The sequence below is a fragment of the Methylobacterium sp. Leaf87 genome (genome assembly GCF_001422775.1).
GTDB lineage: Bacteria > Pseudomonadota > Alphaproteobacteria > Rhizobiales > Beijerinckiaceae > Methylobacterium.
This window is the reverse complement of record NZ_LMMI01000001.1, coordinates 338,518-392,668: the sequence shown is the minus strand read 5'-3', so window position 1 is coordinate 392,668 and position 54,151 is coordinate 338,518. Positions and strand designations below refer to the sequence as shown.

General features: G+C 70.5%; 57 protein-coding genes and 1 riboswitch (2 of these 58 running past the window's edge). Of the genes, 20 read left to right on the top strand and 37 right to left on the bottom strand.

Features of this window, described 5'->3' with window-relative positions; genetic code table 11:
• Both fabB and fabA read right to left on the bottom strand, forming a co-directional pair.
• Window positions 1-263 carry the 5' portion of a beta-ketoacyl-ACP synthase I gene (gene fabB, locus ASF22_RS01815; RefSeq protein WP_056260872.1) on the bottom strand. It extends 964 nt beyond the left edge of the window, so only the first 263 of its 1,227 coding nucleotides appear in the window; the start codon lies at window positions 261-263; the stop codon falls past the left edge of the window.
• 87 nt (window positions 264-350) lie between these two features.
• Window positions 351-917, bottom strand: a complete 567-nt coding sequence (gene fabA / locus ASF22_RS01810) for a 3-hydroxyacyl-[acyl-carrier-protein] dehydratase FabA (RefSeq protein WP_056260871.1) — start codon at window positions 915-917, stop codon at window positions 351-353.
• A gap of 334 nt (window positions 918-1,251) precedes the next feature.
• On the opposite strand from fabA, the gene irr reads away from it, so the two are divergent.
• Window positions 1,252-1,758 carry a Fur family transcriptional regulator Irr gene (gene irr, locus ASF22_RS01805; protein ID WP_056170762.1) on the top strand — a complete coding sequence of 169 codons (507 nt, stop codon included), beginning with the start codon at window positions 1,252-1,254 and terminating at the stop codon, window positions 1,756-1,758.
• A gap of 85 nt (window positions 1,759-1,843) precedes the next feature.
• Here irr and ASF22_RS01800 read toward each other — a convergent pair whose 3' ends face one another.
• A complete protein-coding gene (locus ASF22_RS01800; protein WP_056170604.1) occupies window positions 1,844-2,458 on the bottom strand; it encodes an SH3 domain-containing protein in 615 nt (204 codons plus the stop codon).
• Window positions 2,459-2,749: 291 nt separating this feature from the next.
• Between ASF22_RS01800 and ASF22_RS01795 the strand changes: the two genes are divergently transcribed.
• Window positions 2,750-3,754: a D-glycerate dehydrogenase gene (locus ASF22_RS01795; protein ID WP_056170601.1), complete on the top strand. Its 1,005-nt coding sequence runs from the start codon at window positions 2,750-2,752 to the stop codon at window positions 3,752-3,754.
• A gap of 198 nt (window positions 3,755-3,952) precedes the next feature.
• Complete coding sequence (locus ASF22_RS01790) at window positions 3,953-4,999, top strand: PAS domain S-box protein (protein WP_056170598.1); 1,047 nt, start codon at window positions 3,953-3,955, stop codon at window positions 4,997-4,999.
• Window positions 5,000-5,108: 109 nt separating this feature from the next.
• Here the strand turns inward: ASF22_RS01790 and ASF22_RS01785 are convergent, their stop codons facing one another.
• A complete protein-coding gene (locus ASF22_RS01785) occupies window positions 5,109-6,956 on the bottom strand; it encodes a flagellar hook protein (protein WP_056260868.1) in 1,848 nt (615 codons plus the stop codon).
• 247 nt (window positions 6,957-7,203) lie between these two features.
• On the opposite strand from ASF22_RS01785, the gene ASF22_RS01780 reads away from it, so the two are divergent.
• Entirely contained in the window at window positions 7,204-7,617 is a 414-nt protein-coding gene (locus ASF22_RS01780; protein WP_056260866.1) for a flagellar biosynthesis repressor FlbT, read from the top strand.
• A gap of 24 nt (window positions 7,618-7,641) precedes the next feature.
• On the opposite strand, the gene ASF22_RS01775 is transcribed toward ASF22_RS01780, so the two are convergent.
• The 6 genes from ASF22_RS01775 to ASF22_RS01750 all read right to left on the bottom strand — a co-directional run bounded on the left by ASF22_RS01775 (window position 7,642) and on the right by ASF22_RS01750 (window position 12,602).
• Window positions 7,642-8,421, bottom strand: a complete 780-nt coding sequence (locus ASF22_RS01775) for a molybdopterin-dependent oxidoreductase (RefSeq protein ID WP_056260864.1) — start codon at window positions 8,419-8,421, stop codon at window positions 7,642-7,644.
• Complete coding sequence (locus tag ASF22_RS01770) at window positions 8,418-9,059, bottom strand: cytochrome b/b6 domain-containing protein (protein WP_056260862.1); 642 nt, start codon at window positions 9,057-9,059, stop codon at window positions 8,418-8,420. Before ASF22_RS01770 ends, ASF22_RS01775 begins: the two co-directional genes overlap by 4 nt.
• 90 nt (window positions 9,060-9,149) lie before the next feature.
• Window positions 9,150-9,749 (bottom strand): hypothetical protein, encoded by a 600-nt coding sequence (locus tag ASF22_RS01765; RefSeq protein WP_056260860.1) that lies wholly within the window; start codon window positions 9,747-9,749, stop codon window positions 9,150-9,152.
• A gap of 102 nt (window positions 9,750-9,851) precedes the next feature.
• Window positions 9,852-10,460, bottom strand: a complete 609-nt coding sequence (locus ASF22_RS01760; protein WP_056170580.1) for a hypothetical protein — start codon at window positions 10,458-10,460, stop codon at window positions 9,852-9,854.
• Window positions 10,461-10,581: 121 nt separating this feature from the next.
• Window positions 10,582-11,442 carry a universal stress protein gene (locus ASF22_RS01755; RefSeq protein ID WP_056170577.1) on the bottom strand — a complete coding sequence of 287 codons (861 nt, stop codon included), beginning with the start codon at window positions 11,440-11,442 and terminating at the stop codon, window positions 10,582-10,584.
• A gap of 50 nt (window positions 11,443-11,492) precedes the next feature.
• Window positions 11,493-12,602, bottom strand: coding sequence for an acyltransferase (locus ASF22_RS01750; RefSeq protein WP_056260948.1), 1,110 nt, complete (start codon window positions 12,600-12,602; stop codon window positions 11,493-11,495).
• Window positions 12,603-12,790: 188 nt separating this feature from the next.
• Here ASF22_RS01750 and ASF22_RS01745 point away from each other — a divergent pair, with 188 nt between their 5' ends.
• A complete protein-coding gene (locus ASF22_RS01745; protein ID WP_056170753.1) occupies window positions 12,791-13,486 on the top strand; it encodes a DUF4142 domain-containing protein in 696 nt (231 codons plus the stop codon).
• A gap of 295 nt (window positions 13,487-13,781) precedes the next feature.
• Here ASF22_RS01745 and ASF22_RS01740 read toward each other — a convergent pair whose 3' ends face one another.
• The 4 genes from ASF22_RS01740 to ASF22_RS01725 form a co-directional block, all read right to left on the bottom strand.
• Window positions 13,782-14,477: a carbonic anhydrase gene (locus ASF22_RS01740; protein ID WP_056260858.1), complete on the bottom strand. Its 696-nt coding sequence runs from the start codon at window positions 14,475-14,477 to the stop codon at window positions 13,782-13,784.
• Window positions 14,478-14,491: 14 nt separating this feature from the next.
• Window positions 14,492-15,040, bottom strand: coding sequence for an NUDIX domain-containing protein (locus ASF22_RS01735; RefSeq protein WP_056260857.1), 549 nt, complete (start codon window positions 15,038-15,040; stop codon window positions 14,492-14,494).
• 142 nt (window positions 15,041-15,182) lie between these two features.
• Entirely contained in the window at window positions 15,183-15,962 is a 780-nt protein-coding gene (locus ASF22_RS01730; protein WP_056260946.1) for a DUF429 domain-containing protein, read from the bottom strand.
• Window positions 15,963-16,031: 69 nt separating this feature from the next.
• Window positions 16,032-17,045 carry an AraC family transcriptional regulator gene (locus tag ASF22_RS01725; protein WP_056260856.1) on the bottom strand — a complete coding sequence of 338 codons (1,014 nt, stop codon included), beginning with the start codon at window positions 17,043-17,045 and terminating at the stop codon, window positions 16,032-16,034.
• 166 nt (window positions 17,046-17,211) lie between these two features.
• On the opposite strand from ASF22_RS01725, the gene ASF22_RS01720 reads away from it, so the two are divergent.
• Entirely contained in the window at window positions 17,212-17,670 is a 459-nt protein-coding gene (locus tag ASF22_RS01720; protein ID WP_056260853.1) for a hypothetical protein, read from the top strand.
• Window positions 17,671-17,714: 44 nt separating this feature from the next.
• The gene (locus tag ASF22_RS01715; RefSeq protein WP_056260852.1) at window positions 17,715-18,257 is read left to right on the top strand and encodes a DUF2380 domain-containing protein; all 543 of its coding nucleotides are present in this window, start codon (window positions 17,715-17,717) and stop codon (window positions 18,255-18,257) included.
• A 131-nt stretch (window positions 18,258-18,388) separates the two neighbouring features.
• Here the strand turns inward: ASF22_RS01715 and thiC are convergent, their stop codons facing one another.
• Window positions 18,389-20,305 carry a phosphomethylpyrimidine synthase ThiC gene (gene thiC, locus ASF22_RS01710; protein WP_056260850.1) on the bottom strand — a complete coding sequence of 639 codons (1,917 nt, stop codon included), beginning with the start codon at window positions 20,303-20,305 and terminating at the stop codon, window positions 18,389-18,391.
• Window positions 20,306-20,381: 76 nt separating this feature from the next.
• Window positions 20,382-20,490, bottom strand: a riboswitch (TPP riboswitch).
• Window positions 20,491-20,639: 149 nt separating this feature from the next.
• Window positions 20,640-20,927, bottom strand: coding sequence for a hypothetical protein (locus ASF22_RS01705; RefSeq protein ID WP_056260848.1), 288 nt, complete (start codon window positions 20,925-20,927; stop codon window positions 20,640-20,642).
• A 273-nt stretch (window positions 20,928-21,200) separates the two neighbouring features.
• Here ASF22_RS01705 and ASF22_RS01700 point away from each other — a divergent pair, with 273 nt between their 5' ends.
• A complete protein-coding gene (locus ASF22_RS01700) occupies window positions 21,201-21,920 on the top strand; it encodes a BA14K family protein (protein ID WP_056260846.1) in 720 nt (239 codons plus the stop codon).
• 47 nt (window positions 21,921-21,967) lie between these two features.
• On the opposite strand, the gene ASF22_RS01695 is transcribed toward ASF22_RS01700, so the two are convergent.
• Together ASF22_RS01695 and ASF22_RS01690 are read right to left on the bottom strand one after the other, a co-directional pair.
• Window positions 21,968-22,222 (bottom strand): hypothetical protein, encoded by a 255-nt coding sequence (locus ASF22_RS01695; protein ID WP_056260944.1) that lies wholly within the window; start codon window positions 22,220-22,222, stop codon window positions 21,968-21,970.
• A gap of 95 nt (window positions 22,223-22,317) precedes the next feature.
• On the bottom strand, window positions 22,318-23,091 hold the full coding sequence (locus tag ASF22_RS01690) for a site-2 protease family protein (RefSeq protein WP_056260844.1): 774 nt from the start codon (window positions 23,089-23,091) through the stop codon (window positions 22,318-22,320).
• Window positions 23,092-23,234: 143 nt separating this feature from the next.
• Here ASF22_RS01690 and ASF22_RS01685 point away from each other — a divergent pair, with 143 nt between their 5' ends.
• From ASF22_RS01685 to ASF22_RS01675, 3 genes are all read left to right on the top strand, one after another.
• Complete coding sequence (locus ASF22_RS01685; protein ID WP_056260842.1) at window positions 23,235-24,077, top strand: alpha/beta hydrolase; 843 nt, start codon at window positions 23,235-23,237, stop codon at window positions 24,075-24,077.
• Window positions 24,078-24,087: 10 nt separating this feature from the next.
• Window positions 24,088-24,462: a hypothetical protein gene (locus ASF22_RS01680; protein ID WP_056260841.1), complete on the top strand. Its 375-nt coding sequence runs from the start codon at window positions 24,088-24,090 to the stop codon at window positions 24,460-24,462.
• Window positions 24,463-24,597: 135 nt separating this feature from the next.
• Complete coding sequence (locus ASF22_RS01675; protein WP_056260838.1) at window positions 24,598-25,704, top strand: acyltransferase family protein; 1,107 nt, start codon at window positions 24,598-24,600, stop codon at window positions 25,702-25,704.
• Here ASF22_RS01675 and ASF22_RS01670 read toward each other — a convergent pair.
• On the bottom strand, window positions 25,689-26,555 hold the full coding sequence (locus ASF22_RS01670; protein ID WP_056260837.1) for a type 1 glutamine amidotransferase: 867 nt from the start codon (window positions 26,553-26,555) through the stop codon (window positions 25,689-25,691). The two genes, ASF22_RS01675 and ASF22_RS01670, sit on opposite strands and share 16 nt — an antisense overlap.
• 211 nt (window positions 26,556-26,766) lie before the next feature.
• Here ASF22_RS01670 and ASF22_RS01665 point away from each other — a divergent pair, with 211 nt between their 5' ends.
• Window positions 26,767-28,962: a transglycosylase domain-containing protein gene (locus ASF22_RS01665; RefSeq protein WP_056260836.1), complete on the top strand. Its 2,196-nt coding sequence runs from the start codon at window positions 26,767-26,769 to the stop codon at window positions 28,960-28,962.
• Window positions 28,963-29,053: 91 nt separating this feature from the next.
• Here ASF22_RS01665 and ASF22_RS01660 read toward each other — a convergent pair whose 3' ends face one another.
• Window positions 29,054-29,893, bottom strand: a complete 840-nt coding sequence (locus ASF22_RS01660; protein WP_056260834.1) for an aldo/keto reductase — start codon at window positions 29,891-29,893, stop codon at window positions 29,054-29,056.
• A gap of 242 nt (window positions 29,894-30,135) precedes the next feature.
• On the opposite strand from ASF22_RS01660, the gene ASF22_RS01655 reads away from it, so the two are divergent.
• Entirely contained in the window at window positions 30,136-31,209 is a 1,074-nt protein-coding gene (locus ASF22_RS01655; protein WP_056170519.1) for an adenylate/guanylate cyclase domain-containing protein, read from the top strand.
• Window positions 31,206-31,757 (top strand): YaiI/YqxD family protein, encoded by a 552-nt coding sequence (locus ASF22_RS01650; RefSeq protein WP_082483444.1) that lies wholly within the window; start codon window positions 31,206-31,208, stop codon window positions 31,755-31,757. Before ASF22_RS01655 ends, ASF22_RS01650 begins: the two co-directional genes overlap by 4 nt.
• 57 nt (window positions 31,758-31,814) lie before the next feature.
• Here ASF22_RS01650 and ASF22_RS01645 read toward each other — a convergent pair whose 3' ends face one another.
• The 9 genes from ASF22_RS01645 to ASF22_RS01605 form a co-directional block, all read right to left on the bottom strand.
• The gene (locus tag ASF22_RS01645; RefSeq protein WP_056260831.1) at window positions 31,815-32,081 is read right to left on the bottom strand and encodes a BrnA antitoxin family protein; all 267 of its coding nucleotides are present in this window, start codon (window positions 32,079-32,081) and stop codon (window positions 31,815-31,817) included.
• Window positions 32,082-32,104: 23 nt separating this feature from the next.
• The gene (locus ASF22_RS01640; protein WP_056088527.1) at window positions 32,105-32,335 is read right to left on the bottom strand and encodes a hypothetical protein; all 231 of its coding nucleotides are present in this window, start codon (window positions 32,333-32,335) and stop codon (window positions 32,105-32,107) included.
• Between the two features lie 378 nt (window positions 32,336-32,713).
• Entirely contained in the window at window positions 32,714-33,643 is a 930-nt protein-coding gene (locus ASF22_RS01635) for a DMT family transporter (RefSeq protein WP_056260830.1), read from the bottom strand.
• A gap of 77 nt (window positions 33,644-33,720) precedes the next feature.
• Complete coding sequence (locus ASF22_RS01630; RefSeq protein ID WP_056260828.1) at window positions 33,721-34,989, bottom strand: arsenic transporter; 1,269 nt, start codon at window positions 34,987-34,989, stop codon at window positions 33,721-33,723.
• A 54-nt stretch (window positions 34,990-35,043) separates the two neighbouring features.
• Window positions 35,044-36,168, bottom strand: coding sequence for a metallophosphoesterase (locus tag ASF22_RS01625; protein ID WP_056170508.1), 1,125 nt, complete (start codon window positions 36,166-36,168; stop codon window positions 35,044-35,046).
• 10 nt (window positions 36,169-36,178) lie between these two features.
• Window positions 36,179-37,516: an MFS transporter gene (locus ASF22_RS01620; protein WP_056260826.1), complete on the bottom strand. Its 1,338-nt coding sequence runs from the start codon at window positions 37,514-37,516 to the stop codon at window positions 36,179-36,181.
• A gap of 186 nt (window positions 37,517-37,702) precedes the next feature.
• A complete protein-coding gene (locus ASF22_RS01615) occupies window positions 37,703-39,256 on the bottom strand; it encodes a hypothetical protein (protein ID WP_056260825.1) in 1,554 nt (517 codons plus the stop codon).
• Window positions 39,257-39,263: 7 nt separating this feature from the next.
• Window positions 39,264-41,276 (bottom strand): WecB/TagA/CpsF family glycosyltransferase, encoded by a 2,013-nt coding sequence (locus ASF22_RS24465; RefSeq protein WP_056260823.1) that lies wholly within the window; start codon window positions 41,274-41,276, stop codon window positions 39,264-39,266.
• A 795-nt stretch (window positions 41,277-42,071) separates the two neighbouring features.
• Entirely contained in the window at window positions 42,072-43,388 is a 1,317-nt protein-coding gene (locus tag ASF22_RS01605) for a GGDEF domain-containing protein (RefSeq protein WP_056260821.1), read from the bottom strand.
• 353 nt (window positions 43,389-43,741) lie between these two features.
• Here ASF22_RS01605 and ASF22_RS01600 point away from each other — a divergent pair, with 353 nt between their 5' ends.
• From ASF22_RS01600 to ASF22_RS01585, 4 genes are all read left to right on the top strand, one after another.
• Window positions 43,742-44,467, top strand: a complete 726-nt coding sequence (locus ASF22_RS01600) for an OmpW family outer membrane protein (protein ID WP_056260819.1) — start codon at window positions 43,742-43,744, stop codon at window positions 44,465-44,467.
• A 97-nt stretch (window positions 44,468-44,564) separates the two neighbouring features.
• A complete protein-coding gene (locus tag ASF22_RS01595) occupies window positions 44,565-45,896 on the top strand; it encodes an aspartate aminotransferase family protein (protein WP_056260817.1) in 1,332 nt (443 codons plus the stop codon).
• Between the two features lie 153 nt (window positions 45,897-46,049).
• Window positions 46,050-46,373, top strand: a complete 324-nt coding sequence (locus ASF22_RS01590; protein WP_156398846.1) for a hypothetical protein — start codon at window positions 46,050-46,052, stop codon at window positions 46,371-46,373.
• A gap of 139 nt (window positions 46,374-46,512) precedes the next feature.
• On the top strand, window positions 46,513-46,887 hold the full coding sequence (locus tag ASF22_RS01585; RefSeq protein WP_056170483.1) for a YciI family protein: 375 nt from the start codon (window positions 46,513-46,515) through the stop codon (window positions 46,885-46,887).
• 42 nt (window positions 46,888-46,929) lie between these two features.
• Here ASF22_RS01585 and ASF22_RS01580 read toward each other — a convergent pair whose 3' ends face one another.
• The 3 genes from ASF22_RS01580 to ASF22_RS24695 all read right to left on the bottom strand — a co-directional run bounded on the left by ASF22_RS01580 (window position 46,930) and on the right by ASF22_RS24695 (window position 48,897).
• Window positions 46,930-47,280 (bottom strand): 4-fold beta flower protein, encoded by a 351-nt coding sequence (locus ASF22_RS01580; protein WP_056170479.1) that lies wholly within the window; start codon window positions 47,278-47,280, stop codon window positions 46,930-46,932.
• 117 nt (window positions 47,281-47,397) lie between these two features.
• Window positions 47,398-47,925: an A24 family peptidase gene (locus ASF22_RS01575; RefSeq protein ID WP_056260813.1), complete on the bottom strand. Its 528-nt coding sequence runs from the start codon at window positions 47,923-47,925 to the stop codon at window positions 47,398-47,400.
• Window positions 47,926-47,931: 6 nt separating this feature from the next.
• Window positions 47,932-48,897 (bottom strand): hypothetical protein, encoded by a 966-nt coding sequence (locus ASF22_RS24695; RefSeq protein ID WP_244474177.1) that lies wholly within the window; start codon window positions 48,895-48,897, stop codon window positions 47,932-47,934.
• Between the two features lie 164 nt (window positions 48,898-49,061).
• Here ASF22_RS24695 and gspG point away from each other — a divergent pair, with 164 nt between their 5' ends.
• The gene (gene gspG / locus ASF22_RS01565) at window positions 49,062-49,508 is read left to right on the top strand and encodes a type II secretion system major pseudopilin GspG (RefSeq protein WP_056260811.1); all 447 of its coding nucleotides are present in this window, start codon (window positions 49,062-49,064) and stop codon (window positions 49,506-49,508) included.
• Window positions 49,509-49,584: 76 nt separating this feature from the next.
• Here gspG and ASF22_RS01560 read toward each other — a convergent pair whose 3' ends face one another.
• The gene (locus tag ASF22_RS01560; protein WP_056260809.1) at window positions 49,585-49,872 is read right to left on the bottom strand and encodes a hypothetical protein; all 288 of its coding nucleotides are present in this window, start codon (window positions 49,870-49,872) and stop codon (window positions 49,585-49,587) included.
• A 169-nt stretch (window positions 49,873-50,041) separates the two neighbouring features.
• Between ASF22_RS01560 and ASF22_RS01555 the strand changes: the two genes are divergently transcribed.
• Window positions 50,042-50,344 carry a hypothetical protein gene (locus tag ASF22_RS01555; protein ID WP_056260808.1) on the top strand — a complete coding sequence of 101 codons (303 nt, stop codon included), beginning with the start codon at window positions 50,042-50,044 and terminating at the stop codon, window positions 50,342-50,344.
• Between the two features lie 102 nt (window positions 50,345-50,446).
• On the opposite strand, the gene ASF22_RS01550 is transcribed toward ASF22_RS01555, so the two are convergent.
• From ASF22_RS01550 to ASF22_RS01535, 4 genes are all read right to left on the bottom strand, one after another.
• Window positions 50,447-51,520, bottom strand: coding sequence for a tartrate dehydrogenase (locus tag ASF22_RS01550; protein ID WP_056260806.1), 1,074 nt, complete (start codon window positions 51,518-51,520; stop codon window positions 50,447-50,449).
• A gap of 76 nt (window positions 51,521-51,596) precedes the next feature.
• A complete protein-coding gene (locus ASF22_RS01545) occupies window positions 51,597-51,995 on the bottom strand; it encodes a VOC family protein (protein WP_056260804.1) in 399 nt (132 codons plus the stop codon).
• A gap of 387 nt (window positions 51,996-52,382) precedes the next feature.
• Complete coding sequence (locus ASF22_RS01540; RefSeq protein WP_210166645.1) at window positions 52,383-53,213, bottom strand: hypothetical protein; 831 nt, start codon at window positions 53,211-53,213, stop codon at window positions 52,383-52,385.
• A gap of 344 nt (window positions 53,214-53,557) precedes the next feature.
• Window positions 53,558-54,151, bottom strand: the end of a protein-coding gene (locus ASF22_RS01535; RefSeq protein ID WP_056260801.1) for a S9 family peptidase. 1,566 nt of this gene lie beyond the right edge of the window; the window shows 594 of its 2,160 coding nt (coding positions 1,567-2,160); its start codon lies off the right edge, out of view — the gene reads right to left on this strand; its stop codon occupies window positions 53,558-53,560.

The window sequence follows — 54,151 nt, the reverse complement described above, 5'->3', positions numbered from 1 at the left end:
AGGCCGGACTGGCGGATGGCCTGATCCATGGCGACGTGGTTCCAGGCGGTGCCGCCACCGTGGAAGCGCATGGCGCGGCGGTCGACCACGCCTTCGGGGTCGAGGCTCGGCCGACCCTCGACCTGGCTGCGGAAGCCGTGCTCGGCATAGGACGCCGAGTGCCCGATGCCGGACTTGGCCTCGCGCAGGGAGGCCAAGACCTCGTCGGTGTTGTTGCCGATGGACGAGACGATGCCCATCCCGGTGATCACGACACGCCGCATGGACCGCTTCTACTCCGCCGGTGCTTCGGTCGGCACCCTGTTGATGGTCAGTTAAGACGGGGCCGCCCCGATCTCAACGGGAAGGCGTCACGCGGCGACCGAGCCCTGCGCCTGAAACAGGGCGACGCGCAGGTCCTTGGCCTCGTAGATCCGGGTGCCGTCGGCTTCGAGCCAGCCGTCGGCGATGCCGAGCACGAGCTTGCCGAGGCGCACCCGCTTGATGTCGATGCCGTAGACCACCTTGGTGACCGTGGGGAGCACCTGATCGGTGAACTTCACCTCGCCGACGCCGAGCGCACGGCCGCGTCCGGGGGCGCCGAGCCAGCCGAGGTGAAAGCCGACGAGCTGCCACAGGGCGTCGAGGCCGAGGCAGCCCGGCATCACCGGATCGTTCTTGAAGTGGCAGCCGAAGAACCAGAGGTCCGGCCGGATGTCGAATTCCGCCAGGACGTGGCCCTTGCCGTGGGCGCCGCCCTCGGAGCCGATGGAGACGATGCGGTCGAACATCAGCATCGGCGGCAGGGGCAGCTGGGCGTTGCCGGCTCCGAACAGCTCGCCGCGCCCGCAGGCCAGCAAGTCCTCGTAGGAGTACTGCGTCGCCCGGGCGGGGGCCGGGGTGCCGGTGGGGGCGGTGGGATCGGAGACGGAAGACATGATGAGGGGATCGGTCCTCGAGGATGGGGTGTCCGCCGGGCGCGACGCGCAGCCTCGCGAGGCCGGACCGGGCAGGAAGGCGGCGCTTCGTTAACACAGCGTCACAGCGCCTCAAAGGTGCGTGCGTCCCCCATGCGGATTTCGCCGGCCCGGGGCGATCCCGCGTGCAGCCGGGCTCGGGTCAGGGCGGCTCCGGGCTGCCCCGTGCCCGTCATGCGTCCACAGCTTGGCCGGCGCGGAGCGAACGCTGCGGCTTCGGGTTGCGGCCCTGACGCGGGTTCCGTATAAACGACTCTGCGAAGACCGAAGTTTGGGTGAAATGTCAGCCACCGCGATTCCCAACATGCTGCCGCTGCAGGCCATGCTGAACGCACGGACCTCCAATCCGTCGGGCGATGTCGCCGGACGGCGCGGCTGCCCGCTCTCCGACCTGCGCGATCGCCTGCGCCGGGCCGGCCTGCGACCGACCCGCCAGCGCCTGTCGCTCGGCTGGCTCCTGTTCGGGCGCGGCGACCGCCACCTCACGGCGGAAATGCTGTACGACGAGGCGATGCGCGCCAAGGTGCCGGTGTCGCTGGCGACCGTCTACAACACCCTGCACCAGTTCACCGAAGCCGGCCTCCTGCGCCAGCTCGCCCTCGACGGGTCGAAGGCTTACTTCGACACCAACCCGAGCGAGCACCACCATTTCTTCCTCGAGGACGAGGGTCAGGTTCTCGACATGCCCGATTGCGGCATCACCGTCGATTCGCTCCCCGACGCCCCCGAGGGCATGGAGATCGCCGGCGTCGAGGTGATCGTGCGCCTGCGCCGCCGCGGTCCGGTCGCCCGCAAGGCCTGATCGGTTTCAGGCATCTTTCCCGTTCACGAAAAAGGCCCGGTTCGCCGGGCCTTTTTCGTTGGCTGTCCGTAGGTCGCGGCTGGGCCTACTCCACCTTCTCGTAGGGGTAGACCCCCCACAGCCGTTCCTGGCGGACGTAGCCGTCGACGTCGCCGCCCTTCTGGGGCAGGGCGACGACGACGCGGCACCACGCGCCGGTGCAGCTCTTCACGCTGCCGATGACGCCGGCCTGGAGGCGGGCCTGCTCGCCGGACGCATCGTCGGCGCGGGCGTAGAGGGGCGTCTCGGGCCTGGTCTCGCCTTTCGCGCCCGCTTTGGCCGCCGTGACGATGGAGGTGCGCCGCCCCGACAGCAGCGAATGCAACACCCAGCCCTCCGTGCCCTCGGAGTCGCGGATGCGGCGCCAGGTCTCGAATTCGGCGACGATCTCCACGGGCAGGCCGGCGCGCTGGAACACCCACAGGGTGCGGTGATCCTTCGACGGGCCTTCCCGCAGGTTCACCCGGTCGGTCTTGAGACTGGCGTAGCGCGGCAGGGGCAGGCCGGTCTTCGAACCGACGCCGGCGCCCGGCGTGGGCGGTGGCGGCGGTGCCGCGTTGGCGCTTCCGGCCGCGAGTGCGAACCCGAGGAGCAGGGCCGGGGCGAAAGCACGGGCAGGCGTGTTGGAAAGCGTTCTGAAAAGGGTCTCGGCAGGCGCCATCGTCCATGTCCTCGAACCGCGCGGACGGGGCCGGGCCGACGCCCCCGGCCGCCGTGGCGCGCATTGTGTTCCGTCGCCTCTCTGGTAGAGAGGCCGTCGGGGCTGGAGAGCGGGTTGCCGCCCATTCCAACCCCCGTCGCGTCTATCCGTCCGGATCGATACGTGGTTCTGGCCGATGCGTGGTTAACGCGCGGTAAGCCGCCACGCCGGTGCCGGGCCGGAACATGGGCGAGCCGACCCGACCGGACCCGAGCAGGGCGCGCCGGGGATCGCTCGCATCGAGGAGGGTGCATGCAGTCGCTCAAGCGCAAGCCGCTGGTCGTGATCACCCGGCGTCTCCCGGAGGTGGTGGAGACGCGCATGCGCGAACTCTTCGAGATCCGTCCGAACACCGACGACAAACCCCTGAGCCACGAGGCCCTCGCGGCCGCCCTGCGCGAGGCCGACGTCCTCGTGCCGACGGTGACCGACGAGATCGATTCGGGGCTCCTCGCCCAGGCCGGCCCGAACCTGCGCCTCATCGCGAATTTCGGCAACGGCGTCGATCACATCGACGTGGCCGCCGCTCTGGAACGCGGCATCACCGTCACCAACACCCCCGGGGTGCTGACGGAAGACACCGCCGACATGACCATGGCGCTGATCCTGGCGGTGGCCCGGCGGGTCACCGAGGGCGCGCGCATCATTCCCGACGACGCCTGGGATTCGGGCTGGTCGCCGACGTGGATGCTGGGCCGGCGCATCACCGGCAAGCGCCTCGGCATCGTCGGCATGGGCCGCATCGGTCAGGCGCTGGCGCGCCGCGCCAAGGCGTTCGGCCTGCAGATCCACTATCACAACCGCCGCCGGGTGCCGGGCACCATCGAGCGCGACCTCGACGCGACCTACTGGGAATCCCTCGACCAGATGCTGGCGCGCGTCGACATCGTGTCGGTGAACTGCCCGCACACGCCGGCGACCTACCACCTCCTGTCGGCCCGCCGCCTCAAGCTGCTCAAGCCCGAGGCCATCGTGGTCAACACCGCCCGCGGCGAGGTGATCGACGAATCGGCCCTGGCCCGCCTCATCGAGGCCGGCGACGTCTCGGGGGCCGGCCTCGACGTGTTCGAGCAGGAGCCCGCCGTCAGCCCCCGCCTCGTCAAGCTCGCGCGCGCCGGCAAGGTGGTGCTGCTGCCGCACATGGGTTCGGCCACCCACGAGAGCCGCACCGACATGGGCGAGAAGGTGATCATCAACATCAAGATCTTCATGGACGGCCACCGCCCGCCGGACCGCATCCTGCCCAGCATGCTCTGAGGCCCCCGGGGCCGGACCTGCCGTTCGGCGCCTCTCTTGCAAGGGCCTCTCTTGCAAGGGCATCTGCAGGGGCTTTCCCGTGTTCGACGGGGACAACCGCCGAACCCGCAGGGCGAATCGGAACGGGGCGGGGGACGGCACGTTGACCGGCGTCTGGCGCGTGGTGGGGCCAGTGTGAAACGGTAGATCGGGACGAACATGGCCGCGGACACCCCGTTGAGCGAGGCAGGGCCGGGCCACGCGGTGGCGGGCGACCCTTTCGGACGCTTCGCGGATTTCGTGCCTCTGATGATGTGGCGCACGGACACGCGGGGCCACGCCGTCCACCACAACGAATCCTGGCTCGCCTTCACCGGCCGTGACGCGGCCGAGGAGCGGGGCCGGGGCTGGCGCCGCGGCCTCCATCCGGACGACGAGGCCGCCCACGCGTCGGTGTTCGAGACGGCGCTCGCCGCCCGGGACCCGTTCACGGTGGAGTTTCGCCTGCGCCGCCACGACGGCGCCTATCGCTGGCTCCTCGACACCGGCCGCCCGCTCCACCGCGACGGCGCGTTCGAGGGCTACATCGGCACGAGCTTCGACATCACCGAGCGCAAGGAGGCGCGGGAGCATTCCGAGCGCGCCCTCGTGGAGAAGGAGGCGCTCCTCGCGGAGGTCTACCACCGCGTGCGCAACAATCTGCAGGTGATGGTGAGCCTCATCGGCCTCTACGGACGGGCGGCGCCGCCCCCCTGCCGCGGCAGCTTCGAGGCCCTGGGCCAGCGGGTGCGGGCCATCGCCCTGGTGCAGCAGCACCTGCACGAGGCGCCCCACATCGCCTCCATTGACCTGCGCGACTATCTCCACCGCCTCGCCTCCGGCCTCGGCCAGCTGCGGCGCGCCGGGCGCATCGGCGTCACCATCGGCGGAACCGGCACCAGCCTCGTCGAGCCGCGCACGGCGAACGCCCTCGGGATGATCGTCGCCGAGGTGGTGTCGGAGTGCCTCGACACCACGTCCGAATCCGTCGCCTGCGCCATCAGCCTCGTCATCGACGCGCCGGTGGGCGGACCCGTGCGGTTGACCATCGTCTCCGGCAGCAACGCCGAGGGGGCCCCCTCGGGCAAGGTCGAGGTGCCGAACCTCGGGCCCCGCCTCATCGCCGCCTACGCCGCCCAGGCCGAGATCGCCGCGCGCGGCCTCGGCACCCGGGACGACCCGCTCCATCTCCAGCTGCCCGAGGTGCTGGTATCGCCGGTGGAGTAGGCGGACTTTTCCGTCGACGCCGGTGCTCGAACGCGAAAAGGCCGGGGCGCACCGCCCCGGCCTTTCGTCGTCGTCCGGACCGCCGGCCCGAAGGCCGGCGGGGTTTGGCTTAGCGGAGGAGCTGCAGGATGCCCTGCTGCGCCGTGTTGGCGAGGCCAAGTGCCGAGATTGCAAGCGAGTTGCGGGTCGACAGGGCCTGAGAGTTGGCGGCTTCCTCGTTGAGGTCCGCGTTCGTCAGGTTGGCCGAACCGGTGTCGAGGACGCTGATCAGGTTCTTCGAGAAGTCTTGGCGGTTCTGGACTACCGAGAGGTTCGAGGCGTAGGTCGAGGCCTGCGACTTGAGGCTGTCACCGGCCGAACGGATCGAGCTGAACACCTCGTTGATGGAGGCGTTGTCCTTGAAGCTGTCGCTGGTCACGGCCTTGAGGCCGAGGGTGTCGGAGCTCGTTGCCTTGCCCTGAACGGTAATCGACGAGCTTTGCGCCTCGTTGAACGAGACCTTGAGCTGGTCGCCCTTCAGCAGGTTGACGCCGTTGAAGCCCGAGTCGTTCGAGAGCTGATCGATCTGGGTCAGGAGGTTGTTGTAGTCGGTGACGAGCTTGTTGCGGGCGGTGAGGCCGTCGCCGCCGATGGTGGCCTTCGACGACGTAGACAGGAAGGTGTTGCCGGTTCCGGTCGACGTGCCACTGACGCTCAGATCCTGCGAACCGGAATCGTTGGTCGTGGAGATCGAGATCTTGCCGGCCGCGTCGATGGTGGCCTGAGCGTTCGCGGTGCCGAGCTTCTCGTTGAGCTGGTCGAGGGTCGAGATTTGCCCGGCGCCGGTGCCGAAAGACAACGAAGCCGTCTTGGCGGTCGTGCCCGTGCCGACGGTGACCGTCAGCGTATCGTTGTTCAGGGCCGAGGGGGTGCCGTTGCCCTTGCCCGAAGCAAACTGCGTGGTCGTGGTGTAGCCGAGGTTGGCAACAAGAGCCGTTCCGGTCGAGCCATTTCCCAGGTTCACCGAAGTTTTGGCGTCTTTGGCCTCAAAAGTAAACTGGCGACTTGTGTCGGAGAAGCTAGCTTTCACTTCACCGTTCGTTGCGACGACAACCTTCGCAGAAAGAGTCGCCAAAGTATCGGACTTCGAGACGGTAACGTTCGAACCATTTACCGAGAAGGTGTCGCCATCGGCGAAGCCGAGGGCCGCAACCTTGGTCGCTTGAATAGGCTTAAACGAGTTGGCTATAGTGGTGGCGGGGTTCGCGCCAAAAAGAGTAGCCGCATCAGTGCCACCGATGCTAACAGCGGCGCCATCTGTCGAACCGGTGACCACAAGGTTATTACCAGCGTTTGGCGCTACAGATGCAGTGGATCCCGCCGCCGTCAACTGTGACGAAATCTCAGTTGCCAAGGCCGCGACGGTATAGGTGCCGGTGTCCTTTATGCTAATGTCGACACCATCGATCTGGAACTTGCCGGTACCGAGCGCGGTCGTGATGGCGCCGGCGGTCGCAAGGGCGACGGTGCCGGTCTTCACGCCTGCCGTCGCGGTTCCAGTTCCTAGCGCTCCACCGGCAGCCTGGGTCGGGCCGGTCGAGAGCAGGTTCGAATCCACGGCGCCCGTGAGCGTGGTGGAGGTAAGCGACGCCTTGGCAGTGAACGCAGCCGTGGCCGACAGGGCCTGCTGAGCGGTGGACTTCAGCTGATCGGTCAGCTTGGTCAGGCTGGTGATGCCCTTGTTGGCGGCCTGGATGGTCTGGATGCCGTTGCCGATACCGTCGAGGAGGCTCGACAGGCCGGACGAACGCGAGTTCAGCGACTGGGCGGTAAAGAAGTTGACCGGCGAATCAAGGGCCGAATTGACCTTCTTGCCCGTCGAGAGGCGGTTCTGGGTGGTCGAGAGAAGGTCCGCGGTGCCCTGCAGCGAGAGCAGGTTCTGGCGGGTCGCGGCCGAAAGGGTGATGCCTGAGGACATTGGTTTCGATCCATTCTGATCGGTGCGTCTCCGTTTTTGGAGACAGCGCCACAGAACCACGCCCCCCTTGCGATCCTGTTAAATGTTGTGATGAACACGGCGTGACGCGGGTCGGTCGAATGCCATAGAGCTGGACGAATCCGTCGATCCATCAAAGGTTTAGCCGGATCGGCTTCTCGGCGTCTTCAGGCTTTGTTAACCATGATCGCCGAGGAAGGAGGCAAGACCCTGCCGCTCGTGAGACGCCATGCCCCTCAAGATCGAGCTCAAGCCGTTCGAGCGCCTGCTGATCGGCGGCACGGCGATCCGCAACGGATCGCGGCGCGCCTCCTTCGTCATCGAGACGGTGACGAACTTTTTGCGCGAGAGCGACATCATCCTGGAGAGCGAGGCCGACACGGCCTGCAAGCGCCTCTACGTCACCCTGACGGTGCTGTACCTCGCCGAGCCGACGCCGGAGGCCGAGGACATCTTCGTCCAGCAGGCCAACGCCCTGCTGGACGCGGTGCCCACCACCGCGCCCTATCTCCACGACATCCAGAACTTCATCGCCGCGCGCGAATTCTACCGCGCGCTCAAGCGCTGCAAGGACCTCATCCAGTACGAGCAGTCGCTCAGCGACCGCCTCGCCCCGCCGCCCGCGACCGGCGGGACGACGTGACGGGCATCCGCCCCGGCGGACGCGTCAGATCCCGCTGAACCAGTTGTAGCCCTGGTCCTCCCAGTACCCGCCCGGATACTCGTTGGTGACGAACACGCTCGCGATGTATTTCGGGCTCTTGAACCCGAGCTTGGTCGGCACGCGCACCCGCAACGGGTAGCCGTATTCGGGGCTCAGTTCCTTGCCGGCGAAATCGAGCGCCAGGACGGTCTGGGGGTGGAGCGCGCTCGGCATGTCGAGGCTGCCGTAATAGCGGTCGGCGCATTTGAAGCCGACATACTTCGCCGTCAGATCTGCGCCGATCCGCTCCAGGAACGCCCGCAGGGGCACGCCGCTCCATTGGCCGATCTGGCTCCAGCCCTCGATGCAGACGTGGCGGGTGATCTGGCTCTCCTGCGGCAGGGCACGGAGCTTTTCCAGGGTCCAGGGGGTCTTGTCGGCGACGAGGCCGGTCACCTCGAGCTTCCAGTCGGCGCCCTCGACCTCGGGGATGTTGTCCGGCGGGTAGTAGGCGTTGAACCGGAACGGGGTATCGATCATCGCGGCCGGGTAGGTCGGCGCGAGCTTGGTCGGGTCGAACAGCCAGCCCTGGACCCGGTCGTTGAACTTCGACATGGCCCACAGCACCCGGTCGGCGGCGTTGCCGTGGGAGCCCGTGGAGAGGTCGCAGCCCGTGAGCAGCGTGAGGGCGCCGAGCGACAGGCCGGAGCGCAGGAGTGCCCGGCGCTCCAGCTTCACCAGCTCGGGCTGCAGGTCGGCGCGCAGGGCCTTGAGGCGGGCGGCGGTTTCGGGGTCGCGGGTCATGCTTGCGTCTCCGAAGGGGTCACGCGGGCGCGGCCGGTGATCATCGCCCGGAGGGTGCTGGGCACCACCAGCACCAGGGCGAGGTGCAGGACGATGAAGCCGACGAGGCCCGCCATGGCCCCGAAATGCACCCGGCGCGCCCATTCGTAGCCACCGAACAGGGCGGCCAGCCCCTGGAACTGCACCGGCTTCCACAGGGCGAGGCCCGAGGCGAGGAGGAGGGCGCCGAGCAGGAACGCCACCACGTAGGCGAGGCGCTGCACGGCGTTGTACTGCCCGAGCCGGTGGGCGAGGCGGAAGGTCAGCGCGGCTTTCGCGTCGCGCCACACGGCGCCGGGGCTCAAGGGCAGGAACGTCCGAGCGACGTGCCGGCTCGCCAGCCCGTAGGCGAGGTAGACGAGGCCGTTCAGGGCGAACAGCCACATGGCGGCGAAGTGCCAGGCGATGGCCCCGCCGAGCCAGCCCCCCAGGGTCGCCCATTTCGGGAAGGTGAAGGGGAAGAGCGGCGACGCGTTGTAGATGGCCCAGCCGCTGAACAGCATGCAGAACACCGCCACCGCGTTGATCCAGTGGGTGAGGCGCACCACGAGGGGGTGGATCACCACGACGCGGGCGGGGGGCTCGGGGACCAGGGTCATCGGGGGCTCGGTCGACAGGACAGGCCGCGCTCGGTGACGCGGAGCGCAGGTCCCTACCCCGCAAAGGGGGGAGGGTTCGACGTTGGTGCCTCACATGGACGGCACGGTGCCGTTGCGGCCGACGATGAGGATCGGGGCCGAGAGGGTGCCGTCGGCGCCCTTCTTGGTGAAGGCGACGAGCTTGGAGCCGGGCACCAGGATGCTCTTCTCGCCGGGGTCGACCAAGGTCACGGGCACGTCGTCGGGCACCGTCACCTTCTTCTCGCCGCCTTGGTACTTGACCAGGAGGGTGCGCCCCTCGGTGCCCGAGAGGGTGCCCACCGCGCCGTTGGTCATGGTGGAGTTCGAGCCGAGATCCCACGGGTAGTGGCCGTCGGCGGTGCCGCGCAGGGAGGAGGCGAACACCGTCACCTGCAGGGCTTTCTGCGTGCCGTCGGGCTGCGGGATCGCGGCGGTGCCGATGTAGCTCTCCGACTTGATGTCGGCGAGCTGGCCCGTGGTGGCGGCGAGGATCTTGGTGTCGTTCGCGAAGGTCACGGTGATCGAGTCGCCCGTGCGCGGCTTGATGGTGAGGGTCGATCCGTCGACCTTCTCCAGGGTGCCGCGGTAGCGCACGATGTCGTCGGCGCGCGCGGTGGTGGCGGCCATCGTCAGGGTCAGGGCGAGGCCGGTCAGCAGGCTCTTCATCATGGCGTGTCTCTCCTGTTGTGGTTCTTCTTCACATCCGGGCGCGCCACCGGCGCGCCCGCCTTCGATCCGACCTCACGTCGATCCGACCTCACATGGGCGGACTCACATGGGCGGAACGGTGCCGTTCTGGCCCACCACCATGCGATCGGCGACCGCCGTGCCGGAGGCATCGGCGCGGGTGAAGGCGACGACGCGGGCGCCCGGCTTGATCAGGCCGGCATCGGCGGGGGCCAGGGCCACCACGGGCACGTCGTCCGGCACGGTGATAACCTTCTGTCCGCCCGCATACGTCACCGTGATGGTGCGGTTGGTCGTCCCCGTCACGGCGCCGACGGCGCCGTTGGTCATGGTGTTCTCCTTCTCGAGATCCCACGGGTAGTGGCCGTCGCCGGTGCCGCGCATGCTGGGCGCGAACACCGCGACCTCGAGGGCCTTCAGGGTGCCGTCGGCCTGGGGCGTCGCGGCGGTGCCGACATAGCTGTCGGGCAGGATATCGGCGATCTTGGCCGCACTCGCACCCGCGACCCGGACGCCGTCGCCGAGGCGGACCAGAATGGCGTCGCCGACGCGCGGCTTGATGGTGATGGCATTGTCCGTCACCGACGCGATGGTGCCGCGGATGCGCACCACCGGCGCTTCCGCCCGGGCCGGAAGGCTCAGGGCGAGGCCCGTCGTGGCGAGGAGTACGGCGGTACGGACGGTTCTGATCATGTGGAGCCTTTCCCATCGACCGGTGGCCGATTCCGGCCGCGACCCTGCCCCGCCTCCGGATCGTGCGCAAGTCAATTGCGCGCGATATGGATACGCTTGGCCGGCGCGGGCTCCGGCCCCGTCAATGCGCCATCAGCATCGGGATGCCCGCATGGGTCAGCAGGTGGCTCGTGGGGCCGCCGAAGATCATCTGACGCAGGCGGCTCTGGGTGTAGGCGCCCTTGATGAGGAGGTCGCAGCCGAAGGTTTCGGCTTCCGCGAGGAACACCTCGCCGGGCGTGCGCCGCCCGGCCGAATGGGCGCGGTGATCGGCGTCGATGCCCTCGCAGGCGAGCGCACGGGCGAGCTCCTCGGCGGTCGGCCCCGGCACGGTGCCGCCCTCGACGCTGATCACCCGGATGCGCTGCGCCTGGCGCAGGAACGGCATGGCGAAGGCCACGGCGCGCGCCGTCTCGGTGGAGCCGTTCCAGGCGATGAGGATGGCGTCGCCGAGGGTCGCGGGGGCGATGGGGGGCGCGAGGAGGATCGGCCGCCCGCTCTCGAACAGGGCGGTCTCGAAGGTGGTCATGCGCGGCGCGCCGTCGTCGGTGCCGGGGCGCCCGACCACGGTGGCGGTGAACAGCCGCGCGTACTGGCCGAGGAACGCGTCGCCCGCCGGCACGTCCGGGCGCCAGCGGTAGCGCGGGCCCGCCGCGCCGATGCCGGCCGGGGTGCAGGGCCCGTCGGCCATGAGCGGCACGCCGGCCTGCTGCATGAAGGTGACGAAGCGCCCGCCCGCGGCCTCGGCCTCGGCCTTGTCGGCCTCCTCGTCGCGCAGCCAGGTCATGCCGCCGACCATGTCGACGGGGACGTATTCGGCGAGCGCCGGGCGCAGGGACACGCCCTCGACGAGGCTGCCGAAGCGACGGGCGGCGAGGATCGCCGTCTCGAACACCGAGGGCAGGCTGTCGTGCAGGGCGACGGGAACCAGGAGCGTCTTCATGGCGGCGGGGCCTTCGCAGCGGGGTCTTCGATGGCGCGAGACACCGGAGGCTAATGCGATTTGGGCGTGCGGCAAACTCCGCCCGGCGGGCCGTCACACGGTTTTTGAACGGTTCCGGCACCGGCCCCGGGGTCGAGCCGGTGCCGGACGGCCCGGGTCATGGGCCTCTCCACGAAGCGGGCGACCACCAGGGACGCGGCCACCGACAGGGCGAGCATGAGGCCGAGCGCCCCCCACGGGCCGACGAGTGCCGCGAGACCCAGCCGCGTGATCGCCTCGCGGGTGGCGCGCAGGACGAAGGGATGGATCAGGTAGAGGGCGTAGGACGCATCCCCCAGGGCGACGAGCGCCGGACCGAGCCGCGTCCCGCGCCCCGGCGGCGGCTCGCGCCCGAGGGCGGCGGCGGCCACCAGCAGGAGCGCCGGCCCGCCATAGGCGAGGGGCCGCAGGGCCTCGCCGGGCTCGCCCGCGACGGCGAGGCCGGCGAGGCCGGTGGCGGCGAGCGCCAGCCGGGCGGCATCGGGCAAACGCAGGCCGTGCGCGCGGGCGAGGCCGAGGCCGGCGCCGAGGGCGAATTCGAGGACGATGGGGCTGCCCCAGAACGCGAGCGGCGTCGGCGGTTCGGGCACTAGGCGGCCGAGGGCGACGAGGCCGGCGAGGGCGAGGGCGAGCCACAGCACCGCCCGGCCCCGGCCCCAGCCGAGGCCGACGGCGAAGACCGCGTAGAAGAACATCTCGCAGTTCAGGGTCCAGCCGAGGCCGTACAGGGGCTGGGGAATGCCGTCCGGGCGCAGGGCCGGCCAGAACAGGAACGAGGCGGCGACGTAGCCGGGCGCGGGGGGATCCGCGCCGTTGAGGAGCGCCGGCACGGTGAGGACGAGGGCGAGGTAGAGGGCCGTCACCAGCCAGTACAGCGGCACCAGTCGGGCGATCCGGTGGGCGAGAAAGCGCGCTCGTCCCCCCGGGCGCCCGTAGAGGGGGGCGCTCGCGTGGACGATGATGAAGCCCGAGATCACGAAGAACACGTCGACGCCCGCCGACCACGCCAGCCCGGTGCTGGGGCCGAAGGGAAGCCCGGCGCGCAGGGCCAGGGCCGCCGCCTCGACCTGCCCGTGATGGACCACAACGAGGAGGGCCGCGAAGGCGCGCAGGCCCTGGATCGCGCCAAGCTTCACGCGGGTCTATTCCAAGGATCGCACCCGATACGATCGTCATGCCGCGAAGATAGCCTGGAACGGATCAGGTCTTCCCCCGTTGTCCCGCCGAAGGCGACAGTCACGGACCTGTGCGGGCACAAGTGCCTCTGGGTCCGTTCTTGTATGTCGCTGCAGCCATATTGAGGATGATCATGATCAACAAGTCGATTGCCCTGGGTGTCCTGGTGACGGCCCTCGCGACCCCCGCCTTCGCACAGGACATGGGCGATTTCCGCCTCGCCGCGATGCAGTCCAACGCCTTCGAGGTGCAGTCGAGCCAGATCGCCCTGTCGAAGAGCCGCAATCCGCAGGTCGTCCGCTTCGCCAAGGAGGCCGTGCGCGATCACCGCGCCGCCAACGTCGCCCTGGCGGGCGGTGAAGCCAACGTGATGGCTCGCAACGACGGCCTCGGCGGTCTCGTGACCGCCCCGCTCGCCATCGCGGGCGGCGCCGTCGGCGCGGCCACGGGTGCGGCGACGGGTGTCGTCGGCGGAACCCTCGCGGGTGGTCCGGTGGGCGGCCTCGAGGGCCTCGGCGCGGGCGCCCGTCGCGGTGCCGCGACCGGCGCGATGGTGGGCGATGTCGACACCACCGCCGGCACCACCCTGGTCCAGCCGAACCCGCAGCAGCAGGCGATGCTCGCCGAGCTGTCGCAGACCCCGGCCGGCCCGCGCTTCGACCGCCTCTACGGCTCGATGCAGGTGAAGTCGCACGAAATGGCCCTCGGGATGTACCAGTCCTACGCCTCCAACGGCCCGAACCCGGCCCTGCGCGCCCACGCCCAGCAGGCCCTGCCGGTGCTGGAGCACCATTACCAGGAGGCCCGCCGTCTGCCCGGCGCGCGCTGAGCCGCACGGTCGCATGGTCCCCCGGGCGGAACGCCCGGGGCATACACGAAAAAGGGATGCCGCGCGAAAGCCCGGCATCCCTTTTTCGTGGCTGATGGACGGCCTTTCCCGAGGACAGCGCTTTTCCTGTTCGGCGCGGCGACGGTGGTCACCCGGTTCGGCGCAGTTGCGCGATCCCCCCGAGCGGGATGCATTCATGAGAATAGGGTGACTCGGCGGCCCTTCGAATGCGAAGGCCCCGCGGGCCACCCTTCCACATCGTGCATCCCCGATTGCGTCGGGTGAGGCGTGCGTCCTACGCCTCCTGGCAGTTGATCAGCGCGGTCTGGCTAATGGATTTGCCGGCCATGTCGACGGCGGGCCGGAAGTCGCCGGTCTCGGGATCGCGCACGAGGAGTTCGCCGCGCTCGATGCCGAAGTGGGCGCCGTGCAGTGTCAGCGTGCCGGCCTCGACGCGTTCGCGGACGAACGGGAAGGTCATGAGGTTCTTCAAGCTCTCGCCGACCATCGCGTATTCGAGGCGGGTGAGGTAGTCCGGCCCGTTCTGGTCCTCGACGTTCTCGGCGGCCGACTTCACGAGGGACACCCATTTGCCGATGAAGTCGCCGTCCGACAGGGGGTTCGACGGGCTGGCGAAGGCCTTGATGCCGCCGCAGGTGGCGTGACCCATCACGACGATGTGCTTCACTTCCAGGCCCTGCACGGCGAACTCGATGGCCGCCGACGTGCCGTGGAACTCGCCGCCCTGCTCCTCGCAGGGGGGCACGAGGTTGGCGACGTTGCGGATCACGAACAGTTCACCCGGACCCGCGTCGAAGATCACTTCGGGCGAGACGCGGCTGTCGCAGCAACCGATGAGGAGGACTTCGGGGGATTGCGACTTGGCGAGGCCGGAATAGCGCTTGGCCTCGTCGGGAAGGCGGCGTTCGACGAAGGACTGGTAGCCTTCCTTGAGCTTCTCGGGGAACGTACCGGTACGGGGGGTGGTCATCTCGGATCGGCCTTTCATCGGGTGCCGTGCCAGTTCAGGGCCACGGGCGTTGCGGGAAGGGTGCCACCCAGGACGGCGCGCGCGACGCGTGCCAGCCCGGCGGGTTCGATGCGCTCGGACGTCGCGTCGAGTTCGTCGAGGGTCCACCAGCGCGTGCCGAGGACGGGGTTGTCCTCCGTCTCGGCGAGGCGCCGGGTGTCGATGAGGTCGTCGGGCAGCCGCACCACGAAGTAGCGCTCGCGGGCATCGCGCGACGTCCGGAACAGGTGGAAGGGCCCGTCGCAGCCTGCGACCTGCGGACCGATGGGCGCATCGGCAACGCCGATCTCCTCTTCGAGTTCACGCCGGCAGGCCTCGACATGGGATTCGCCCGGCTCCAGGCCGCCCCCCGGCATGAACCAGAAGGTGCGGTCGTCGGGCTTCGCCGGATCGATGGGCCGGACGGACTCGTAGGCGATGAGGAGCAGGCGCCCGGCCGGATCGAACACGAGGGCGCGGGCGACCTCGCGAACCGGCGGGTGCACGGTGTCGGGTGCGCTGGGCGCGGAGCTCGGTGCTGTCATCGGGTCATTCCGAAGTATTGTGCGGCATCCCAGCATCGAGAAAAATATTTTAATCCGTCGGACAAGGATATTTTCTTCGATCGCGTCGGCTTTCACCTGTCAGGACCGTCATTTAGCGTGAAATGGCCGGCACGCTAGTGTTTTACGACACGTCGCCGGGCGCCCAGATCACGATGGGGAGATCGAACCCGTCGCGCCCCGGCGGATCGGGCATCGGTACGGCGCGGCCACACGCGAGGTCGCGGGCCACCACCAGGGCCGCGAGGGCGTCGAGGTGGTCGTCGGCGCCGATGCCGGCGGGGCGCGCCGCGACCAGGGCCTCGGGCAGCCCGGCGCCGAGAAGCAGCGCCCGACGCGCGGCCTGCCCGTCCGGCGTCTTCTTCGAAGCCGCAAGGGCCCGGTCCCGGTTGAGGCGCCGGAACGCGACCTCGGGATGGACCTCGTGCAGGCGGTCGCACAGATCGGGCCGCGCTCGGAGCAGGCCATCGACCTCCCGCACACTCCGAAAGATGTTCCAGCCCTGGATCGAGGGTGCGAAGGGCGGGTCGCTGCCCGCCCGCGACAGGGCCTTGGCGGTCTCGTAATCGGGCGCATGGACGGCCGCGCGCGGCGGCATCGGAAACACGCTCGCCCGCCCCTGGCCCAGATAGGCCCGCGCCGCCCGATCGGCGACGCGCCCGCCATCCGTGATCCGGTCGGGCAGGCCGATGGGGATGTCGATGCCGACGAAGGCCGGCGCCTCGGGGGCGTCGACGAGGTCGGCCACGGTTGCGAACCGGGCGGCGCGATGGCGCCCGTCGGCAAGGTTGAGCAGCACCCCGGCCCAGGCGCCGCGACACCCGTCGAGGCCGGCGATCCAGGGGGAGGGCGCAGGCGGCGTGCGAGTCTCCGACGCGTCGGGCTCGGTCGGGCTGCAAGGCATCTCGGTGGTGATCGAACGCGAACGAGAGGAGTGCATGTCGCCGATCCGCCTTCCCCTCGACCGTGTCATTCAAAGGCTTTTGGCCGGTCCCCGAAGACGGACATCGCGACGCCATTGACTTGGCGTCATGCCGGTCCATTCCAGAAATGCACGCGTGAAATGCGAGCCGTCCGTATAGCCGAGTTCACAGGCTATTCGTCCAATGGGGAGCGCCGGTTCAGCAAGCAGAGTCTTGGCACGGCGGGCCATGATGCGTTGTTGAATGTCGGCATAGCGTGTCCCGGCATCGTCCAAACGACGCTGCAGGGAACGGCGGGAAAGGCCGAGGCGGCGCGCGATCCCGTCGATGGAAGGGCGCGCTTCGTCCAAGCCAAGTTCGATCAAGTGTGCGACGCAAGCCGCCAGGTCATCGCCGATCGGCTCGTCCTCGCCCGTCGCCGGAACGCCGGGATCGTGACGCTTCGGGTTCGGTGCGTCCAGCTGGTCCAAGGAAAAGATCAGACCGGCCCGAGCCCCTAGAATGACCTCCGAGCCGAACAACTCCTGGATCTGAGCTCGCCCGGTCAAGGTCGCTCCCGTCACCACGGCGTGCTCCGGCCGCCATGCTGGTCCGAGGAAATGGCGCACGGTGCCCAACAGATATCCGAGGGCGAGGATTTCGTTCGCTTGACGCCCGCTCTCGATCCGTTCGGCGACGGAATACTCGTAGAAGGCATTCGCTCCTTGCCGACGCAGCCCCGTCGAGGTCGCGGTCTGGAGGAGAAGCGGTGTGACGACCTCCACCCGCGCCAGAGCCGCCCCAAGCGTTTCGGCGGCACGAACCTGAACTCCGATGGGCCCGAGCCCCGCGATGCCGGTGCTTAAGGAGAGCCGTGCCGGCAGGGCGGGATCACCGATCTCACGAATGGCCGCATCGATCAGCTTGAGTTGGTCACGCAGCAGGATCAGGCGGTCGGGCGTGTCGAGGAGCGTAAGCGGGATCCCGGCTTTACCGAACACCCGCGCCAACGAACCGCCGGCCGCCGACACGGCCGCCGCGATCGGTCCCATCGTCCGTGCCCTGGTCAGGCCGTACCCCGGCATAAGCGCCTCCCGCGGTGAGGGTCGATGCGTTGGCACCAAATGGCAAGAGGGACTGGTGGAACCGGCGTAGTTCTGGAGATGCCAACGAGCACAGTCGTCCCGAGTGAACGGAGGTCATGGACGACGCCTGTACTTGATACCAATCAGGACACAACGGGAGGACACCATGACAACAATTGCAAGGCCAACACTTGGATTCGGCGACCGCCACGTCACATGGCGGACGATCGATGGCTTCGAACATGCGGCCTATCACATCCTGAGCGTCGACGAAAAAGCCCGGATCGTCGATCTGCTTTTCAAGTTCAAGGCAAACGAGCGACTCCTACTGCATCGTCTTGGCGCGGCCTATCGCACGCTCGTCCTGCAGGGCGAATTGAAGATCTACCGTCCAGACGGGACGCTTCAGGAGGTCCGTCCAGTCGGCAGCTATGTTGCGGGACAGGCAGGGGGCGAGCCCCATACCGAGGGCGGCGGCGACCAAGACGCGATCGTCTATTTCACGAATCGCGAGATTGACGGGCCGATCTACGAGATTCTCGCCGCGAACCTGACCGTTCAAGCGACTTTCGGAATCCCCGAGTTCAAGTCGCTCCTCGCGGCGCAAGCCGGCGCAGGCGCGTGATGGGCGAGGTTCTCGAAGCTTGCAGAAACATTCGGAGCGCGACGATGCCAAAGAAGGTTACGATAGGCTCGTGCGGGATTAGCCTCACGACGATCGGTGCGTTTGGATTTCTGATCGCGGCCGTCATCTGTTCACCTGCCCATGCGGCAGAGGCATCACCGCCCACTCTTGTCGTCCTGCCGATCAAGCTCCTCGACACCTCGGCTGAGCCGACCGATCAAGCCTCGCAGCATGCTGAGCGGCTGGTGAACTTCGCCGACCATCTCGCGGGCGACCTGACCCGGTCTAGCCTGTATCGGGCGTCGGTTCTCACTGCCGATCGCCTCCGACAGGATTGCCGATCCGAAGAAACCGCCTGTCTTTTGAAGGTCGCTCAGGCACACGGAGCTGAAACGATCTTCATCGGTGTCGTCCACAAGAGCAGCACGCTGATCATGCAGCTCTGGGCCCGTATCGTCGATGCGCGCACCGGCCGGGATATCTACTCCCGAGACCTCAACTTCCGCGGCGATACGGATGAGGCCTGGCGACGGGCCGAGACGTTCCTCATGTCCCAAATCCGAGACATGCCGGCCGAAGCCCGCTGAGAATGCAAGAATGGTCAGTCGTCGGCTGGGCAGACTCCGTGCGCCGCCTTCCCATAGGGGAAGACGGCGCACGCATCGCAAGTGTGAAGACCGGTCGGGACCGTCCGCGCATGGAAGCGGCCCCCTCCGCTCTACTCCGCCGCGTCCACGTAGAGCTTGCCGCCCTCGGCCTGGAACTCGGCGGATTTCGCCGCCATGCCGGCCTCGCGTTCGGCCTGGCTCATGGGGGTGGCCTCGCCGAGAACCTGGCCCGCCGCCTCCATGGCGAGCACCTCGGCGCGGAGATCCTGCGTGATCTTCATCGAGCAGAATTTCGGGCCGCACATGGAGCAGAAGTGCGCCACCTTGTGGGCGTCCTTCGGCATGGTCTCGTCGTGGTAGGCGCGCGCCGTGTCGGGATCGAGGGAGAGGTTGAACTGGTCCTCCCAGCGGAAGTCGAACCGGGCGCGGGAGAGGGCGTCGTCCCGCAGTTGCGCCGCCGGATGGCCCTTGGCGAGGTCGGCGGCGTGGGCGGCGATCTTGTAGGTGATCACGCCTTCCTTCACGTCGTCGCGGTTGGGCAGGCCGAGATGCTCCTTCGGCGTGACGTAGCAGAGCATGGCGCAGCCGAACCAGCCGATCATGGCCGCCCCGATGCCCGACGTGATGTGGTCGTAGCCGGGCGCGATGTCGGTGGTTAGGGGCCCGAGGGTGTAGAACGGCGCCTCGCCGCACTCCTCCAACTGCTTTTCCATGTTCACCTTGATCTTGTGCATCGGCACGTGGCCGGGGCCCTCGATCATGGTCTGGCAGCCCTTGTCCCAGGCGATTTTCGTCAACTCGCCGAGGGTCTCGAGTTCGGCGAACTGGGCCGCATCGTTGGCGTCGGCGATGGAGCCGGGGCGCAGGCCGTCGCCCAGCGAGAACGACACGTCGTAGGCCCGCATGATGTCGCAGATCTCGTCGAAGCGCTCGTAGAGGAACGATTCGCGGTGCCCGGCGAGGCACCAGCGCGCCATGATCGAGCCGCCGCGGCTGACGATGCCGGTGACGCGGCGCGCGGTGAGCGGCACGTGGGCGAGGCGCACCCCGGCGTGGATGGTGAAGTAGTCGATGCCCTGCTCGGCCTGCTCGATGAGGGTATCCTTGAACACCTCCCAGTCGAGTTTCAGCGGATCGCCGCCGACCTTCTCCAGGGCCTGGTAGATCGGCACCGTGCCGATCGGGACCGGCGAGTTGCGCACGATCCACGAGCGGATGTTGTGGATGTTGCGGCCCGTCGAGAGGTCCATCACCGTGTCGGCGCCCCAGCGGGTCGCCCAGACCAGCTTCTCGACCTCTTCCGCCGCCGAGGAGGTGACGGCCGAGTTGCCGATGTTGGCGTTGATCTTGACGAGGAAGTTGCGGCCGATGGCCATCGGCTCCACCTCGGGGTGGTTGATGTTGGCCGGGATGATGGCCCGGCCGCGCGCGATCTCTTCGCGGACGAATTCGGGGGTGATGAAGGCCGGCAGCGCCGCGCCGAAGCTGTTGCCGTCGCTGAGCGCGGCCTGCGCGCCCTCCAGCACCGTCTCGCGGGCGAGGTTCTCGCGGTGGGCGACGTAGATCATCTCTTCCGTGATGATCCCGGCCTTCGCGAACTCGTACTGCGTCACCATCTGGCCGGGGCCGGCCTTGCGGATGAGGCGCTGCGCCGGACACGGGGCCACGAGCTTGTCCTCGGGCACGAAGCCGTTGTCCTCGGGCTTGACCGCGCGCGGCGTCACCGTGGCGTAGCCGCGCTTGGCGATCCACGGATCGCGGATCAGCGGCAGGCCGGCGTTGAGGTCGATGTTGGCGTCCGTCTGCGTGTAAGGGCCCGACGGATCGTAGACCCGCACGGGGGCCTCCTTCGGGTCGCTCAGGGTCACCTCGCGGAACGGCACCCGGATGTCGTCATGCCCGGCCACCGCCGCGTAGACCTTGTGCGACCCCATGATCGGGCCGGTGGTCACCGCCTGGGGCGAGCCTTTGGGAAGACCTTGCGGAAGATCGTGGGGGAGATCCTGGGGCAAAACGGGCTTGTTCATCGGGCGTGCTCCTGGCGTGGGAGGCGACCCGGATTCGTTAGGAACAGCATTGGGTGGGGGACACCACGCAATGGCGCGGCGAAAGCATTCCCGTCCCTCCGCCGGTACGAACCGGATCAGGTTCAAGGGTCAGGGCGTCGCGCCCAATCTCAGCTCCCGGTCTCGGAGCCCCCCTCGGAATCGTTCCAGGTTCGACGCCTGCGCCCGATTTGTCAATCGCCGCAGCCGTACACGGGCGGTTCCGCCGAAAGTCCCGCCACGGTCGGTCCGCCGAGTCCTGCGACTCGGCGGCGTCGTCAAAGTCGGTTCGGCGCGGCTGTCGCGCCCATGGTCTTCAGCACTTGCTTCGGCAGAAGTCGCCGGCCTGCTGCGCCGCGATCAGGCATACCTGCTTCCCGGTCGGATTCGGGATGGCGTTGCACGCCGATTCGGCCAGGCCCTGGGCGGCATTGCAGGCCAGCGTACAGAAGATCGAATCGAGCTGCTGCGCATCGGCGGTCTGCGTCTTGTCTCCGACGATATTATGATCCTGCTTGAAGATCTGAGTGATGATCGTACGAATCTTGTCCCGCTCTTCGCCCGTCAGGCCGTTCCAGTCGGAATCATTGACTTTGATGTCCATGGGCTTGTCCTTGTGATCCCGGTCTCTGCGGCCGGTCCACCCAAGAAATATATAACTTAAGGTTTATCAATCCATCTATTATAAACCCAAGGTAGCATTTTCGTGAGCGGAGTTCCATTGGGACCCCAGGGTCAGCCCAGACCCCGTCCGGGACCGAGCCGTCGACGGATGGAACGAACGCCAAGGTCACGGTTCGAACCTTGCGTTGACGGCAGCGTTGATCCTCCAAACGCGCCTCCGTTCCGGACCGGCGCTGCAACGCGGATCATCACCATGAATCGCATTCTCCTCGCATCGGCCGCCATGGTCGGGGCTCTCATTCTCATTCCCGCCCAGGCCGACGCGCGCGGCGGGGGCGGATTTCGCGGCGGCGGTGGCCATATGGGCGGCTTCGGCGGGGGCGGCCGTGGCTTCGGCGGCGGCGGCTTCGCGGGCGGTGGTGGGTTCCGCGGCGGCATGATGGGCGGTGGGCGCGGCGGCTTCGGCGGCCAGGGCCTAGCCGGGCGCGGGTTCGGCGGCGGTCAGGGCTTCGCGGGGCGCGGCTTCGGCGGCGGCCGTGGTCTCGGCGCCACGGCGGCCGGGTTCGGCGGCGGCGCGGCGCTTGGCGGGTATCGTGGCGGCGTCGGCGGGTTCAACCGGGGTGGCTATCGCGGCGGGTTCGCCGATTACCGGGGCGGGCGCGGCTACGGCTACCGCCGCGGCTACGGCGGTCTCGGCCTCGGGGTCGGCCTAGGGCTCGCCGGAGCCGGTATCGGCTACGGCCTCGGCAGCGGCTTCTATGGCGACGATTACTACGGTGGCGGCTACGCCCCGGCCTATTACGGTGGTGGCTACGGTGCCTATGGCGGCGGCTATGCGCCGGCCGGCTACGCCGTCGAGACAGAAGTCGCCCATCAGCGGGACGACGCCTACTGCGTCCGTCGCTTCCGGTCCTACGACCGCCAGTCGGGCACCTATCTCGGCAATGACGGCCAGCGTCACGCCTGCCCGTAGGTGATGCACGATCGAACGAAGAAGCCCGCGTTTCAGGAACCCGCGTTTCAGGAGCCCTGGAGGCTTTCCGCGAAGTCGTCCGGCACCTCGCCGAACTGGGCCAAGATGGCGGCGCTCTCGAGTTCGCCGGTCTCGTCGTCGGCCACCACCCGAATGGCGGCGGTGCCGGGGAAGCGCCCCGCCATGGCCTCCGCCTTCTTGAGGGCGCCGCTCTCCGTGGGCGCCACCTCGCGGTCGCCCGGCACGAGGCGCTTGCGCTTGATCACGAAGGTCTGGACCAGGAACGTCGTCTTGAGGGCCATCACGGTCTCCACCGGGCGGGATCGCCTCCGGACAGGGACGCCGCCTTAGCACGAAACCCGCGCGCGCGCGGCACGCGGACGGTGGTGGGCCCGCCTCACCACAGGCGGATCAGGCGGTATCCGGCCACCACGTCGGCGGGGTCGACGCCCATCAAGGTGGTGAGCCGCAGGCTCGTCCGGAACAGAAGCCGGCTGAAGGCGCCGGAGAACAGGAACAGCACCGTCAGCACGAGGCCGGCATGGCGGGCACCCGCATCGCCCACGGCCTGCCATGCGGCAGGCACCCACGGCCGCGCGGCGGCGTAGCCGTCGAGGCCCGGGATCGGCACGAGGTTGAGGACGAGGGCCATCCCTTGGAACAGGGCCGAGACGGCGAGTACCGCCCGCAGGGTGTCCGAGTCCGGGCTCGCCAGATGATAGAGCAGCACGAAGCCGAGCAGCGCCGCGCCCGTCATGGCCGGTCCCGCGAGGGCGACGGCGCTCGGCCACAGGCGGCCGCGCAGGGCCGACAGGTCGATGCGGACCGCCCCGCCGGGGAAGCCGATGCCGCCGAGGATCGTGAATAGGACCGGCAGCACCAGGGTGGTGACGGGATCGGCGTAGCGGCGCGGATCGAGGGTGAGGGTGCCGGCCTCCTCGACGCTGGCATCGCCGCCCCGCCAAGCCGCGTAGGCGTGGCCGAACTCGTGCAGGCACAGGCTAAAGATCCAGCCCGACAGCACGAAGGCGAACCCGGCGCCCGATCCGGCGATCCAGCCGACGCCGATGGCGAAGCCGAGCCCGCTGACCAGGAGCACGATGAGGAGGAAATTGGCGCTGGCGCCGGGGCCGGTCCGGCCGAGGCTGTCCCGCGACGTGGTCTGCTGCATTCCGTTCCCCACGCCGCCCGCGATCCGTGACTCATCCGCCCCGCCATCGCGCGACGCAACATCGCTGGTGACACCGGGATGTCCAGTCCCCACCTTGCAGGGAGTTTCTTCCTCCGCCGCACCACCCGGCACGCCGGACTTCCATGCGACTTCTCCTGCTCAGCGTCCTCCTCGGCGGCCTCGGCCTCTGCGCCGCCATCCTGGGGGTGCTGGCGGTGTTCCAGCGCCACCTCATCTATCCGGGCGCGTTCTTCCCTCGGCCGGCGGAGGCCGAGGCGCGCCTCGCGCCCCCGGGCACCACGGCCCTCACCCTGACGACCCCGGACGGGGAGCGCCTCATCGGGTTCTGGCGTCCGCCCGCCCCCGGCTGCGGCGTGGTGCTGAGCTTCCACGGCAACGCCTCGGCCCCCGAGCCCCTGGCACAGCGCTTCACCGAGGGGCCGTGGGCGGGCTGGGGCGTGCTCGCCATCGCGTATCGGGGGTATCCGGGCTCGACCGGGCATCCGAGCGAGGACGGCCTCGTCATGGATGGTCTCGCCGCCCACGCGGCCGTGGCGGACCGGGCGCCGGGGGCGCCGATCCTGCTTCACGGCCACTCCCTCGGGGCCGCAGTGGCGGTGGCGGTGGGGGCCCGCGCGCGCCATCTCGGCCTCTACCTCGAAGCGCCGTTCGATTCGCTCCATCACCTCGTCGGCCTGCGCTATCCCTTCGTGCCGCGCCTGTTCCTGTGGGACACCTACCGCTCGGACCTGCGCATCGCGGACACCACCGGCCCGGTCTTCGTGGTGCACGGCCTGCAGGACGGGGTGATCCCGGTGAAGCTCGCCCGGCGCCTCGCGACCCTCGCAGGCCCGCGCGGGCATCTCGAAGCGATCCCCGGCAATCACGTCTCGATCCTGGGCGCGCGCGACGCGGCGGCGCGGGCCGTGTTTCAGCCGCTCATCCCCGGCGACGCGTGCCACGCGATGGCCGCCGCGACCCCTTGAGAGAACGCATATGGGACGACGCGAACGGCGCTGGCAGGCGGACGATCCCTCCACCCACGGGCCGCCCGTCCGCGCGCCGGTGATCTGCCCCCTGTGCGAGCGGCCGATCCCGCCCCGCGCCAAGTCGAGCCTGCATCACCTCACGCCGAAGCTGAAGGGCGGGGCCAAGGCCGGCACCGTGCGCCTGCACCAGATCTGCCATTCGGCGATCCACGCCCGCTACAGCGAGGCCGAGATCGCCCGGCGCCTCGCCGACACGGAGGCGCTGCGCCAGGACCCCGAGATGGTCCGCTTCCTCGCCTGGGTGCGGACGAAGCCCGATGATTTCCACGCGGCCACTCGCCTGACCCGCACCCGCAAGTCCGCCCGGCGCGAACCGTCCTGACCGGGTTTCGGGGATTCCCTTAACCCGGCCTTCGCCACGATCCGAGGCGCCCAGAGGCGTCGCCGCCGCCGGTATCCGGGCCTTTACGAATGCGGCGGGAGGATCGCACCCGATTTGCTGGGAGCGCGCGGGGCTATGGAGCAGGGGGCAGGTGCCGGGCGGCTCGCCTGGGTCGATGTCGCCAAGGGGCTGTGCATCGTCCTCGTGGTGATGATGCATTCCACCCTGGGCACCGGGGAGGCCATGACGCCGCCGGATCTGGCCGCGGCGGGACTCGTGAGCGAGGGCTTCCTCCACCACGTGGTGGCCTTCGCGAAACCGTTCCGCATCCCGGATTTCTTCCTGCTGTCGGGCCTGTTCCTCGGGCGGGTGATCGACCGGGACTGGCGCCTGTTCGCCGACCGCCGGGTGGTGCACTTCGCCTACTTCTACCTCCTGTGGGTGGTGATCCAGTCCCTCGCCAAGTACGGCGCCATCACCGAGGGGGCGGGTCCGGGCGCCTTCGCGCAGCACCTCGCCCTGGCCCTCGTGGAGCCGTACTCGACCCTGTGGTTCATCTACCTGCTGGCGGTGTTCTCCGTGGTGACGAAGCTGCTGCGACGGGTGCCGTGGCCCCTGCTCCTCGGGGCCGCCGCCGCCCTGCAGGTCGTGCCGGTGCACACGGAGAGTTACCTCCTGGAGGAGTTCTGTTCGCGCTACGTCTGGTTCGTCGTCGGCTACTTGTTCGCCGAGCGGATCTTCGGGTTCGCCGCCCGGGTGCGGGCCCATCCGCGCGCAGCCCTCGCCGGTCTCGGGCTCTGGGCCCTGGTCGAGGGCGTGCTGGTCTTCACGCCCTCGGGCGGCACCGCTCACCCGACCCTCGCGAGCCTGCCCGGCCTGAGCCTCGTCCTGGGCGGCGTCGGGGCGCTCGCCATCGTGGCCGGCGCGTCGCTCCTGACCCTGGCCGGCGGTCCGGTGACGGCGGCCCTGCGCGCTTGCGGCAGCCGCTCCATCGCCATCTATCTCGGGTTCTTCCTGCCCATGGCGCTCACCCGCACCCTCATCGTCAAGACCGGGGCGATCACCGATGTGGGCTGGGCCAGCCTCGTCGTCACCCTCGTCGCCGTGCTGGTGCCCCTCGGCCTCGAGCGCCTGGTCCGGCACACCCGGCTGTCGTTCCTCTTCCGCCGCCCGGCCGCCTTCCACATCGTGGCCGAGCGCGCACCGGTCCGGTCGGGGCTGGCGCCTCAGGCGGCGGCCTGACGGGGCATCGCGATCAGGTCGAGGAAGTTGCCGATCTCGCGGCGACGGTCGGCGTCCTGCAGGATCTGCGCGTCGAGGCGGTGGCGGGCGAGGAGGTCCGGGTGCCCGGCGCGGTCGGCGTGGAGGCGGGTGAGGTCGTCGGCGAAGGCCGCCACCGCCGCCTCGTCGGCGTACTGGCCGTCCGCGATCATCTCCGCTGCGCTCATCCGCAGCATGATGCCGAGGACGTCGAGGTCGGTCTCGGGGTGGTACTGGGTGCCCCAGAACACGCCCGGCCCGTGCGCGATGGCGATGGCCTGGATCGAGCAGGCGTTGCTGGCGAGCAGGGTGGCGTGGGCGGGCAGCCGCAGCACCGCGTCGCCATGCACCGCCGGGGCGTCGAAGCGGTCGGGCCGGCCGGCGAGCAGCGGGTGGGCGCGCCCGGCCGGGGTCGGCGCGAGGTCGCGGGCGAAGCCGTACTCGCCGCCCTTCGGGTTGGGGCCGGCCTCGCCCCCCGTCGCCACGGCGGCGACCTGCATGCCCCAGCACGAGCCGAAGGCCGGGAGGCCGGCGGCCAGGGCCGCCCGCATGAGGTCGATCTGGCGGGTCACCGCCGGGGAGCCGTCGGCGAGCTTGAGGGTCGAGCCCGTCATCACGAGACCGGAATAGGCGGAGAGTTCCGTGCCCTCGGGCAGGGCCGCATCGGCATCGGCTGGGCTGACGAGCGTACAGGTGCAGGCCGCCCCGCCGCGCGCCCGGGCGATCTCGCCGAGGATCGCCGCGTAGGATTTGGCCGAGGTCGACCCGGTGGCGTCGGTGTGCCGGGCACGGCCGTCGCGGTCGTTGCCGTCGGCGACGAGGAGGTTGAGCATCGCGGGGTCCTGGCCGGAAGGACACGGAAAACGGCGCGCAGGGCGGGCCGTTCCGGTTCGGGGACCGGGCGCGTCGCCGCACGCCCGAGCGGACCCAGGGGGCAACCGTCGCCATTCCGGCAGCGCTAAGGAACCCTTAAACCCGCCGTATTTACCGTGCGGAACCGGGGCACGCCCACGGGTGGGATTGTTCGGGACTGAAGCGGGGCGCATGGCGAAGGGACGCGGACGCGACGGGCGGGGTGAGCCGAACTTCGACGTGCCCGAGGGGCGCGCGTCGGACCCGGCCAGCCTCGACCTGCGCCTGTCGCGGGCCGATCGCGCAGGGGGCGGCGTGGCACGACGGGCAACCGAGACCAAGGGACGGCGCGCCGAGGCACCGGAGCGCGCCGCGGCGCCCGCGAAGGCGCGCCCGCGAAAAGCCCGGCGGCGCTCGCTGCTCGGCCGCTTCGTCTATGCGGGCGTGGTGCTCGGCCTGTGGGCCTGCATCGGCATCGCCGGGCTCGTGGCCTACCACGCTTCGCAGCTGCCCCCCATCGACCAGCTGGCGGTGCCCAAGCGCCCGCCCAACATCGCGATCCTGGCGAGCGACGGCTCGCTGCTCGCCAACCGGGGCGAGACCGGCGGCCGGGTGGTGGGCATCAAGGAATTGCCGCCGTACCTGCCGCGCGCGTTCGTCGCCATCGAGGACCGGCGCTTCTACGCGCATTTCGGCGTCGATCCCGTGGGCATCGCCCGGGCGATGGCCCAGAACATCACCCGCCGGGGCGTGTCGCAGGGCGGCTCGACCCTGACGCAGCAGCTCGCCAAGAACCTGTTCCTGACCCCCGAGCGCTCGGCCTCGCGAAAGATCCAGGAGGCGATCCTGGCCCTGTGGCTGGAGCACAAATACACCAAGGACGAGATCCTCGAGCTCTACCTGAACCGGGTCTATTTCGGCGCCGGCGCCTACGGCGTCGAGGCGGCGGCGCAGCGCTACTTCGGCAAGCCCGCCAAGGCCGTGACGCTGGCGGAGGCCGCGATGCTCGGCGGCCTCGTCCAGGCGCCGTCGCGACTGGCGCCGAACCGCAACCTGCCCGCCGCCCAGGCCCGCGCCGCCCAGGTGCTCGCCGCCATGGAGGATCTCGGGTTCGCCAAGTCCGCGGACGTGAAGGCGGCGCTGGCGCAACCGGCCCGGCCGGCGGGCGCGCGGGGCGGCGGTTCGGCCAATTACGTCGCCGACCTCGTCATGGACGTGCTCGACGACTTCCTGCCGAAGTTCGAATCCGACATCGTGATCGCCACCACCGTCGACACCACCCTGCAGGCGGCGGGCGAGAAGGCCCTGGTGGACGAGCTCAACCTCAAGGGCGCGAAGTTCAACGTCGGCCAGGGCGCCCTGGTCTCCCTGCGGCCGGATGGGGCGATCCGCGCCCTGGTGGGCGGGCGGGACTACGCCCAGAGCCAGTTCAACCGCGCCACCACGGCCAAGCGCCAGCCGGGCTCGGCCTTCAAGCCGTTCGTCTACCTCGCGGCTTTGGAGCACGGCCTGACCCCCGACACCGTGCGGGAGGACGCGCCGGTCAACATCAAGGGCTGGAACCCCGAGAACTATTCGCGGGACTATCGCGGGCCCGTGACCCTGCGGGACGCCCTGGCGCTCTCCCTCAACACCGTCGCCGTGCGCCTCGGCCAGGAGGTCGGCCCGAGGACCGTGGTGCAGACGGCCCAGCGCCTCGGCATCGCGTCGCCGCTCCAGGCCAACGGCTCCATCGCGCTCGGCACCTCGGAGGTGACGCCGCTGGAACTCGTGGGTGCCTACGCGACCTTCGCCAACGGCGGCACGGGCGTGATCCCGTACGTCATCGCCAGCGTGAAGGCGGCCGACGGCAAGGTTCTCTACAAGCGGAAAGACGGCGGCCTCGGCCGGGTGATCGAGCCGAACGCCGTCTCGATGATGAACGCCATGATGCACGAGACCTTCGTGACCGGCACGGCGAAGAAAGCCGAGGTGCCGGGCTGGGATCTCGCCGGCAAGACCGGCACCAGCCAGGACTTTCGCGATGCCTGGTTCGTCGGGTACTCCGCCACCCTGGTGACGGGGGTCTGGCTCGGCAACGACGACGGCGAGTCGACCAAGAAGGTCTCGGGCGGCAACCTGCCGGGCGAGGTCTGGAAGGCCTACATGACCACGGCGCTCAAGGGGCAGACGCCGGTGATGCTGCCCGGTGCCAAGAGCTGGCGCAACCGCGCCCCCGCCGAGGCCCCGGCCACCACGGGCGCCACCGGGGGACCGGGCGGCGTCCTCGGCGCCCTGCTGGGCGAGCCCCAACCCGCCCCGCGCGTCGCCGCCGCCGCCCCGCGTCGCGCCGGCCCGAGCCAGGACGACCGGAACTTCCTCGAGAAGCTGTTCGGGGTCGGGGAGTAGCGGGGGCGTCCGGCACCCTGTCGATGGGGATCACGATAGCGAAGAACCGGCGTCCCCGGGGTGCATTCCATGCGCCCTTTCTCCACCGACCTTACAGCATCGGCAGATGGCGCGGGCGGGGCCCGCGCGGGAACGCGGCGTCGAGGGCGGCGATCTCGGGGGCCGAGAGCACGAGGTCGCCGGCCGTCGCGTTGGCGACGGCGCGCTCGCGCGAGGCGGTCTTGGGGATGGCGAAGACGCCGTCGTGGCGGGTGAGGAAGGCGAGGGCCACGGCATGCGGGGTCGTGGCGTGGGCCTCGGCGATGCCGGCGAGCACCCGGCCGCCCCGGCTGCCGGGATCGGGGAAAGCCCCGCTGCCGAAGGGCGAGTAGGCCACCAGGGCGACGCCGTTGCGCCGGCACCACGGCGCGACGGCGTGTTCGATGGCGCGCTCCTGCAGGTGATACAGCACCTGGTTGCACGCGATGGCCCCGGGGCCCGCGAGGTGCAGCACCGCATCGAGGCCGTCCACGTCGAAGTTGCTCAGGCCCCAGGACAGGATCTTGCCGCTCGCCTTCAGGGTCTCGAACCCCGCGATCGTCTCCTCCAGGGGGTGGGAGCCCGGCCAGTGCAGGAGATAGCCGTCGAGGCGGTCGGTGCCGAGCCGCTGGAGAGAGCGCTCGCAGGCCGCGATGGTGCCGGCGCGCGAGGCGTTCGACGGCAGCACCTTGGAGACGAGGAACACGGTCTCGCGCCGGCCCGCGATGGCTTCGGCGACGAGGGGCTCGACGTCGCCGTACATCTCGGCGGTGTCGATATGGGTCATGCCGGCATCGAGCCCGGCGCGAAGGGCGGCCAGTGCCCGGGCGCGGTCGTCGTCGTCGAGGCGCCAGGTGCCCTGGCCGATCACCGCCACGTCGCGGCCCGTGCCGCCGAACCCGCGTTGCCTCATCGTCCCGACCTTTCCCCGTTGCGTCCATTCCCAACGCGGCCGGGCGGCATTCGACGCAGCCGAGGCGGCGCGGCCATACTGGCGCCATCATGCGACGGTGTGCAGGGGGCGTACGGTTCCGCTTCGACAGCGCCGCCCGCGTGGCGCCGGCACCATCGCGAGGGATGTCCCGTGGGCAGTGCCGCTCCGTTCCCGTCCCGCGCCGAATCCCGCCACACCTTCCGCATCCCGGATCACGCCTGATGCTGCCGCAGCACCGCTGGTTCTGGGTTCTCATCCTCGTTGCCTGCGGCGGGGCGGGCCTGCTCTACAACGTCCTGTTCGCCGGTGGCGCGACGCCGCTCGCCGGGCTCGCCTACGGCCTGTGCGTCGGCGCCACCACCCTGGCCTTCGACCGGGGCCTGATCCTCGGCGGACTCCAGGTGCGGATGCGGCGGTTGCCGGCGAAATTCTACGTGCCGGCCGCCGAACTCGCCTACGTGCTCATGATCGCCGCCGGCATCGCCCTCGGCGGCCTCGTGGTCTGGTCGCTCGGGCTCACCGACGACGATCTCTCCCATGCGATCAAGATCACCCCCCGGGTGCTGGCCTACAGCCTCGCCGTCTCGGCGCTCCTCGTCTTCGTGATCCGCATGCGCGATCTCATCGGCGGCGAGGTGTTCGTGAACTTCCTCGTCGGGCGCTACCACCGCCCGGTGCGGGAGGAGCGCATCTTCCTGTTCCTCGACGTCGTCGGCTCGACGGCGTTCGCCGAGACCCACGGCGACCTGACGGCCCAGGCCTATCTCGGCGCCGTCTTCGCCGCCATGGCCGAGCCCGTGCGCCGCAACAGCGGTTCCACGGACGACTACATCGGCGACATGGCGATGATCACCTGGCCCATGGCGCGCGGCCTGAAGAACGCGCGCTGCGTCGCCTGCGTGTTCGATGTGATGGACCGGATCGAGTCGGAGGCCGAGGCGTGGCGGGCGCGATTCGGCACGGTGCCGCGCCTGCGGGCGGCGCTGCACGGCGGCTCGGTGGTCACGGCGGAAGTCGGTGTCGACCGCCACAAGATCGCGTATTTCGGCGACGCCGTGAACGTCACCGCCCGCATCGAATCCCTGTGCCGGCCGCTGGGCACCGAGATCCTCGTGTCGGACGATCTCCTGGCGCGCCTGCCCTACCTGCCGGCCGGCATCGCCGCCCGGTCCCTGGGGGCGCACGCCCTGCGCGGACGCGGCCAGCCCATGAACGTCTCGACCCTGGAGCGCATCGTGCCGGTGACGCGGACGGAACCGGTCGTCCTCCCCCGCCGCACGGTGGCGGCCCGATGAGCGACGCGCCGGAGAACGATGCCCCGAAGAACGGAACTTCGGAGAACGGGACTTCGGAGAACGAGGCCCGCACGATCGTGGTCTACATCGATGCCGATGCCTGCCCGGTCAAGGACGAGACCTACCGGGTGGCGGGGCGCCACGGCCTCACCGTGGTGGTGGTCGCCAACAGCTTCCTGCAGGTGCCGCGGGAACCCTGGATCGAGCGCGTGGTGGTGAGCGACAAGTTCGACGCCGCCGACGACTGGATCGCCGAGCGGGCGAGGCCCGGCGCCATCGTGGTCACGGCCGACGTGCCGCTCGCCGCCCGGTGCGTGAAGGCCGGCGCCGAGGTGATCGCGCCGACGGGAAAGCCGTTCAGCGAGAACTCCGTCGGCATGGCGCTCGCCACCCGCAACCTGATGCAGGATCTGCGCGAGGCCGGCGCCATCACGGGCGGCCCGAAGCCGTTCTCGGCCCGCGACCGCTCGGCCTATCTCGGCACCCTCGACCGCGTCGTGATGCGGTTGAAGCGCGGCGGGTTCGGCCAGGGCCCGGCGTCGGCCTAAAGAGGCCGAAGGCCGCCTTCACAAGCCGACGGTAACCTAAGAGGCCGACGGTAACCCTCAGAGACCGACGGCGGCCTTGAGGGCGGCGTTGACGCGGTCCTGCCAGCCGGGGCCGTCCTTCTGGAAGTGCTCCAGCACGGCGCGGTCGAGGCGCAGGGTCACCATCTCGCGCGCACCCGGCACGGCCGGGCCTGCCTGGGACGTCGGGGCGGGGCGGGCCGGTGCGGCGGGCGCCGCCTCGGGGGACTTGGTGGTCGCGGCCTTGAAGGCGGCCTCGGCCGCCTGACGGGGGTCGCTCGGACGACGGGAGCGCTCGAATGCCATGGGTCGATCCTCCGACGCGGGTCTCAGGACGAGCGCTTGCGCTTCGGCGGCGCGGCGGCGGCCGCCGCGGCCTTGGCTTCCGCGTCCGCGGCTTCCTTGGCCAGGCGCAGGGCGCGCAGTTTGACGGTGCGCTCGTCGACGGCTTTGACGGAGGCGATATGCTCGGCCATGGCCTCGGCGCCTTCCTTGGCCATCCGCTCGGCCCGCTCGGCACGCTCTTCGGATCGGGTCCGGGCGTCGGTCTCGTCGCTCATTGCATTCCTATCCTCGACCCCTCCTGAAGGATCGCGCACGGCTGCGAGGGCGGGCCGCAGCGCGAGGAACGCGCGCGGCTCTGCGACCGTCGAGGCCACGACACGCACCGGATGGACCGCGCATGGGCGACGGTCGCGCGGCGGAGGGGCTAGTCCACACACCTTCGCGCGGATCGGCTTCAGGCGGGATGGTTCCGTTTAGCACGGTGCGGCCGGAAAAGGCCAATGGTCCCGGTGCTTATCCGCACTTAAACCGCACGTTCGGCGACGAAAACAGGACGAATCTGCGTGATCCGCCCGCCCTTTCGCGTTTCCTGGTCGAGCGGCAGGCGCGGCCGGGCACGGGCCGCGCCTGCCGCTCTACCGGGGGCGTCCCGGTCAGAACAGTGAGATGAGGACGATGCCCGCCACCATCAGGGCGGCGCCGCCGAGCCGCGACGGCCCGGCCTTGACCTGGCGCATGCCGACCCAGCCGAAATGATCGAGGGCCACCGAGGTCAGGAGATTCGCCGTGATGAGCAGGCCGTTGAAGGCGCCGGCCCCCACCTTGTCGACGAACAGCAGGCCGCCGAACACCGCCACCGCGCCGGTGATGCCGGCAAGCGGCATCCACCAGCGCACGCCGGCGACGTCCTCCCGGGTCGGCAGCGGCGTCGGCCGCAGCAGGAAGACGAGGGCGAACACGAACACCACGGGCAGGAACGACACCGTCGCGGCGAGCCACGGGTTCACGAGGGCGCCGCGCAGCCCGGCGTTCCAGACGACGCCCACCGCCTGCAGGATGCCGGCGCCGACGATGAAGGGATAGAGCAGCTTCGGGTTGAGGCCGTGCCCCTCGGCCTTGCCGTCTTCCTTGTCCGCCGTGGTGCGGGCGATGAACACGACGCCCACCGCCATCAGCAGCCCGCCGAGCCAAGGCATCACCTTGAACCCGCCGGCCTGGAGCCCGAACAGCCCGAACGCGTCCATGGCCAGCGACGCCAGGATGTTGGCCGTCAGCGTCAGGCCGTTGAAGGGGCCCGCCCCGACCTTGTCGATGAAGGCGAGGCCGCCGAACACCGCCACCGCGCCGGCGACGCCGCCGAGCGGCGCGTACCAGGGCATCTTACCGAGGGTCTCGAGGGTCGGGAGCGGCGTCGGCATCACGAGGAACAGGGTCGCGAACACGAACACGATGGGCAGGAACGACACCGTGGCGGCGAGCCACGGGTTCACCAGCCGGCCGCGCAGCTGCGCGTTCATGGAATTGCCGAGCGCCTGGAGGACGCCCGCGACGAGGATGAAGGGATAGAGGAGGGCGGGGTTCACGGGCGGCCTTGGGGCGGGAGTTCGAGGAAGCGGAAGGCGGTCGGACGAGCCGAGGCCGTCCCACAGGACGCAGGCCATCAGACGAGCAGGAGGCCCGCGAGCGCCAGGATCAGGGCCGGCGGCATCACCAGCAGGCCGAGCTTGAGGAAGCGCCAGAAGCTCACGTCCTGGCCCTCGCGGCGGATGGCGGTGAGCCACAGGATGGTGGCGAGCGACCCCGTGACGGAGAGGTTCGGGCCGATGTCGATGCCGATGAGGATGGCGCCGGCGATCCGCTCGGACACGTCCGCCGCCTGGACCGCAGCCCCCGCGATGAGGCCGGCGGGCAGGTTGTTGACGACGTTGGACAGCACGCCGACGAAGAGGCCGCCGCCCCAGGCCGCCTGTCCGGGCGAGGCCTCGGCCACCGCCTTCAGCCAGGCGACGATCATCGCCAGCACGCCGGTCTTTTCCAGGGATTCGACGAGGATGAACAGGCCGGCCACCAGGGGCAGCACGCTCCACGACACGTCCTTCACCACGTCGACGGCGCCGCCGCGCTTGATGGCCAGCACCACCAGGGTGGTGGCGAGGCCGGCGCAGAAGGTCGGCAGGCCGAGTTCCAGGCCGTAGGCGGAGGCGGCGAGCAGGACGCCCGCCGTGGCGACGATGCCGGCGCCCGCGACCTTGCCGGTGCCCGACAGCCGCACCGCCTCGACGTCCCGCGCCACGGTCTGCGCCTTGAGCGCCGCGTTCTGGGTCAGGCGCAGGACCGCGTAGGTGGCGAGGATCGCCAGGGCCGACGGCAGGGCGAACCGGGCGAGCCACTGCATCAGCGGCGGCATGTGGGTGGCGTAGACGACGAGGTTGGCCGGGTTCGAGATCGGCAGGACGAAGCTCGCCGCGTTGGCGATGAAGGCGCAGATGAACAGGTAGGGCAGCGGGTTCTCGACCCGGGCCGCCTTGGTGGCGGCGTAGACCGCCGGGGTCAGCACCACCGCGCAGGCGTCGTTGGAAAGGAACACCGTCACCACGGTGCCGACGAGGTAGACCAGGAGGAACAGCCGGGTGGCCGAACCCCCGGCGGCCCGCACCGCGATCCTCGCCAGCCAGTCGAACAGTCCCTCCTGCCGGGCGACCTCCGAGATCAGCATCATCCCGACGAGGAAGAGGTAGACGTCGGTGCCCTTGCGCACGCCCTCCCAGGCGGTCTCAGGCGAGATCAGGCCGAGCAGCACGAGGGCGGCGGCCCCCAGCACCGCCCAGACGGCCTCGGGCCACGCGAACGGACGCACGATCACCCCGAGGGTGGCGAGCCCGGCGATGATCCAGGTGGCGAGATGGGGCGTCATCGGTAGAGCGAACATGATCGGGCTGGTCCGTCGAGGCACTGGGAGGCGGCGTGGGGGTCGGGCGGGTGCCTACCAGGGCCGGCCGTTACGGTTGGGACCGAGCTGCGTGCCGAGGATCCCCTTCTCGGGCCAGGCGCCGACGGCGTCGGCATCGCTGCCGAGGCCCTTCGAGACCGGGATGCCGGCCGCATCCCGGGCGGGCTCGACGGCATCCTCGTCCGTGCCGCCGGCCGCGTCCTCCGCCCGCACCACGAGGCGGCGGGCGTGGTGGGGGAAGGCGATGCGGGCCCGGTAGCGCCGGTCGCCCTCGGCCCGAACCATCGCCTGCCAGGGACCGCCGTCGACGCTGACGCTGCAGGCGGCGACGGGAGCCGCGCCGAGGACGAGGGCGCGGACCTCGAGGGTCTCGCCGACGATGTGCTCGGGATGCGCCGCGTCGTGCGCGAGGCGGCGGTCGGCCGGGGCGGTGACGAGGACGAAGGGCCAGGGCCGGACCAGGTCCTTGAAGCGCCAGCTCACCACGCCCCGGTCGATGGCGGCGACGGCGTAGCCCACGGGGCCTTCTTCGATCTGTCCGGTCGAACGGGTGGCGGCGAACACCGTTCGACCGTCGTTGGCGAGCTCGTTGTAGTGGGTGTGGCCCATCTCGACGAGGCGGACCCGCCCGTTCGAGACGAGGTGCGCCACGCGCTCCGCCTCGCCGTCGCCCGCGAGGTCGGCCGGGTAGGTGTGCATGAACAGGGCGCAGTCGCGGGCTTCCCGATCGGCCTGCACCAGTTCGTGCTCCAGCCAGGCGAGCTGCGCTTCGCCGAGGCGGAAGTCGGGTCCGCCGGAACCGGGGCCGCTCATGTCGAGGAACAGGCAGCGGAGGCCCGACACGTCGATGGCGTAGGGCAGGGGCCGCGCGTCGAGGCCGGCATGGAACGCGTCGAGGCTGCCGCCCTCGACGTCGTGGTCGCCGGTGATCACGTGGACCGGCAGACGCAGCCGGTCGAGGCCCGCGCGCACGAGGGCGTATTGCGCGGGCGTGCCGTTGTCGGCGTTGTCGCCCGGCAGGTAGACGAAATCGAGCCCGTCGGCGGCGTTGATCTGGTCCACGATGGCGGTGAAGTCGCGGGCGTTGGGCGCGTCCGCTTCGGTGAGGTGCAGGTCGCCGATATGCGCGAAGGCGAGGAGGTCGTCGCGGGCCGACATGGAAACCCGCCTAGACCGCCGCGGCCGGCACGGGCGCCGCGCCCCCGCCGGAGGCGTCGTGGCGGCCGGGCTCGTAGCCGTAGGTCTCCGGCATGGCGAAGAGGTAGAGGGCGAAGCCCGCGGCCGCGATGGCGGCCAGCGCCAGGAAGGCCGTGGAATAGCCCGCCGAGACGATGATGACGCCGGCCAGCGTCGCCGAGAGGGCGGCGCCCAGGCCCTGGGCCGTGGCGACCGCCCCCTGCGAGACGTTGAACCGCCCGGTGCCGCGGGTCAGGTCGGCGACCACGAGGGGGAACAGGGCGCCGTAGATGCCGGCCCCGATGCCGTCGAGGAGCTGGACGCCGACGAGGTAGAACGGGTTGTCCGACAGGGTGTAGAGCACGCCGCGCACCGCGAGCACGCCGAAGGCGGCGAGAAAGATCGGCTTGCGGCCGATGGCGTCGGCCTTGGCGCCGACGAACACCGCCACCGGCACCATCACGAGCTGCGCCGCCACGATGCAGATGGCGATGAGCGAGGTGGCGTTGTCCTTGCCCGAGAGCTTGGTCAGCAGCTGGCCGACGGAGGTCAGCATCGCCGCGTTGGAGAGGTGGAACAGGGCCGCCAACACCGCGAACAGCACGAGGTACTTGTTCTTCAGGAGCGCGGTGAAGCCCGAAGGCTCCTCGCCAGCGGCCTCGGCCTTGCTCGACTTGGCTTTGCCCTCGCCGTGGTCGAGGCCGCGGGCGAGGTCGTCGTCGATGGCGTCGGCCGGCACCATCAGCATGGCGCCGATGCTGCAGAAGGCCAGGATCGCCATGAGCCAGAACACCACGATGGGGCCGAAGAAGTAGGCCGTGCCCCCCGCGATGGCCGCCGAGACGGCGTTGCCGGCGTGGTTGAAGCCCTCGTTGCGGCCGATGCGCTTGGCGAACATCTTCGGACCGACGACGCCGAGCGTGATGGCGGCGAGCGCCGGCGGGAAGATCGCCCCGGCGATGCCGGCCACCGACTGGGTCGCGGCCACGAGGTAGAAGTTCGAGATGAACGGCAGGAGGAGGCAGCTCGCCGTCACCGCGATGGCCCCGGCGATGACCACGGCGCGCTTGGCGCTGGTCCGGTCGATGAGGGCGCCGGCCGGCGTCTGCGCGATGAGGCCGGCGATGCCCGCGATGGTCATGATCAGGCCGGTGGTGGCCTCGTTCCAGCCCTGGTCCGGCCCCCGCACGGCGATGAGGTAGATGGCGAGATACGGCCCGAGGCCGTCGCGCACGTCGGCGAGGAAGAAGTTGAGGGCGTCGAGTCCGCGCAGGGATCGGGCCGAGGGCGTGCGCACGACGGCGCCGCCGGAGGTGTGCGGCTCTGACATGATGAGCCCTTCCTGACGTCGCGGACGTCGTGAGTTCGTCGGGGGGGCGGGGCACGGTTCGGCGTGAGGCCGAGCTTGACCAGCGCTCGCAAATCCCGCGGTGACGAATTCGGTTCCGGGGCGGCGGATTAAATTATCGTGTGTTTCGTACACCCGGGAGGCGTGGCCGCGCGCGGCCGGCCGGACTCACGACGACCGGGGCCTGAACCAGCGGCGCGGCGCGGCGCCCGATCCGTCGACGAATTCGAAGTCGTCGGTGCGGTTGAGGGTGTGGAACCGGTGGCCGGGAAAGCCCGCCCCGGCCCGCAGGGTGGTCTCCACGGTCTGGGCATAGCCCGCCATGTCGAGGCGGTCGATGCGGGCCAGCGACAGGGCCTCGCCGTAGCCGCGCCGGCAATCCTGCGCCGGGCGGATCAGGGCGCCGTCGCGCAGGACGATGCGGCCGGCCGGGCGCGCGGCCCCGAAATCGATGAGGACGGGGTTGCGCGGATGCGGTGTCCACGGCCCGCGGAAATCCGGCGCCGACCACAGGTGCAGCGCGTCCGAATAGGCGCCCCGCGCCGCGCGCGGGGGCTCGCCGGGGCCGTGCGCGCGAACGCTGGCGAACAGCCACCACCGCCCGTCCCGCTCGAGGAGGGTCGCGTCGCTCGCGGTCACGCCGGAGATCAGGGTCGCGTGCTTGACCCAGCCGCCGGGAAACGCGGTGGCCCGGTAGAGGTCGACGGTGCCGTTGTCCCCGCTCTCGGGGATCATCCAATGGGCGCCGTCGCGTTCGAACACGAACGGGTAGGAGAGGTGGTGGGCCTCCTCCAGCACCCGAACGGGCACGCCCTCGGGGCCGTCCGGGCCGAAGGCCACGGCCGAGACGACGCCCTTTCCCGTGGCGTGGGGGTATTCCTCGAGGAACAGGATCGTGCGGCCGCGATGCACCAGGGGGAACGGATCGGCGTAGAAGCGCAGGCCGTCGTCGGGCAGGTCGCGCCAGCCCCCCGGCACCTGGCGCAGATCGACGAGGTCCGGGCCGGCGAGGGGGCGCCAGGCGACGCGCCAATGCGGCGCCCGGTAGCACAGGCGATGCAGGTGCCCCGCCACCGCGCGGGCGAGGAGACCGCCGGCGCGGGCCCCGATGGCGGCGACGGTCAGGTCGGTCGGAGCCGGCGGCTCGGGGATCCGGAGCGACGCGCCGGGCGCGCAACCGCTCTCGCCCAGCTCTTCGCCGATCAGCGCCGCGCGGATCAGGTCGACGGTGCGAATGAGGCCGTCCTCGAACGCGGTGCGCATCACCGTGAGGGATTCGGTGCCGAGGCACCCGGCGGCGACGACGCGCTCCGTCTCCCTCAGGGCGGCGACGGGCGCGCGCCCGGCCAGCAGCGCGGCGAGGAGGGCGGCTTCCCCGCAGGCCCCGTCGAAGGTCAGGCGCCAGATCCGGCGCCCCGGTGCCGGGGCGACGTCGCCGCAGAGGTCGAGGACGAGGCCGGTCGGCCCGAGATCCGGATAGGCCGCGAGGGCGGCGAGCGGAACCGGCGCGGCGGGGCCGCCGCCGGGCAGGCGCCGAAGGCGGGCCTCGACGGCGAACAGCAGGGCGGCGTTGTCCGGCAGGCCGCCCGGTCCCGGCGCGCGGGAGACGGAGAGGTCGAGCCCCGGCAGGGCCGCGAGGGCGTCGAGGAGGCGCAGGTGCCAGCGGCGCGGCGCATGCCCGTCGAGGCGAACACCGACGGTCCGGGCGATCGCGCGCGCCATCGCGGGCTCAGGCCGCGGTCACGGCGAGGGCGGTGCCTTGGGCGGCGCGGTGCCGGGCGAACAGCCGGCCGAGCCGGCCCGCGACCACGTGGTACGCGGCCCGGGCGTGGAGCGTCTCCGGGTCGACGCGCCCCTGGCGGATCGCGTCCCACAGCCGCACGAACCGCTCGGCCAGACGGTCCGCCGCGGCACTGGTATCGGCGCCGCGCTCCACCAGGAAGCCGCCGGTGCCGGCGTCGACGAGGGCCTCCACCGTTTCGAGGGCCTCCGACCCGGCCGGGCGCAGTGCCCCGAAGGGGCGTCCGCCGGCGAGTCCCGCGAGGAGCAGGCCTGGCCTGTCCTGCGAGAACGCGACGGCGAGGCCGGCATGGCACGGGGCCAGGATCCGGGCGATGCCGTCCGCGTCCGCCCCGTCGTGACGCCATGTGATGTCGCGGATGGCCGCAAAACCCGGCCAGGAGTCCGGGTCGCCGGTGCCGACGAGGTGGAGCGCCACCCGGCCTTCGAGGCGGGCGCGCAGGGCCAGGACCGTCGCGACGACCAGGGTGGGGTCCACGCCGGCATCGGGGGTGGCGGCGAACAGGCGGAACACGCCGTCGTCGCAGGCGAAGGGGTGGGCCCGGGGCAGGCATGGCTCGACCGCGCCGTCGAGGGGCTCGACCTTCGGCAGGTCCCCGGGAAACCGCGCGGCCATGCGCCGGGCCACGGCCGGGTCCGCGCACACGATGGCGGTGGCCCAGCGCAGGGCCAAGCGCTCGCCGAGGGTGCGGACGAAGCCGGACGACCGGTCCGAGGCCTCCCCCCGGTCGCCGCCGTGGATCGTCTGGATGGCGGGCAGGCCGAGGAGCCGCGCCAGGGGGGCGAGGCCGAAGCGGTGCAGGTCGGCGGTGGCGGGGCCCGGCCCGAGGGCGCGCCGGATCGCCCGGCGATGGCGCAGGGTGCCGAGCCCGACCCGCAGGGTGAGGCCCGGCCCCGCGGGCGCATCGTCGCCCCGGCTGCGCGCGACGGGGAGGAAGTCGAAGGGCCGCCCGTCGCGTTCGAGGGGCCGGACCACGCCGAGGGCGCAGTCGCCGACGGCGTCGGTGCCGACGAACAGCACCGAGACATCCGCCGGGCGGTGGCGCAGGATCCGGTGGATCCAGCCCGCGACACGGCCGGTCTCCGCACTGCGCGGGTCCATCGTGTCGATGATGCACAGGCTGTGGCACGGTGGGCCGGTCGGGTCCGGGCCGTCGTCAGGCCCGTGGCCGAGGCCGAGCCTCCGCAGGGCCGGCTCGAGGGTGGTGAGGCTGAAGAGCAGGGCGGCGCAGCGCGCGTAGCGTCCGGTCAGGGCCTTCGGGGCATGCGCCAGCCGCCACAGCCATTCGAGGCGCGCCGTCCTGACGAGGCGCGGCGCCCGTACCTGGGCGCCGGAGAGGAAATCGAGGGCCGCGCCGACGCAGACGAGGCCGAGCCCCGGGTGGCGCATCGCGGCGCGCGCCGCGAACAGCTCCTGCTTCGGCGCACCGAGGGCCACGAAGACGAGGCGCGCGCCCGACGCCGCGATCCGGTCGGCATCCGCGTCGGCCGCCGGCGACAGGGGATCGAAGCCGAAGGGCGGGGCGTGCCAGCCGCGGATGTCGAGGTTCGGGCTCGCCATTCGCAGGACGGCGGCGGCCTCGACCAGGCTCTCTGCGGTGGCGCCGAACAGGTACACGGGCACGCCGTCGGCGGCGGCCGTGGCGCACAAGGGAACGACGAGGTCGGCGCCGGTGGTCACCCGCACGGGGGGCGGGTCCCGGCGGGACGCGCCGCGCCCGGCCAGGAGGGCCACGGGCCAGCCGTCCGCGCTGACGAACGTGGCGGCGCGGTAGGCGTCACGGAAGCCCGCATGGTCGCGCAGCTTGACGAGGTGATCGAGGTTGAGGGTGAAGAACGTGAAGCCGTGCCCCGTGGCGGCGCGCGCCCGCACGGTGGCCACGGCCCCGGCGAGGCTCGCGACGTTGATGAACTGACCGTCCACGGACAGGGGGGCGCTCACACCTCCCGAAGGGGCGCTCACACCTCCCGGAGGGGCACTCACACCTCCCGGAGGGGCACTTGCCCCCCCCAGGGGGGCGCCTGTCCCCCCCGGAGGGGAACCTGGTGGTGGCGCGATCGGGGGCATCGTCAGGCTTTCATCGCGGCGGGCGGCCTCGACAGGTTGCGTGGGCGTGGCCTCCGGTTCTGCGTCGAAACCCCGCGAAACGCCAACGATGGGCGTGAAACGATCCATCGGCCCGCCGCCGCGCGCCCGACCGGCGCCGCGGACGATCCCGTTTCGGATCACCGCTCCGGGGCCGCGTACCGCCATGACCCCGCGGGAGGCGCCGGCCTCCGCTGCGCCACGGGGCGGCCCTGCCCCCGGCGAAGCCTCGCCTAGGGCATTGGCGCCGGCGCTGCGGCCGTCCGGTGAGGGAGAAGGGGCACCAGTCGCCCGGATGGTCCGGGGCACCGGTCTGTCGAGGCTCACGTCTCGTGCTCCGTGCGGGGGGCACCCCGTCCCGCTCCGGGGCAAGGGGCGGGTGGGGGCGAGCGGGAACTGCAAGTGCCGCGCCGGCTACCCATGCCCTCCCGACGCCACATGCGGCGTCGGCCACCCATGCCCTCCCGACGCCACATGCGGCGTCGGCCGCGACGGGCGGGCCCCGCCCGGTGTCGTGTGGGCGGTCTGCGGTCTTGCGTCTCGGAACCCGCTTCACGTCGAGGACCTCGGCGAGGGGAAGCGCCGGCCGGCCGACGCGGACCCGCTCTGCGCCCGCAACGGTTTCCGAACCCCTTCCCGGCGGGGAAAGGCTCACGCCGGGTGGGGTTCGGCGAGGACGCTATCCGCGCGCCGCCTGAGGGCGCCCGGCGGGGGTGCGTCCTGGGCGGCGGCCCCGTGCTGCGTGGTGTCCGGTGTTGTGGCGTCTCGGGATATGGCGTCTCGGGATAGGGCGTCCTGGGACGAGGCATCCGGCGGGGACGAGCCGGCGCAGATCCGGTTGCGGCCCTGGGTCTTGGCCTCGTACAGGGCGGCGTCGGCCGTCTTTGTGGCGCGCTCGAAGCTGTCGTCGCCGAGATTCAGGGTGGCGGTGCCGATGCTCACCGTGACCGGGAGGGGGCCGCTGCGGAGGGGGAACGGCTGATCGGCGATGCTCGCCCGAAGGCGCTCGGCGATGGCGGCGACTTCCTGTGGAGTGACCCCGGGCAGCACGGCCAGGAATTCCTCGCCGCCCCAGCGGGTCACGATGTCGGTCGCCCGCAAGGTGCTTCGCACCCGCTTCGCGAAGGCGGTGAGGACGAGGTCGCCGCTCTCGTGGCCGTAACGATCGTTGATGGCCTTGAAGTGGTCGATGTCGGCGATGAGGAGGCCGGCCGGCGACCGCCCGTCGAGGGACGCGACGCGGCGCTGCAGGGCCTGCTGCAGGCCGCGACGATTGTAGAGGCCCGTGAGCGGGTCGGTCTCGGCGAGGCGGAGGAGATTGCGGTTGGCCCGCTCCGCCGCCATGGCGACGAAGCCGAAATAGACGAAGACCCCGGTGATCTGATCGAGGATGAGGGAGCCGCGGGCGCTCTCCGCCGAGGCCATCGGCATGTCGGTGCCGAGCAGCATCGCGATGGAGAGCAGGAAGGCCAGGGTGTAGCAGGCGAAGGCCAGGGTCTCGATGTACTGCGACCACAGCCGTGCCATTCCGGCCGTCCGGCGCACGGTTTCGTGGAGCGACAGGAGCGCCACGACGAGGCAGGAGGCGAAGACGCCGGTCAGCGCCAGCCGGCCGGAGAGGCCGGCGGCGAGGATGGCCGGATAGACCAGGCCCGGCAGGGCGCAGAGGAGGACGCCGAGGCCGATGTTCACCGGCCGGCCGAAGAAGCTGCGAAACCCCGTCCAGGCGAGGACGAGGCTTCCACCGTAGAGCCAGTACACCACCATCGTGACGGGAACCGACGGCAGGGTCTCGGGTGGAACGCCCATCATGACGAACGACCCGGCCATCGACGCGCCCATGGCCCCCATCCACTGCCACAGATAGGTCTGCCCACGTTGGCTGAGCGCCATGACGAGGAAGACGATCACGTAGGCGCATCGACTTGCGGCGCTGGCGAAATGCAGTGTGGCAAGGTCGAGCAACATGACGCACGGTTCTCTTGAGCGACCTGCTCCGACGGATACCTGGTGAACCCGGCGCCCGTCGCCTTGCCCCCAAGAAAGATCTCGAACTCGATCGGCCGCTACGCTGGAGAAAGCGAAAACTGGATTTCTCTCTGTTCGACTGAGTTTGCACGCGAAACTCTAATGAATTCCTAGTCGGACGACTCAGAGATCAACTCTGAATCTAGTCATGCAAGTCAGGGTTTCGAAAGTTTCCCGTCATAGGACTTTTGCTGGGCGCGCATCGCGAGACTGCGCCCCCGGAACGGCCGGGTCCCGCCCGTTCCGGTGACCGCCGGACTCCCCCTGCGGAATGGACCCCCGAAAGCACGCCCATGTCGACGTTCGAGACCTCGTCCATCGCTCCCCTCGTCGGAGGCGGTCTCGTCGAGCGCGGTCTCTCGCGGGCCCGCGTCCTGTCCCTCGCGGCCGCCCTGTGCCTCGCAGGCACGGCGGCGCACGGCGCCGAGCCGGCGGTGGAGCCCCTCCCGGCGGCGGTCGGCCTGCGGGCGGGGGACTGGCTCGTGCACGGCCGGATCATCGGCATGGTGCCGACCGAGCGGACTTCGCGCATCGAGGCCATCGGCGGCCGGATCGACACGCCCGCCGCCCTCCTGCCCGATGTCGACCTGTCCTATTTCCTGACCGATCACATCGCCGTCTCGGGGCAGGCCGGGGCGATCCGGACCAGGCCGATGATTCGGGATTCGCTCGTCGGCGACATCGCGATCGGATCGATCTGGAATGCGGCCGTCTCCGGCGTGGTGCGGTACCATTTCCTGCCGGGCGCGCGCTTCAATCCGTATCTCGGCGTCGGCGTCAGCGCGACAACGCCCGTCGCGGTCCGTCCGGCTCCGGGAATCTCGGCCTTCACGGTGCCGTCGCAGACGAGCCCGCTGCTCCAGGCCGGATTCGACCATCACCTCACCGGTAACTGGTTCGCGAACGTCATGGTCAAGTACGTCTTCGTGCCGCCCGTCGCGTACGAGATCGCCGGGGTCAAGGTGAAGACCGACCTGAACATGCTCGTCCTCGGTGCCGGGCTCGGCTACCGTTTCTGACGGGTGCCACGGCGCCGTCCGGCGGACTGGGCGGTGCAAAAGATCTTGTTCGCGGATGCGAACCCGGGTCATCTCGCTCCGACACGAGAGGACCAGCATGCCCGCCAGCGCGAACGCCCCCGGACTCGACGCCTACTGGATGCCGTTCACGGCCAACCGGCAGTTCAAGGCTGCGCCCCGCATGCTCGCGGCGGCGCAAGGCATGCACTACACGGCGACGGACGGACGCAGCGTCCTCGACGGGACGGCGGGCCTGTGGTGCGTCAACGCCGGTCACGGACGGCGCGAGATCGCCTCGGCCGTGGAGCGCCAGCTCACCACCCTCGACTTCGCGCCCTCGTTCCAGATGGGCCATCCCATCGCGTTCGACTTCGCGGAACGCCTCGCCGCCATCGCGCCGGGCGGGCCCGATGCGGGTCTCGACCGGGTGTTCTTCACGGGCTCGGGGTCGGAATCCGTCGACACCGCCCTGAAGATCGCCCTCGCCTACCAGCGCGCCATCGGCCAGGGCACCCGCACCCGGCTCATTGGACGCGAGCGCGGCTACCACGGCGTCGGCTTCGGCGGCATCTCGGTGGGCGGCCTCGTCAACAACCGCCGCGTCTTCCCCCTGCTGCCGGCCGTCGACCATCTGCGCCACACCCACGACCTCGACCGCAACGCCTTCACGCGTGGCCAGCCCGCGCACGGGGCGGAGCTCGCCGACGACCTCGAGCGCCTCGTGGCGCTGCACGGGGCCGAGACCATCGCGGCCTGCATCGTCGAGCCCCTGGCCGGCTCCACCGGCGTGCTGGTCCCGCCGCAGGGCTACCTCGAACGCCTGCGCGCGATCTGCACCCGCCACGGCATCCTGCTGATCTTCGACGAGGTCATCACCGGCTTCGGCCGCCTCGGCACGCCCTTCGCCACGGACTATTTCGGCGTGGTGCCGGACCTCGTCACCACCGCCAAGGGCCTCACGAACGGGGCGCTGCCCATGGGGGCGGTGTTCGCGGCGCGCGCCGTCCACGACGCCCTGATGCACGGGCCGGAGGGCGCCATCGAGCTCTTCCACGGCTACACCTATTCGGGCCATCCGGCGGCGTGCGCGGCCGGAATCGCCACCCTCGACATCTACGCCCGCGAGGGTCTCCTCACCCGCGCCGCCAGCTTGAGCGAGACCTGGGCGGAGGCGGTGCACGGCTTGGCCAACGCGCGCCACGTCATCGACGTCCGCACCCTCGGCCTCGTCGCCGGCATCGAACTCGCGCCCCGCGACGGCGCGCCGGGGGCCAGGGCCTACGACGTCTTCGTCGATTGCTTCGCGCGCGGCCTGCTGGTGCGGGTCACCGGCGACATCGTCGCCCTGTCGCCGCCCCTCATCGTCGAGCCAGGGCAGATCGACACCATGGTGTCGATCCTCGGCGACGCCATCGCGCGGGTGGCATGAGGGTCCAGCTGGTCCGAGGGCCCCCGGGCCTCCCCGCCTGGGGGCCCCCCGAAAGCGGTAGGCCGCGCGTTTACCCTTCGGTAACCCCGTGGCGGGTGAATGGTGGCCGGGACCTGCCGCCTCGGGCAGTCTTCCCGACTGCCGGAGGCACCGATGTTCCCCTTGATGTTCGTAGCCATCGCGGCGGGGCTCGGCACGGCCGCCGCCGTGGCGCCCACCAGCATAGCGCTCGCCGTGGTGTCCGCCCCTTTCGGCGGCAGCTTCGCCGCCCTCGCGGCCGCCCTCTATCTCGCCCGCCGCAACGCCGCCGCCGCGGCGCGCGCGGCCGCGCCGCCGGATCTCCACGACCGCACCGACGCCATGGTGGCGGCCCTGCGCAGCCTGGAGGTGCACGACCGCGCCCGGGAGGCCGCCGGCCGGTCCGCTTCGGGAACGCCCCGCGTCGGCAGGCCCGCCGCCGGCCGCAACGTCGCCTGAGCCCGCGGGCGCGATTCGCCGGGCCCGCCGACGCCCCTCGGCTCGGCCGCCCCGTCTCCGCCCAAAGGCGGCTTTCGCTTTTCGCACCCGCGGCCTAACCTCGCGGGAGACGGACCGGCCCGTCTACGGGGAGCGATCGATGCGCGTGATGATCCTGGTCAAGGCGACGGCCGACAGCGAGGCGGGCACCATGCCGTCCCTGGAGCTGCTCGAAGCCATGGGCCGGTTCAACGTGGAGCTCATGCAGGCCGGCATCCTGCTCTCGGGCGAGGGCCTGCACCCGTCCGCGCGCGGGCGGCGGGTGGTTTTCGACGGGCCCGACCGTACGGTCACCGAGGGGCCGTTCGCCGACACCGAGAGTCTCGTCGCCGGGTTCTGGATCTGGAACGTCGCCAGCCTCGACGAGGCCGTGGCCTGGGTCCGGCGCTGCCCCAACCCGATGCCCGGCCCGAGCACCATCGAGATTCGGCCGCTGTTCGAGGAGGCGGATTTCGCCGCCGCCGCAACGGCGTGACGGCTTGGCTGGCTTGACGGTCCGGGGCGTGAGCCGGGCGGGTCAGATCAGGTCGGCGAAGGCGTGGCGGGACCATGCTGCCGAGGGGGCCGGCCGCGTCGGCATCCGCACGGGGATGCCGCGCGCCGGGTTCGCGCGGCGCGGTCCGGCGGCCGTCTTGGTCCGGCGCTTGGGTTTGGCCGGTCCACCCACGGCGTCGAACTCGAACAGCAGCCGCTCGCCGTGTTCGTCCCAGATCCATCCATCCCTGGCCAGGCCGATGGAGCGGCCGGAATAGGCGAACACCTCGTCCGCATCGATGAACGCCGCCGGCGTGCCGTTCCAGAGATAGATCGACTGACCGTCGCGACAGAACGCGGTCTCGCGACCCTCACGGTCGAACAACTCGATCATTCGGCAATCCTCATCCTGGCTCCGTCATGCGCCTCCGGGCGCCGGGACTGGATGACCGTGCGTGTCAGCCTGACGGCTCGGGCGGCCTTTGACAACCGGCGCCCCGGCCGGTCCCCGTCAGGGCAGGGCCTCGAACGCCTGCATCAGCAGGGCCGCATGGAGGCCGACGGCGAGGAACGGGCCGAAGGGCAACCGGGTCGCCCCGTCGATGGACCGGCCGCGCAGGGCCGCGACGGCCAGGATGGCGAGGGCCAGGACGCTCGCCGCGAGGATCATCGCGGGCAGGCCGGCAAGGCCGGTCCAGGCAGCGCCCGCGGCGATGAACTTCACGTCGCCGAGGCCGAGGCCGACGCGGCCGCGGAGACGCGCATGCGCGGCGCGCACGGCCCACAGGACGGCGAAGGCGAGGCCCGCCGTCGCGAGGCCCTGCGCCAGGGCCGAGAAGACCGCCGAGGAAACCGCCCAGGAAACCGCCGACGAGTTGCCATCCAGCGCCCGCCCCGCCGTCACGGCGAGGCCGAGGCCCAGCAGGGCGAAGTTGAGACGGTTCGGGATGATGCGCCGGCGCCCGTCGATCACCGCCACCGCCACGGTGATAGGCAGGGGCAGCAGGGCCACGATCAGCGGCGTGTCGAAGGGGACCACGCGGCGTCAGGCCGCCGTGGCCGGGGACCGGCCGACGGTGACGAACTGGCCGGGGGGAATGCGCGGTGCCGCCGCCCGCTCGGGAATTCGACGCTTGGGAGCGCCGCCTTCTGAAAGGGACGGGCCTTGCGAAAGAGACGGGCCTTGCGAGACGGTTGGGGCTTGCGAGAAGCGCGAGGCTTGCGGAGGAACGGCGTCCTGCACCGTGGCGAGGGGATCGGCCTCGGGTTCGAGGATCTCCAGGAAGGCGGCGCGGCGGCCCGGCCGGCCCAGCTTCTTCCACAGGAGGCCCGCGCCGAGGGAGGCGGCGACGGCGGCGGCGAGCCAGAGCGCGATGAGGAGGCCGAAGGCGACCCCGCCGTTCAGTTCCCGCATGAGGCCGAGGACGAAGGCGGTGTACCACGACACCCCCGAGACCGCCCCCGAGACCAGGAACACGGCGGTGCGGCCCCGGGAGACGCCGTGCAGCATCGGCCGGCGCACGTCGCGCAGGACGCCCGGCAGCACGAGGGCGTGGATCATCAGGCCGTTGACGGTCAGCACGCTCACCACCACCACCTTGGCCCAGAGCTTGGGGTTCTCGAGCTTCTCCGGGGCCTCGATGGCGTAGAGGGCGAGGAAGCCGAGCCCCGACAGCCACAGCAGGCCGATCCCGACCGCCACCACCTTGCTGATGAAGTGGAAGGTGCGCTCGATCTCGGCCGGCATGCCGCCCCAGCGCATCCAGCGCAGGATCCAGAAATCCAGCATGGTGGCGCCGCCGAGGCCGAAGCAGAGCCCCATCAGGTGGAGGCCGACGAGGAGGGTGAGGAGCCGCACGTGCGGAAGCGGCTCGGGCAGGGGAATCCTGAGCGGTAGCGGGATGACGAGGGCATCCGCCAGGGCCGGCCCGCAGACCGTGAGGCAGACCGCTCCGGTGCAGGCCCCCACGAGGGCACGGATCGCCACGGGGCGCCCCTGATCCGTCCGCATCCGCACTGGAAGTCCTCCCGGCCCGCCGGAGACAACTCGTCCGCCGCCCATCTCTCATCGGGGACTATAACGGGAAAACTTAAGCAATCGGTATCCGTGTCGATCAGCAGAGTCTTCATGAAGTTCCGGCAGATTGAGCCTATAGCTTCAAGGGTGCTGGGACGATGGAAGTACAGACGCAATCGATCCGCGACGACGGGGAGCCCAACCCCGGGGAAGCCGGCTTCTCCCTCGTCGAGCTCCTGGTCGTCCTGGCGATCATCGGAATGATCGCCACGATGGTGACCCCACAGGTGCTGGGCTACCTCGGCCGCGCCAAGGGTGAAACCGCGCGGATCCAGATCAAGAACATCGGCCAGGCCCTGGAACTCTACTTCCTCGACCTCGGCACCTATCCGACGACGAACGAAGGCCTGTCCGCCCTCGTGGCGCCACCCGCCGGCAGCGTCGCCTGGCGCGGGCCCTACGTGCGGGACGCCAAGGGCCTGACCGACCCGTGGGGCCAGCCCTACCTCTACCGCTCCCCCGGCCTCGGCAACGCCCCCTTCGAGGTCACGGCGCGCAGCCTCGCCGGCCTGTCGGGCGAAGCCAACGCCGTCGCGGCCCGCTGAGCGGGGCTTCGCGGTGCGCCGGGCGGGGCGCCGCGGCCCATTGGGCGGCGCGTCGCGGCCCGCTGGGCGGGGCCCCCTACCGGCGGGGCTTCTGCATCTTCACCACGGTGTTCTTCGGCTTGCCGAACGGCTTCAGGGGCGCCTTGGCCTCCAGGGCGGCCCGGGCCAGGGCCTGGGGCTGGGGCGCACCGGCGGCGATGCGCCGGAGCGCGTCGGCCATCTCCTCGAGGGTCTGGGCCGCCTCGCCCTCCAGGGTCTCCTCGGGCCGGATGCCGTTGAGCTCGGGAGCGATCTCCTCGGCCGCCTCGCGCAGCTCCTCGATGAGTTCGGCGGCGGAATAGCGCGGGGGTGGGGACGTGGCCATGGCGCGACCATGCCAGCCCCGCGCCGGCCCGACAACTGGCCTCCGGACCCGAGGATCCTCGGAACCCGCGTCCACCGCACCTGGGTCCACCGGGTTCCGGCGGCGGCCCGTGAACTCTCGGGTGTCTCGACTGTTGCGTGACCACCCGCCACCGAACGAACGGCCTTCCATGACCCGCATCGCCCTCACCGCCGCCCTCGCGGCGTTTCTCGCGGCCGGCCCCGCCTTGGCCCAGCCCGTGGCGCCCACGGGGGGCGCCGGCAACACCGGCGTGATGACGCCGGCCCTGGAGCCCGACGAGGGGCTGCAAGCCAAGGACCGTCCCCTTCGCCCCGCCCCGAACGTCGTCGGCAATCCGAGCCCGGCCTCGGTCCCGGGCAGCACCCCCGGCGTCAACGTCGGCGGCACGCCGACGAGCGGCCCGCCCGGCACCGGCGGCGCGTCCGGCGGCCCCTCCCTCGGCAACCGCTAGGACCTCGTCCCGGATCGCGCATCCGGGACGGCGGTTCAGGGGCCCGCCGATGCCTCGCCTTCGACCGAGGCGCCGACATCCCCCGTTCGGGGCCTCGGCGCCTCAGCCGAGGGCGTCGGCGACGGCTTTGCCGCAGGCCTCCGTGGTCGCCAAGCCGCCGAGGTCGCGCGTCCTGAGCGCCGGTTCGACGAGGACCCGCTCGATGGCCGAGACGATCTCGGCCGCGGCCGCCGTCTCGCCGAGGTGCTCGAGCATCATCGCGCCCGACCAGATCTGCCCGATGGGGTTGGCGACGCCCTGGCCGAAGATGTCGGGCGCCGAACCATGCACCGGCTCGAACAGGGACGGCTGGCTCCGGTCGGGGTTGATGTTACCCGACGGCGCGATGCCGATGGTGCCGGTGCAGGCGGGCCCGAGGTCCGACAGGATGTCGCCGAACAGGTTCGAGGCCACCACCACGTCGAAGCGGTCCGGGTTCAGCACGAAATGCGCCGCCAGGATGTCGATGTGGTACTGGTCCCAGCGCACGTCCGGATAGTGTCCGGCCATGGCCCGGACGCGCTCGTCCCAGTACGGCATGGTGATGGAGATGCCGTTCGACTTCGTCGCCGAGGTGAGATGCTTCTTCGGCCGCGTCTGGGCGAGATCGAAGGCGTAGCGCAGGATGCGGTCGACCCCGTGGCGGGTCATGATCGTTTCCTGGATGGCGAATTCCCGGTCGGTGTCGGCGAACATGCGCCCGCCTGCATTGGAATACTCGCCCTCGGTGTTCTCGCGCACGACGTAGAAGTCGATGTCGCCGGGCTTGCGGCCGACGAGGGGGCACGGCACCCCCGGCATCAGGCGGGCCGGGCGCAGGCTGACATACTGGTCGAAGGTCCGCCGGAACTGGATCAGCGAGCCCCAGAGCGAGATGTGGTCGGGCACCCGCGCGGGCATGCCGACGGCGCCGAAGAAGATCGCCCGGTGACCGGAGATCCGGTCCTTCCAATCCTCGGGCATCATCCGCCCGTGCTTGTCGTAGTAATCGCACGAGGCGAAATCGAACCAGTCGAGGTCGAGGGTGAAGCCGTGGCGCCGGGCCGCCGCCTCGAGGACGCGCACGCCCTCGGGAACGACCTCGTTGCCGATGCCGTCCCCGGGCACGACGGCGATGCGATAGCGGCGATTGGTCATGGGTGCGGGTCTCCCTGGCAGGCGGGCCGCACGATAGGACGGTGGGGCGGTGCCTTGCCAGGGCGCGGCGGCCCGGTCAGTTCGGGTCCGAACGCTGCAGGAACTCGATGCGGACCGCGTCCGGCCCTTCGATGAAAACGACCCGCAGGCCCGGGCGCACGTCGGTGATGCCGGACACGATGGTGACGCCCCGGCGGCGGAGCTCGGCGTAGGTCGCGTCGATGTCGAGGACGCCGAGGCCGATGTGCTCGATGCCGAGATGCGGCGCCGGCGCGGCGGGGGTCAATCCCTCCGGCGCCTGCTCGATGAACAGGGTCAGGCCGCCAAGGTCGAGGATCACCCGGCTCACCGGGCTACCCTCGCGCCCGACTTCGCGGGCATCGAGCTTGTCGACGTAGAATGCGCCGGCCGCGGTGGCATCGCGGCTGCGCAGGTGGAGGTGGTCGCAGTGGAGGCGGGTCGTCAGGGCCGTCATTCTCATCTCCGGGGATCGGGCGTCACCCGATGGGCGGGGGCCGCGGGCGTCAAATCCAGGCGCTAAGCCAGAGCCTGGGGATGGGGCGGCACCGCTCCTAAACGCAACCGGCGCGACGCCCCGAAGACCAACGGCAAGACCGAGCGCGTCGTCCAGACGTTCCTGCGCGAAACCGGCCTATGCCCATGCCCACGACACGTCCGATCAACGCGGAGACGAACGCTCGGCCTTCTACTCCAGGTACAACTGGCCGCGGCCTCACGGGGGCATCGACCGCCAAGCCCCCATCGGCCGACTCGGATTATCCGAGGGCGACCTGCCGATGCTCCATACCAAGCCGCGCCGCGCGCGGCCGAAGCCCAATCGGGAGGCGTAGCCTCAGGCCGCTCAGGCCGCCTTCGGCCGTTCGCCTGCGGGCGCGTCCTTGAAGGCGACTCCGATGAACTCGTTGTCGATAGTCAGGCGACGCCCGACCCGGCCGCCTGGTGTACGGATTTTGTGATCGTGAATGTGGACGCCGAAGATGTGATCGATCCACTTGGCGTTCTTGCAGAGGCGGCGTGCGCGCAGCATCGTCCAGGGCGCGATTTTGCGCAGCTCGTTCTCCGTGTTGAATTCGTTGACCGCAAGGGCCTCCCCCACCCAGGGGTTGACCGTGATGTCGCCGACGTCGTCGAGGTAGATCGGCAGAAGGGGGAGGTATTTATCGGGTGAGCCGCGGAAGATTTCCAGGGCTTGCTTGGCAGAAGAATAGTAATCCACGTCGATGGAGGCGAACCCGATCGGCGCATCCGCCGTCACGGTCTCGAGGAAGCGGGGCAGGGTCTCGGCGATGTCGCCGATGATCAGCTCGCAATTGACCGGGAGGTTGTTCCGCAGGCGCTCGACGTCCATGGGGAAGTCGCCGGCCTGATAGATCTCCGGCAGGTCGCGGTAGTCGATAGGCGGCGGCATTCCGGTGCCGGTGTCGAAGCCGACGACGCGGAACGTGATGCCGGTGGCCTTCGTCACGTTCTCGGCGATCCGGCAGATGTTGAGAAGCCCTGCCCCGGACGCCACGCCGAATTCGAGGATGGTCAGGCGTGTATAGCCCCATTCGCGCGCGAGGTCGGCGGCGCGCAGGATCGGGAAGGCGTATTGCGGCCGGATCACCAGATCGAAGTCGACCTTCCGACGAAAGCTTCCGAACAACGCCACGAACGCCGCAGCGATGTTCACGTGAAGGGGTTCGGTGAGTCGTTCCGCAAGGACGCGCTCGAACTTTCCGGGACTGAAGATACGCCGGACCAACGGATTCAACATGTGAAATCCTACGCCAAAAGATTTTTTCCAGCATCGGACATAAGTGACCTCTCCATGTTCCCGCAAGATTAACGCTGCGCGAAAGCTTGATTATCAACAAAAACAAAGCTGCTTGACTGTTTACCGATGTTTTCATGGTAAAGAGCGTTGAAGAGGCCGTGGAATTGAGATTCTACGGCTGTATCTGTCGCGCGGGGGCTCCTGTCCGACGTACCGAGGACACGCCGCCGGGACAGGCGCCCGCCACGGCGGAGCGTGTCCTACGCCTGCGCCCGGCCCACCGCCATCAGGGCGAAGGCGTAGATCAGGCCGACCTCCTCCAGGCGGTCGAAGCGGCCGGCCGCACCGCCGTGGCCCGCCTCCATGTTGATGCGCAGGAGCACCGGGCCGCCGCCCGTCATGGTGGCCCGCAGGCGCGCGACCCATTTGGCCGGCTCCCAGTAGGTCACGCGCGGGTCGGTGAGGCCGCCGAGCGCCAGGATCGCCGGATAGGCTTTCGCCGCCACGTTGTCGTAGGGCGAGTAGGAGAGGATGGTCTCGAAGGCGGCGAGGCTGTCGGCCGGGTTGCCCCATTCGGGCCATTCCGGCGGGGTCAGGGGCAGGTCGCCGTCCAGCATGGTGTTGAGCACGTCGACGAAGGGCACGTCGGCGACGATCCCGGCGAACAGCTCCGGCGCCAGGTTGGCCACCGCCCCCATGAGCATGCCGCCGGCCGATCCGCCATGGGCGACGATGTTGCCGGAGCGGGTGTAGCCCGCCTCGATCAGGGCCCGTCCGCACGCGACGAAGTCCGAGAAGGTGTTGGGCTTCTTGTCGCGCTTGCCGTCGAGGTACCAGTTCCAGCCCTTCTCGGT

Bases quoted from the DNA above. Each gene is read 5' to 3' on its own strand.
- fabA (WP_056260871.1), bottom strand. From the start codon at position 917: ATGTCTTCCGTCTCCGATCCCACCGCCCCCACCGGCACCCCGGCCCCC.
- ASF22_RS01800 (WP_056170604.1), bottom strand. From the start codon at position 2,458: ATGGCGCCTGCCGAGACCCTTTTCAGAACGCTTTCCAACACGCCTGCC.
- ASF22_RS01795 (WP_056170601.1), top strand. From the start codon at position 2,750: ATGCAGTCGCTCAAGCGCAAGCCGCTGGTCGTGATCACCCGGCGTCTC.
- ASF22_RS01790 (WP_056170598.1), top strand. From the start codon at position 3,953: ATGGCCGCGGACACCCCGTTGAGCGAGGCAGGGCCGGGCCACGCGGTG.
- ASF22_RS01785 (WP_056260868.1), bottom strand. From the start codon at position 6,956: ATGTCCTCAGGCATCACCCTTTCGGCCGCGACCCGCCAGAACCTGCTC.
- ASF22_RS01780 (WP_056260866.1), top strand. From the start codon at position 7,204: ATGCCCCTCAAGATCGAGCTCAAGCCGTTCGAGCGCCTGCTGATCGGC.
- ASF22_RS01775 (WP_056260864.1), bottom strand. From the start codon at position 8,421: ATGACCCGCGACCCCGAAACCGCCGCCCGCCTCAAGGCCCTGCGCGCC.
- ASF22_RS01770 (WP_056260862.1), bottom strand. From the start codon at position 9,059: ATGACCCTGGTCCCCGAGCCCCCCGCCCGCGTCGTGGTGATCCACCCC.
- ASF22_RS01765 (WP_056260860.1), bottom strand. From the start codon at position 9,749: ATGATGAAGAGCCTGCTGACCGGCCTCGCCCTGACCCTGACGATGGCC.
- ASF22_RS01760 (WP_056170580.1), bottom strand. From the start codon at position 10,460: ATGATCAGAACCGTCCGTACCGCCGTACTCCTCGCCACGACGGGCCTC.
- ASF22_RS01755 (WP_056170577.1), bottom strand. From the start codon at position 11,442: ATGAAGACGCTCCTGGTTCCCGTCGCCCTGCACGACAGCCTGCCCTCG.
- ASF22_RS01745 (WP_056170753.1), top strand. From the start codon at position 12,791: ATGATCAACAAGTCGATTGCCCTGGGTGTCCTGGTGACGGCCCTCGCG.
- ASF22_RS01740 (WP_056260858.1), bottom strand. From the start codon at position 14,477: ATGACCACCCCCCGTACCGGTACGTTCCCCGAGAAGCTCAAGGAAGGC.
- ASF22_RS01735 (WP_056260857.1), bottom strand. From the start codon at position 15,040: ATGACAGCACCGAGCTCCGCGCCCAGCGCACCCGACACCGTGCACCCG.
- ASF22_RS01730 (WP_056260946.1), bottom strand. From the start codon at position 15,962: ATGCCTTGCAGCCCGACCGAGCCCGACGCGTCGGAGACTCGCACGCCG.
- ASF22_RS01725 (WP_056260856.1), bottom strand. From the start codon at position 17,045: ATGCCGGGGTACGGCCTGACCAGGGCACGGACGATGGGACCGATCGCG.
- ASF22_RS01720 (WP_056260853.1), top strand. From the start codon at position 17,212: ATGACAACAATTGCAAGGCCAACACTTGGATTCGGCGACCGCCACGTC.
- ASF22_RS01715 (WP_056260852.1), top strand. From the start codon at position 17,715: ATGCCAAAGAAGGTTACGATAGGCTCGTGCGGGATTAGCCTCACGACG.
- thiC (WP_056260850.1), bottom strand. From the start codon at position 20,305: ATGAACAAGCCCGTTTTGCCCCAGGATCTCCCCCACGATCTTCCGCAA.
- ASF22_RS01705 (WP_056260848.1), bottom strand. From the start codon at position 20,927: ATGGACATCAAAGTCAATGATTCCGACTGGAACGGCCTGACGGGCGAA.
- ASF22_RS01700 (WP_056260846.1), top strand. From the start codon at position 21,201: ATGAATCGCATTCTCCTCGCATCGGCCGCCATGGTCGGGGCTCTCATT.
- ASF22_RS01695 (WP_056260944.1), bottom strand. From the start codon at position 22,222: ATGGCCCTCAAGACGACGTTCCTGGTCCAGACCTTCGTGATCAAGCGC.
- ASF22_RS01690 (WP_056260844.1), bottom strand. From the start codon at position 23,091: ATGCAGCAGACCACGTCGCGGGACAGCCTCGGCCGGACCGGCCCCGGC.
- ASF22_RS01685 (WP_056260842.1), top strand. From the start codon at position 23,235: ATGCGACTTCTCCTGCTCAGCGTCCTCCTCGGCGGCCTCGGCCTCTGC.
- ASF22_RS01680 (WP_056260841.1), top strand. From the start codon at position 24,088: ATGGGACGACGCGAACGGCGCTGGCAGGCGGACGATCCCTCCACCCAC.
- ASF22_RS01675 (WP_056260838.1), top strand. From the start codon at position 24,598: ATGGAGCAGGGGGCAGGTGCCGGGCGGCTCGCCTGGGTCGATGTCGCC.
- ASF22_RS01670 (WP_056260837.1), bottom strand. From the start codon at position 26,555: ATGCTCAACCTCCTCGTCGCCGACGGCAACGACCGCGACGGCCGTGCC.
- ASF22_RS01665 (WP_056260836.1), top strand. From the start codon at position 26,767: ATGGCGAAGGGACGCGGACGCGACGGGCGGGGTGAGCCGAACTTCGAC.
- ASF22_RS01660 (WP_056260834.1), bottom strand. From the start codon at position 29,893: ATGAGGCAACGCGGGTTCGGCGGCACGGGCCGCGACGTGGCGGTGATC.
- ASF22_RS01655 (WP_056170519.1), top strand. From the start codon at position 30,136: ATGCTGCCGCAGCACCGCTGGTTCTGGGTTCTCATCCTCGTTGCCTGC.
- ASF22_RS01650 (WP_082483444.1), top strand. From the start codon at position 31,206: ATGAGCGACGCGCCGGAGAACGATGCCCCGAAGAACGGAACTTCGGAG.
- ASF22_RS01645 (WP_056260831.1), bottom strand. From the start codon at position 32,081: ATGGCATTCGAGCGCTCCCGTCGTCCGAGCGACCCCCGTCAGGCGGCC.
- ASF22_RS01640 (WP_056088527.1), bottom strand. From the start codon at position 32,335: ATGAGCGACGAGACCGACGCCCGGACCCGATCCGAAGAGCGTGCCGAG.
- ASF22_RS01630 (WP_056260828.1), bottom strand. From the start codon at position 34,989: ATGTTCGCTCTACCGATGACGCCCCATCTCGCCACCTGGATCATCGCC.
- ASF22_RS01625 (WP_056170508.1), bottom strand. From the start codon at position 36,168: ATGTCGGCCCGCGACGACCTCCTCGCCTTCGCGCATATCGGCGACCTG.
- ASF22_RS01620 (WP_056260826.1), bottom strand. From the start codon at position 37,516: ATGTCAGAGCCGCACACCTCCGGCGGCGCCGTCGTGCGCACGCCCTCG.
- ASF22_RS01615 (WP_056260825.1), bottom strand. From the start codon at position 39,256: ATGGCGCGCGCGATCGCCCGGACCGTCGGTGTTCGCCTCGACGGGCAT.
- ASF22_RS01605 (WP_056260821.1), bottom strand. From the start codon at position 43,388: ATGTTGCTCGACCTTGCCACACTGCATTTCGCCAGCGCCGCAAGTCGA.
- ASF22_RS01600 (WP_056260819.1), top strand. From the start codon at position 43,742: ATGTCGACGTTCGAGACCTCGTCCATCGCTCCCCTCGTCGGAGGCGGT.
- ASF22_RS01595 (WP_056260817.1), top strand. From the start codon at position 44,565: ATGCCCGCCAGCGCGAACGCCCCCGGACTCGACGCCTACTGGATGCCG.
- ASF22_RS01590 (WP_156398846.1), top strand. From the start codon at position 46,050: ATGTTCCCCTTGATGTTCGTAGCCATCGCGGCGGGGCTCGGCACGGCC.
- ASF22_RS01585 (WP_056170483.1), top strand. From the start codon at position 46,513: ATGCGCGTGATGATCCTGGTCAAGGCGACGGCCGACAGCGAGGCGGGC.
- ASF22_RS01580 (WP_056170479.1), bottom strand. From the start codon at position 47,280: ATGATCGAGTTGTTCGACCGTGAGGGTCGCGAGACCGCGTTCTGTCGC.
- ASF22_RS24695 (WP_244474177.1), bottom strand. From the start codon at position 48,897: ATGCGGACGGATCAGGGGCGCCCCGTGGCGATCCGTGCCCTCGTGGGG.
- gspG (WP_056260811.1), top strand. From the start codon at position 49,062: ATGGAAGTACAGACGCAATCGATCCGCGACGACGGGGAGCCCAACCCC.
- ASF22_RS01560 (WP_056260809.1), bottom strand. From the start codon at position 49,872: ATGGCCACGTCCCCACCCCCGCGCTATTCCGCCGCCGAACTCATCGAG.
- ASF22_RS01555 (WP_056260808.1), top strand. From the start codon at position 50,042: ATGACCCGCATCGCCCTCACCGCCGCCCTCGCGGCGTTTCTCGCGGCC.
- ASF22_RS01550 (WP_056260806.1), bottom strand. From the start codon at position 51,520: ATGACCAATCGCCGCTATCGCATCGCCGTCGTGCCCGGGGACGGCATC.
- ASF22_RS01545 (WP_056260804.1), bottom strand. From the start codon at position 51,995: ATGACGGCCCTGACGACCCGCCTCCACTGCGACCACCTCCACCTGCGC.